Annotated in this window: 60 protein-coding genes; 27 read left to right on the top strand and 33 right to left on the bottom strand. The window is 59.9% G+C overall.

What is annotated here, in order from left to right:
- Window positions 1-95 precede the first annotated feature (95 nt).
- A complete protein-coding gene (locus PJK54_RS12005; protein ID WP_191237151.1) occupies window positions 96-245 on the top strand; it encodes a DUF4113 domain-containing protein in 150 nt (49 codons plus the stop codon).
- Here PJK54_RS12005 and PJK54_RS12000 read toward each other — a convergent pair.
- The gene (locus tag PJK54_RS12000; protein WP_333781916.1) at window positions 242-1,255 is read right to left on the bottom strand and encodes a LysR family transcriptional regulator; all 1,014 of its coding nucleotides are present in this window, start codon (window positions 1,253-1,255) and stop codon (window positions 242-244) included. The genes PJK54_RS12005 and PJK54_RS12000 overlap by 4 nt on opposite strands.
- Before the next feature lie 23 nt (window positions 1,256-1,278).
- Between PJK54_RS12000 and PJK54_RS11995 the strand changes: the two genes are divergently transcribed.
- Together PJK54_RS11995 and PJK54_RS11990 are read left to right on the top strand one after the other, a co-directional pair.
- On the top strand, window positions 1,279-2,262 hold the full coding sequence (locus tag PJK54_RS11995) for an aldo/keto reductase (RefSeq protein WP_271302964.1): 984 nt from the start codon (window positions 1,279-1,281) through the stop codon (window positions 2,260-2,262).
- Window positions 2,263-2,396: 134 nt separating this feature from the next.
- Complete coding sequence (locus tag PJK54_RS11990; RefSeq protein ID WP_271302963.1) at window positions 2,397-2,645, top strand: NAD(P)H-dependent oxidoreductase; 249 nt, start codon at window positions 2,397-2,399, stop codon at window positions 2,643-2,645.
- Window positions 2,646-2,699: 54 nt separating this feature from the next.
- Here the strand turns inward: PJK54_RS11990 and PJK54_RS11985 are convergent, their stop codons facing one another.
- From PJK54_RS11985 to PJK54_RS11850, 28 genes are all read right to left on the bottom strand, one after another.
- Window positions 2,700-3,203 (bottom strand): hypothetical protein, encoded by a 504-nt coding sequence (locus PJK54_RS11985; RefSeq protein ID WP_271302962.1) that lies wholly within the window; start codon window positions 3,201-3,203, stop codon window positions 2,700-2,702.
- A complete protein-coding gene (locus PJK54_RS11980; protein ID WP_141392416.1) occupies window positions 3,200-3,388 on the bottom strand; it encodes a hypothetical protein in 189 nt (62 codons plus the stop codon). Before PJK54_RS11980 ends, PJK54_RS11985 begins: the two co-directional genes overlap by 4 nt.
- Window positions 3,389-3,392: 4 nt before the next feature.
- Window positions 3,393-6,962, bottom strand: a complete 3,570-nt coding sequence (locus PJK54_RS11975; protein WP_271302961.1) for a phage tail tip fiber protein — start codon at window positions 6,960-6,962, stop codon at window positions 3,393-3,395.
- On the bottom strand, window positions 6,952-8,658 hold the full coding sequence (locus PJK54_RS11970) for a hypothetical protein (RefSeq protein WP_271302960.1): 1,707 nt from the start codon (window positions 8,656-8,658) through the stop codon (window positions 6,952-6,954). The genes PJK54_RS11975 and PJK54_RS11970 overlap by 11 nt, the downstream gene beginning before the upstream one ends.
- Window positions 8,655-9,206 carry a glycoside hydrolase family 108 protein gene (locus PJK54_RS11965; protein ID WP_271302959.1) on the bottom strand — a complete coding sequence of 184 codons (552 nt, stop codon included), beginning with the start codon at window positions 9,204-9,206 and terminating at the stop codon, window positions 8,655-8,657. Before PJK54_RS11965 ends, PJK54_RS11970 begins: the two co-directional genes overlap by 4 nt.
- Window positions 9,203-9,487 carry a hypothetical protein gene (locus PJK54_RS11960; protein ID WP_271302958.1) on the bottom strand — a complete coding sequence of 95 codons (285 nt, stop codon included), beginning with the start codon at window positions 9,485-9,487 and terminating at the stop codon, window positions 9,203-9,205. Before PJK54_RS11960 ends, PJK54_RS11965 begins: the two co-directional genes overlap by 4 nt.
- Window positions 9,484-9,852 carry a hypothetical protein gene (locus PJK54_RS11955; RefSeq protein ID WP_271302957.1) on the bottom strand — a complete coding sequence of 123 codons (369 nt, stop codon included), beginning with the start codon at window positions 9,850-9,852 and terminating at the stop codon, window positions 9,484-9,486. Before PJK54_RS11955 ends, PJK54_RS11960 begins: the two co-directional genes overlap by 4 nt.
- An 81-nt stretch (window positions 9,853-9,933) precedes the next feature.
- Window positions 9,934-10,134: a hypothetical protein gene (locus PJK54_RS11950; protein ID WP_271302956.1), complete on the bottom strand. Its 201-nt coding sequence runs from the start codon at window positions 10,132-10,134 to the stop codon at window positions 9,934-9,936.
- A gap of 63 nt (window positions 10,135-10,197) precedes the next feature.
- Complete coding sequence (locus PJK54_RS11945; RefSeq protein WP_271302955.1) at window positions 10,198-12,651, bottom strand: hypothetical protein; 2,454 nt, start codon at window positions 12,649-12,651, stop codon at window positions 10,198-10,200.
- Between the two features lies 1 nt (window position 12,652).
- Complete coding sequence (locus tag PJK54_RS11940; protein ID WP_271302954.1) at window positions 12,653-12,922, bottom strand: phage fiber-tail adaptor protein; 270 nt, start codon at window positions 12,920-12,922, stop codon at window positions 12,653-12,655.
- The gene (locus tag PJK54_RS11935) at window positions 12,919-15,069 is read right to left on the bottom strand and encodes a hypothetical protein (RefSeq protein WP_271302953.1); all 2,151 of its coding nucleotides are present in this window, start codon (window positions 15,067-15,069) and stop codon (window positions 12,919-12,921) included. The genes PJK54_RS11940 and PJK54_RS11935 overlap by 4 nt, the downstream gene beginning before the upstream one ends.
- A 13-nt stretch (window positions 15,070-15,082) precedes the next feature.
- Entirely contained in the window at window positions 15,083-15,505 is a 423-nt protein-coding gene (locus PJK54_RS11930) for a phage tail fiber protein (RefSeq protein ID WP_141392407.1), read from the bottom strand.
- 56 nt (window positions 15,506-15,561) lie between these two features.
- On the bottom strand, window positions 15,562-22,818 hold the full coding sequence (locus PJK54_RS11925) for a hypothetical protein (RefSeq protein WP_271302952.1): 7,257 nt from the start codon (window positions 22,816-22,818) through the stop codon (window positions 15,562-15,564).
- Between the two features lie 33 nt (window positions 22,819-22,851).
- Window positions 22,852-25,410, bottom strand: coding sequence for a transglycosylase SLT domain-containing protein (locus PJK54_RS11920; protein WP_271302951.1), 2,559 nt, complete (start codon window positions 25,408-25,410; stop codon window positions 22,852-22,854).
- 10 nt (window positions 25,411-25,420) lie between these two features.
- Window positions 25,421-25,951 (bottom strand): hypothetical protein, encoded by a 531-nt coding sequence (locus tag PJK54_RS11915; RefSeq protein WP_141392750.1) that lies wholly within the window; start codon window positions 25,949-25,951, stop codon window positions 25,421-25,423.
- A gap of 9 nt (window positions 25,952-25,960) precedes the next feature.
- Entirely contained in the window at window positions 25,961-26,599 is a 639-nt protein-coding gene (locus tag PJK54_RS11910; protein WP_271302950.1) for a hypothetical protein, read from the bottom strand.
- A complete protein-coding gene (locus PJK54_RS11905; RefSeq protein ID WP_271302949.1) occupies window positions 26,592-27,026 on the bottom strand; it encodes a hypothetical protein in 435 nt (144 codons plus the stop codon). Before PJK54_RS11905 ends, PJK54_RS11910 begins: the two co-directional genes overlap by 8 nt.
- Window positions 27,026-27,643 (bottom strand): hypothetical protein, encoded by a 618-nt coding sequence (locus PJK54_RS11900; protein WP_271302948.1) that lies wholly within the window; start codon window positions 27,641-27,643, stop codon window positions 27,026-27,028. Before PJK54_RS11900 ends, PJK54_RS11905 begins: the two co-directional genes overlap by 1 nt.
- Window positions 27,643-28,290, bottom strand: a complete 648-nt coding sequence (locus PJK54_RS11895; RefSeq protein ID WP_271302947.1) for a phage adaptor protein — start codon at window positions 28,288-28,290, stop codon at window positions 27,643-27,645. Before PJK54_RS11895 ends, PJK54_RS11900 begins: the two co-directional genes overlap by 1 nt.
- Before the next feature lie 3 nt (window positions 28,291-28,293).
- Window positions 28,294-28,701: a hypothetical protein gene (locus PJK54_RS11890; RefSeq protein ID WP_271302946.1), complete on the bottom strand. Its 408-nt coding sequence runs from the start codon at window positions 28,699-28,701 to the stop codon at window positions 28,294-28,296.
- Window positions 28,702-28,762: 61 nt separating this feature from the next.
- Window positions 28,763-29,890, bottom strand: a complete 1,128-nt coding sequence (locus PJK54_RS11885; protein WP_271302945.1) for a N4-gp56 family major capsid protein — start codon at window positions 29,888-29,890, stop codon at window positions 28,763-28,765.
- Between the two features lie 156 nt (window positions 29,891-30,046).
- On the bottom strand, window positions 30,047-30,451 hold the full coding sequence (locus PJK54_RS11880) for a hypothetical protein (RefSeq protein WP_271302944.1): 405 nt from the start codon (window positions 30,449-30,451) through the stop codon (window positions 30,047-30,049).
- Complete coding sequence (locus PJK54_RS11875) at window positions 30,448-30,723, bottom strand: Gp49 family protein (RefSeq protein ID WP_271302943.1); 276 nt, start codon at window positions 30,721-30,723, stop codon at window positions 30,448-30,450. Before PJK54_RS11875 ends, PJK54_RS11880 begins: the two co-directional genes overlap by 4 nt.
- On the bottom strand, window positions 30,723-31,796 hold the full coding sequence (locus PJK54_RS11870) for a hypothetical protein (RefSeq protein WP_271302942.1): 1,074 nt from the start codon (window positions 31,794-31,796) through the stop codon (window positions 30,723-30,725). Before PJK54_RS11870 ends, PJK54_RS11875 begins: the two co-directional genes overlap by 1 nt.
- Window positions 31,777-33,915: a portal protein gene (locus tag PJK54_RS11865; protein ID WP_271302941.1), complete on the bottom strand. Its 2,139-nt coding sequence runs from the start codon at window positions 33,913-33,915 to the stop codon at window positions 31,777-31,779. Before PJK54_RS11865 ends, PJK54_RS11870 begins: the two co-directional genes overlap by 20 nt.
- 71 nt (window positions 33,916-33,986) lie before the next feature.
- Window positions 33,987-35,834, bottom strand: a complete 1,848-nt coding sequence (gene terL, locus PJK54_RS11860) for a phage terminase large subunit (protein ID WP_271302940.1) — start codon at window positions 35,832-35,834, stop codon at window positions 33,987-33,989.
- A complete protein-coding gene (locus PJK54_RS11855; RefSeq protein WP_271302939.1) occupies window positions 35,831-36,313 on the bottom strand; it encodes a hypothetical protein in 483 nt (160 codons plus the stop codon). Before PJK54_RS11855 ends, terL begins: the two co-directional genes overlap by 4 nt.
- A gap of 80 nt (window positions 36,314-36,393) precedes the next feature.
- Entirely contained in the window at window positions 36,394-36,825 is a 432-nt protein-coding gene (locus tag PJK54_RS11850) for a hypothetical protein (RefSeq protein ID WP_271302938.1), read from the bottom strand.
- Window positions 36,826-36,962: 137 nt separating this feature from the next.
- Between PJK54_RS11850 and PJK54_RS11845 the strand changes: the two genes are divergently transcribed.
- The 9 genes from PJK54_RS11845 to PJK54_RS11805 all read left to right on the top strand — a co-directional run bounded on the left by PJK54_RS11845 (window position 36,963) and on the right by PJK54_RS11805 (window position 42,507).
- A complete protein-coding gene (locus tag PJK54_RS11845; RefSeq protein ID WP_271302937.1) occupies window positions 36,963-37,466 on the top strand; it encodes a hypothetical protein in 504 nt (167 codons plus the stop codon).
- Window positions 37,467-37,473: 7 nt separating this feature from the next.
- Window positions 37,474-38,025 (top strand): YfbU family protein, encoded by a 552-nt coding sequence (locus tag PJK54_RS11840; RefSeq protein WP_271302936.1) that lies wholly within the window; start codon window positions 37,474-37,476, stop codon window positions 38,023-38,025.
- A gap of 235 nt (window positions 38,026-38,260) precedes the next feature.
- The gene (locus tag PJK54_RS11835; RefSeq protein ID WP_271302935.1) at window positions 38,261-39,088 is read left to right on the top strand and encodes a hypothetical protein; all 828 of its coding nucleotides are present in this window, start codon (window positions 38,261-38,263) and stop codon (window positions 39,086-39,088) included.
- Between the two features lie 961 nt (window positions 39,089-40,049).
- Window positions 40,050-40,364, top strand: coding sequence for a hypothetical protein (locus PJK54_RS11830; protein ID WP_271302934.1), 315 nt, complete (start codon window positions 40,050-40,052; stop codon window positions 40,362-40,364).
- Between the two features lie 11 nt (window positions 40,365-40,375).
- Window positions 40,376-40,669, top strand: a complete 294-nt coding sequence (locus tag PJK54_RS11825; protein ID WP_271302933.1) for a hypothetical protein — start codon at window positions 40,376-40,378, stop codon at window positions 40,667-40,669.
- A 111-nt stretch (window positions 40,670-40,780) separates the two neighbouring features.
- Window positions 40,781-41,068, top strand: coding sequence for a hypothetical protein (locus PJK54_RS11820; RefSeq protein ID WP_271302932.1), 288 nt, complete (start codon window positions 40,781-40,783; stop codon window positions 41,066-41,068).
- A gap of 109 nt (window positions 41,069-41,177) precedes the next feature.
- Window positions 41,178-41,390: a hypothetical protein gene (locus PJK54_RS11815; RefSeq protein ID WP_271302931.1), complete on the top strand. Its 213-nt coding sequence runs from the start codon at window positions 41,178-41,180 to the stop codon at window positions 41,388-41,390.
- 66 nt (window positions 41,391-41,456) lie between these two features.
- Complete coding sequence (locus tag PJK54_RS11810; protein WP_271302930.1) at window positions 41,457-41,648, top strand: hypothetical protein; 192 nt, start codon at window positions 41,457-41,459, stop codon at window positions 41,646-41,648.
- Between the two features lie 127 nt (window positions 41,649-41,775).
- Window positions 41,776-42,507 carry a hypothetical protein gene (locus PJK54_RS11805; protein WP_271302929.1) on the top strand — a complete coding sequence of 244 codons (732 nt, stop codon included), beginning with the start codon at window positions 41,776-41,778 and terminating at the stop codon, window positions 42,505-42,507.
- An 81-nt stretch (window positions 42,508-42,588) separates the two neighbouring features.
- On the opposite strand, the gene PJK54_RS11800 is transcribed toward PJK54_RS11805, so the two are convergent.
- Both PJK54_RS11800 and PJK54_RS11795 read right to left on the bottom strand, forming a co-directional pair.
- Window positions 42,589-43,149, bottom strand: a complete 561-nt coding sequence (locus PJK54_RS11800) for a hypothetical protein (RefSeq protein ID WP_271302928.1) — start codon at window positions 43,147-43,149, stop codon at window positions 42,589-42,591.
- A 13-nt stretch (window positions 43,150-43,162) separates the two neighbouring features.
- Window positions 43,163-45,304 (bottom strand): restriction endonuclease, encoded by a 2,142-nt coding sequence (locus PJK54_RS11795; RefSeq protein ID WP_271302927.1) that lies wholly within the window; start codon window positions 45,302-45,304, stop codon window positions 43,163-43,165.
- A gap of 117 nt (window positions 45,305-45,421) precedes the next feature.
- Between PJK54_RS11795 and PJK54_RS11790 the strand changes: the two genes are divergently transcribed.
- From PJK54_RS11790 to PJK54_RS11720, 15 genes are read left to right on the top strand one after another with little or no spacing between them, the layout of a single operon-like run.
- Complete coding sequence (locus PJK54_RS11790) at window positions 45,422-45,883, top strand: hypothetical protein (protein WP_271302926.1); 462 nt, start codon at window positions 45,422-45,424, stop codon at window positions 45,881-45,883.
- A gap of 27 nt (window positions 45,884-45,910) precedes the next feature.
- A complete protein-coding gene (locus tag PJK54_RS11785) occupies window positions 45,911-46,537 on the top strand; it encodes a DUF5983 family protein (protein ID WP_271302925.1) in 627 nt (208 codons plus the stop codon).
- Between the two features lies 1 nt (window position 46,538).
- Window positions 46,539-46,862, top strand: a complete 324-nt coding sequence (locus PJK54_RS11780) for a hypothetical protein (RefSeq protein ID WP_271302924.1) — start codon at window positions 46,539-46,541, stop codon at window positions 46,860-46,862.
- A 2-nt stretch (window positions 46,863-46,864) separates the two neighbouring features.
- Complete coding sequence (locus PJK54_RS11775) at window positions 46,865-47,293, top strand: hypothetical protein (protein WP_271302923.1); 429 nt, start codon at window positions 46,865-46,867, stop codon at window positions 47,291-47,293.
- Entirely contained in the window at window positions 47,293-47,454 is a 162-nt protein-coding gene (locus PJK54_RS11770) for a hypothetical protein (protein WP_271302922.1), read from the top strand. Before PJK54_RS11775 ends, PJK54_RS11770 begins: the two co-directional genes overlap by 1 nt.
- On the top strand, window positions 47,451-47,657 hold the full coding sequence (locus PJK54_RS11765) for a hypothetical protein (protein ID WP_271302921.1): 207 nt from the start codon (window positions 47,451-47,453) through the stop codon (window positions 47,655-47,657). Before PJK54_RS11770 ends, PJK54_RS11765 begins: the two co-directional genes overlap by 4 nt.
- A gap of 10 nt (window positions 47,658-47,667) precedes the next feature.
- Window positions 47,668-48,108, top strand: coding sequence for a hypothetical protein (locus tag PJK54_RS11760; RefSeq protein WP_271302920.1), 441 nt, complete (start codon window positions 47,668-47,670; stop codon window positions 48,106-48,108).
- On the top strand, window positions 48,105-48,404 hold the full coding sequence (locus PJK54_RS11755; RefSeq protein ID WP_271302919.1) for a hypothetical protein: 300 nt from the start codon (window positions 48,105-48,107) through the stop codon (window positions 48,402-48,404). The genes PJK54_RS11760 and PJK54_RS11755 overlap by 4 nt, the downstream gene beginning before the upstream one ends.
- 10 nt (window positions 48,405-48,414) lie before the next feature.
- Window positions 48,415-48,867, top strand: coding sequence for a hypothetical protein (locus PJK54_RS11750; protein ID WP_271302918.1), 453 nt, complete (start codon window positions 48,415-48,417; stop codon window positions 48,865-48,867).
- On the top strand, window positions 48,864-49,841 hold the full coding sequence (locus PJK54_RS11745; protein WP_271302917.1) for a hypothetical protein: 978 nt from the start codon (window positions 48,864-48,866) through the stop codon (window positions 49,839-49,841). The genes PJK54_RS11750 and PJK54_RS11745 overlap by 4 nt, the downstream gene beginning before the upstream one ends.
- Complete coding sequence (locus tag PJK54_RS11740) at window positions 49,822-50,091, top strand: hypothetical protein (protein ID WP_271302916.1); 270 nt, start codon at window positions 49,822-49,824, stop codon at window positions 50,089-50,091. Before PJK54_RS11745 ends, PJK54_RS11740 begins: the two co-directional genes overlap by 20 nt.
- 1 nt (window position 50,092) lies before the next feature.
- Window positions 50,093-50,815 (top strand): hypothetical protein, encoded by a 723-nt coding sequence (locus tag PJK54_RS11735; RefSeq protein WP_271302915.1) that lies wholly within the window; start codon window positions 50,093-50,095, stop codon window positions 50,813-50,815.
- Between the two features lie 10 nt (window positions 50,816-50,825).
- Complete coding sequence (locus PJK54_RS11730; RefSeq protein ID WP_271302914.1) at window positions 50,826-51,647, top strand: hypothetical protein; 822 nt, start codon at window positions 50,826-50,828, stop codon at window positions 51,645-51,647.
- Between the two features lie 51 nt (window positions 51,648-51,698).
- Window positions 51,699-52,235, top strand: coding sequence for a dCTP deaminase (gene dcd / locus PJK54_RS11725; RefSeq protein ID WP_271302913.1), 537 nt, complete (start codon window positions 51,699-51,701; stop codon window positions 52,233-52,235).
- On the top strand, window positions 52,235-54,085 hold the full coding sequence (locus PJK54_RS11720) for a DNA polymerase (protein WP_271302912.1): 1,851 nt from the start codon (window positions 52,235-52,237) through the stop codon (window positions 54,083-54,085). Before dcd ends, PJK54_RS11720 begins: the two co-directional genes overlap by 1 nt.
- Before the next feature lie 15 nt (window positions 54,086-54,100).
- On the opposite strand, the gene PJK54_RS11715 is transcribed toward PJK54_RS11720, so the two are convergent.
- Together PJK54_RS11715 and PJK54_RS11710 are read right to left on the bottom strand one after the other, a co-directional pair.
- The gene (locus PJK54_RS11715) at window positions 54,101-54,895 is read right to left on the bottom strand and encodes a hypothetical protein (RefSeq protein ID WP_271302911.1); all 795 of its coding nucleotides are present in this window, start codon (window positions 54,893-54,895) and stop codon (window positions 54,101-54,103) included.
- 2 nt (window positions 54,896-54,897) lie between these two features.
- Window positions 54,898-55,581: an FRG domain-containing protein gene (locus PJK54_RS11710; protein WP_271302910.1), complete on the bottom strand. Its 684-nt coding sequence runs from the start codon at window positions 55,579-55,581 to the stop codon at window positions 54,898-54,900.
- Between the last annotated feature and the right edge of the window lie 103 nt (window positions 55,582-55,684).

The raw sequence follows: 55,684 nt of genomic DNA, 5'->3' as shown, positions 1-55,684 counted from the left end.
AGGCTGCACGCCCTCTCAACTGACGGCTACGCGAACAGCTCTCGCTGCTCGACATCAAAGCGGATATCGCCGGGCGTGAACGCAGTCAGCAGCTGATGGCGACACTGGACGCCATGAATCAGAAGATGGGCCGCGGCACCGTGCGTCTGGGCGTCGCACGCCCCGACGCCGCCTGGCAACTGCGCTGCGCCCACCGCAGCGCCCGCTACACCACCAACTGGCAGGAATTGAAGCGATTGCGTTAGTGCCAATACTCGCCACTCAGTCGCGTCGCATTGTCATTGACCAGCTCCACCAGAAAATCAGCGACAGCACGGACACGACGTGAATGCGCCAAGTCTGTCTGCATGACCAGATAAATGTCTTGATCGATTGCCGTCACGGCTGACAGGCAACGTAAATCAGCCTCGCGGCCAATGAAATGCGGCAATAACGCGATACCAAGTCCTGCTTGCGCAGCGACGACCTGAGACCTCAGCGACGTCGTTCTCAATGCCGGTTCTCGTCCCTGTAACGCAGTCTCGATCCACTGTGAGGCAGGTAGGTGTGAGTAATGATCACTCCAGGTGATGAAGCTATCGCGGAAAAACGATTGAGATGCCCATGAATCCATGACTCCTGACGCTGAGAGAGGTCTGATCTCCTCGATTCTCTGACTTGCATACTCAGCGCTGCTGTAGAGCCCGTAGCCAAGGACGCCCAACCGCCTCAATGTTACATTTCCGCGCTCCGGCTTGAGCATGCGCAGTGCAAGATCGGCATCCCGGCGATGAAGATTGACGGTCGTACTATCGGTCATCAATTCAATCGATAGCTCAGGATAACGCTGATAAAAGGCTGGCAATGCCGGCAGGATCAATTCCGTGGCTAGATTTTCTGCTGTTGCCAGACGTACCTTCCCGCTGATCTGCGCTTGCGCAGAGACCTCCGAAGCAAAAGCCAAGGCCGCTGATTCCAGCCCTTCGGCCTTATCAAGCAGATCCTCCCCCTCCTCCGTGAGCTGATAGCCCGTTTGCTGACGCACGAACAGCGGTATCCCCAGCGCCTGTTCAAGTCGCTCGATGCGGCGCGACAACGTCGCTATGCCCAATTTCAGCTCGCGTGAAGCAGCACTCAAAGTCCCTAGCCGAGCGACAGCGAGAAACACCCGCGTGTCATCCCAGACCCAGCCGCGTGAACCTTGCCTTCCATTTCTGGAAAACGACTTATCCAACTCGTCAATTTTTTTCATTCCAGGATAGTGACGCGCTGTCACTCCAACACTCAAGGAGACATCGAATGGAACATCGAATCCTCGGTAATGGCCTGTCAGTATCCGCCATCGGCCTCGGCTGCATGGGAATGAGCGAATTCTACGGGCCCCGCGATGACACTGAGTCATTGCGCGTTCTTGATCAGGCTATCGAGCTTGGCATCAACTTCCTGGATACCGCCGACTGCTACGGGCCACATCACAACGAAGCGTTACTCAAGGATGTTCTGGCCAAACATCGAGCACAGATACGCATTGCCACCAAGTTCGGCATCGTGCGCAATCCGGGCGAATATGCACGTCGCCTCGATAACAGCGCCGAGTACATACGTACTGCCTGCGATGCGTCCTTGAAGCGCCTTGGTATCGAACAGATCGATCTTTATTACGTGCATCGTGTCGATGCCAATCAACCGATTGAGGAAACCATCACTGCGTTGGCAGAGTTGGTGAAGGCAGGCAAGATCGGCCATATCGGACTCTGTGAGGTAAATGCGGAAACACTGCGCCGTGCTCATGCAGTACACCCGATCACGGCAGTGCAGACCGAATACTCACTATGGACGCGGGATGTCGAGCAAAGCATCTTGCCGACATGTCGTGAGCTGGGCATCGGCTTTGTTCCCTACTCGCCGCTTGGTCGTGGGTATCTCACCGGACGCTTTCAACACAATGATGCCTTCGGTGAAGATGATTTCCGTTCAGGCCTACCCCGCTTCTCCGATGAGGCAATGGCAACCAACCGCCGGATGGCCGAGGTGATTGCCGATATGGCAAGTCAAAAGGGTTGTACTGCCGCGCAATTGTCGCTGGCTTGGCTGCTATCGAAAGGAACTGACATCGTACCGATTCCCGGCACCAAGCAGCAGCGCTATCTCATGGAAAATGCCGCTGCCACGACATTTATCCTTACCCCTGAAGAGCAACGTCGACTGGAAGAAGCCACAGCTCAGCTACCCATCATCGGGGAGCGTTACACCGCAGAAGGCATGAAGGGAGTGAATGCGTAGATATCGCGCGCAACCTGATCGGATTGTTGCACCCACAGCAAAGGTGTTTTACGCCAGCGCCGCTTTATCAATGACTTGCGAACGCTCATGCTGTGCGCCATTGCTGAAAAGCCAACAGTTGTGGAGTACCCGGCATGAAGATTCTACTGATCAACGGCGGCAAGGCCTTTGCCCATTCCAATGGCGAGCTCAATGCGACCCTGCATGAGCTGGCACGCGGTGAGCTGGCCGAGCTGGGCCATGAGGTGCGCGAAACCGTCATCGTGGAAGGCTTTGACGCCAAGGCGGAGGTGGAGAAACAGCTGTGGGCGGACCTGATCATCTATCAGACCCCGGGTTGGTGGATGGGATCATGTGAAAATAAAAGCCTCCAAACTCAATGAGTTGGAGGCTTTTTTTCTGTCGGGTGGTACGCTGGTGGTACACCCAGAAATGTCTCAACGCTCGTCGCGGGCCATCATGACTCCGAAAGCCCATCGCTCAACCGGCGTCCAGACAGTGTGCCAGAACAATGGGTCACGGGTCACGGTGAACTCGCGGCAGACCCAACCGGGTGGGTCGATGGAGTCGTGGCGCTCACCTGTCTCTGGATCAATATAGCGGAAGACGGCGCCGCCTTCCTCGCTCCAGGTGTAGTAGCGGCGGACCCCCGGATTGTCCGAGTTGGTATGCCACCCCATGATACTGCCGGCCGGATACACGATGGCGTTGGTCATACGCTCTGCGCCCAGGGCCTCGAGCAAGGGCTGATAGGACGCATCATAGCGGTCAAGCATCACCTGCGTGCCCGTGGCCACCTGTTCCAGGTCCCTGGCCGGTGGGCGGCCGAACATATCGAAATCCTCGAAGGTGTTGAACCGCTCCCAGGTTTCGACGGGCCAGCGTAGCGACTCAAGGATCGCAATAACATCCTCTGGAATCGGCACCAGGCGAACGCTCATGGGTCCATACTCCGCACCAGCATATTTTTCGCCCGCTCCAATAAAACGATCAGCCTTTCGCGGTCACCATCCAGCGTTACCAGACTGACCTTCCCTTCTTTTGTGCGTCCGACGGCGATCAGCGTCTCGAGATTTTCACCCTGCTCACTGATCTCGTCGATGGTGTCGCGGATCATGTCATCCATATCATTACCCCAGTCTGAAGACGTCACCTGTTGTGATATTGCCGCCGTCGGAATCGAAGGAAATCCCGAGCCCGCCATTGTAGACCCACCCCTTCACCGAAATGTCTGTTTGAGTCTTGATGGTCGAGGTAGAGCGATAGCTGCCGTACTTGTATTCCATGTTGTAACCACCCCGTGCTTTCGGGTGGTAATAGTCATGGCTTGCGGTCGGCTGTGGCCGCCCTTCACCCCGCGACCCTTTGCTTTCGTCCGACTGCGTGTGGCTCTTGTCGAGCACCAACTTGCCATCGATCCAGGTGCGGATTCGCACACGAACGAACCATTTGATCGCCCCCGTGCGCGCGACCCAATAATCGCCACCATCGCCGGTACGGTCCTGAAGACTACCGCTGCCGTAGCGACCACTCATTGAGGCCGCGACCCGTGGATAGGATGTCAGGCTCAAGCGGGAACCGGATGGCATCTTGGACAGTTTCTGCGTGGCCACATGGCTGGCGGAAATCTCGCGGTAATCCGCATCCCGGTGCCCATAGCTGTTACCACCCCCAGCCAGGCTGGCGCTGCGGCGCTCGTCGTTGTCATTCAGGCGAAGTGCCCCGAAGGGCGACTGGCCGTTGACCGTGATCGACTGCACTTCCAGGTTGCCCCGGATCATGGCGTCGTTGAACTCGACATAGCCGCTCTGCAGGATGGCCCACCCGGTCTTCCCTGACTGGAAGTTGTCCGAGAACACGTCACCGGAGAAGCGCGCCGCGCTGCGCACGTCCAGGTTGTTGACCTCGATGGCGTCGGCGCGGATCAACCCGCCCACGGTCGTGATCGGGGTGCCGTCGCCCTTGGTCAGCTTGCCGATGGTGATCGGCCCCAGCTGCCCTTCCTGGATCGATGCCTCGGCAATCAGGGCACTGTTGATGTAGGTATCACCGCCGACAATGATGAACGGCTTGCGGGCATCCTTGCTGGTCCGACCCACGGCGAAGCGGTCCACATCGAAAATGGCGTCGATGCTGTCGCCGTTGTTGCCCACCACGAAGCCGCCGATCAGCCCGTTGGTCTGCACCTTGGCATACCAGTAGGAATTCAGCGTCGTCAGCTCGCCGTTGATCTTGCCGACCTCGGTCCCGAGCTTGGTTTCCACGGCCGCGACGTCCTTGCCAATCTGGGACTGCGCCTTGGTCAATGCCGTGTTGGTGCTCTTGATCGAGTCTTCCAGCTCCTTCACTTCGCTGTTGAGCGAGTTGCGCACGCCCGAGACATCGCCCTTCAGCTCATTGCGCACGTTGGTGATGCTGCGGCTGGTCGAGGTGACACGGTTATCGACCTTCTCGATCTCGCTGGTCAGCTCGGTTTGTGCGGTGCTCAACTTCCCTTCCAGCTGGGAGCGGGTCGTATCGATCTTCTTGCTGGTGGTGTTGATCCGGCCATCCAGGCGCTTTGTCTCGCTGTTCAGCTCCGACTGGACGTCGCCGATCGTGTCCCCTAGACGCGATTCCACCGTGTCGATCTTGCCGCTGGCCGCGTTGATGCCGTTCTCCAGCTCCTTGACCTCGGACACCAGGCGGGTGTTGGTGGTGGCGATGCTGCCTTCCAGCGCATTGCGGGTCGTGTCCACCTTGCGGCTGACGCTGGTCACCCGGTCATCGACGCGCTTCACTTCCGTCTCGCGAACCGAATTGGCCTCGGCGATGGCCGAATTTAGCTGCGACTTGGCCGTGTTGATCTGCTGGGTATTGGCCTGGTCACCGGCCACCCGAGCGCTGGCCTCCTCGTTGATCGCGGCGGTGATGGCCGGCAGGTCTTCCTCGGTAGTGGCCGGCTGGATGCTGATCAGGTCGATCAACACCTTCTTGCCGCTGTTGCTGGTGTCACCCCAGATACCGAGGTAGTCAGCCCCGCCGTTGTTGGCACCCGGCACGTCCCACAGGAATTCGAACAGGGTCCAGTCGTCCTCGACCGGGAACCGTTGCCAGCCGCTGTTGCCCACCTCGGCGGTCGAGTAGGCCACGGCGAACTCGCTCGATGCCTGACTGGCGGTGGGGAAACGCTTGGCATAGCCCGTCACACGGATGCGCTTCTCGGAGAAGTTCTGCGCCATGCTCTCGGTGATCTGGGCATTGACCCCGCCCGTCGCGCCGCCCGAAGACGGATTGCTGCCGCTGTAGCCGATCACGGCAGACTGCTCGCCGCCGAAGTCGTCAGCGGTGTAGGCCGAAATCGTGGCCCCGCCGGGGGCATTCCAACGATCGTAGTCTGCCCCGTCCTCAAAGCTGCTGACCCATACGGGTGTGGCATCGAGGCGGGCCGTGATGCTCTCGACGGCACTGCTCAAGGCGCTGATCGCACTGGCGCGGGTCTGTTCTTCCCGTGTGATGTCGGCCACGTTGCTATCGACCCGCGCGGACAGTTGCCCCAGGTCGCGGGCCAGCGACTCGCCCTGCTGGATACGGGTCGTGCGCTCCTCGAGGATGGCCGCTTCATAGTCCTCGGCCACCTGGGCAATCTGGCTCTCGAAGCTGGTGGTCAGGGCATTCAGGCCGTTGATCCGCGCCTGGCGCTCGGTGGCCAGGTCCGCGAATGCCTTGTTGCTGGCAGCGGTCAGCGTTTCCTGGGTCCGGGCCAGGGCCTCGTCCCCTTTCACACTCGCCTGGCGGACGCTGTCGATCTCACTCCCCAGGCCCTGTGCCGTGGAGCGAAGGGATTCGGTTTCACGGGCCAGCGACTCGGTTTCTGACGTCCATGCCTCGCGGTTGGCCTCGATCGCCGCCGTCCGGGCCTTGGCTTCATCCACCAGGGCATCGGCGCGGGCCTTGGCCTCGGCACTGACCGCCTGCTGGCGGGCCTTGGCTTCCGCCTGCAGGGCCTTGACCCGATCCTGGTGCTCCTCGAGGATCGCCTGCACCCGAGCATCCGTCTCGGTCTTCAAGCGGCTGTTGACGGACCCAGGCTCGAAGTTGGAAATCAGCTCGATTTCCTTGCGCAGCTCCTCGGCCAGATAGGAGGCGTCGATTTCCTCGGTCAGGCGCTCGATCAGGTAGCCGATGTCCGCGATCTTGGTGGCCGACACAGCCTCGGACCACGGGCCCACGGTGCCGAAGGCATTCACGAAGCGCAGCCAGTACCAGTACGTCTGCGCCTCTTGCCCAGGGATCACGTCGAAGTAGCTGGCCCCGGCACCGTTGCCCAGGACATCGGACTCGTTGAAGTCATTGGTCTGGCCCCGACGAATCTCGACGATGCGAATCTGGTACTTGGAGCCCGGGAAATCCCACAACAGGTGGATACCGTCGAACACCCCCAGTGCGTAGACGCCCGTGGGGCGCGGCGGCGTGGCCACGTCGCCGCTATCGCCGACCGGCAGCACCGTCGGCAGGCCCGTCAGCGGATTGATCCGCCCCAGGCCCTGCACCAGACCGCTGTCCACCAAATCGTTGAACGTGACGGCTGCTTCGCCCGGATCACCCCGCCGGCCAAGGCGCACTTCCGTGGCCTCCTTCATGGCCTCCATCCAGCGGCGGAGTGTCGGCGTGGCGTCGCGCGGGATGTCCGGCAGTGCCGTGATGCGTTTACGCGCCATAGACCAGCTCCTGTGTGGACCCCGCCAGGACGGCGGAATAGATGGCCCGGCGGCTGTCCCCCTTGGACTCCATCTCGAGGGTCAGCTGCCACTCGCGCTTGCGGCCCCAGGCCGGCAGTCGGAACGGGTCCTCACTCTGCACCGTCAGGGTCAGCTCGCGGTCATCGCCCCGGATGGTGAGCGTCACGGGATATTCCGACGCCATCACCTGCCCCAGGCCAAAGGCCCGTGGGCGGTCGCGCACCACTCGGCTGGTCCAGGACACGTTGCCGGCGGCAGTGCTCATGACCTCGGTCAGGTTGGGAATGCCGAAGCCGTCGGCGACCAGGATGGTGCGATCGTGGCGACTGTCCCGCGCGGCGCACGTCATCTTGCTGAACAGCTCGGCGGAGCCGGATGACACCAGGGTCAGCGAGCGCGGGTCACTGGGCGTGATGGCGTAGAGCGTGTCGGTCAGCGGGACATAGAACAGGTAGCGGCCTTCGAAGGCGAACGCCTTGAGGGTCGCCGGGTCCAGGTCCTTCCAGTCCTGAGCGGTGAAGATGCCGCCGGTCAGCAGCTGGGCTTGCTGGCCATCGACCGCGACCAGGCCATCGTGGCTGGCATACACGACGAAGCCGCCCACATCGACAACACTGTCGCGTGAAAGGCACGGGTAGTCGTAGTCCATTTCCTGGGGGACGGCGGCCTGCGGGTCCGCGCCATAGCACCAGTACGGTTTGCCGGTGGTCCCGACGAACAGGCCGTTGGCCGTGGATTGGATCGCCGTGATCTGGGTCTTGAGCGGGAAACGGTACTCATAGGGCCAGGCGTGCGGCAGCTTGACCTCGGAATAGCACAGCATGTTGCCGTAGAAGCCGGCGAGGAAGTTGGAGCCGACCGCATCGATTTCCTTGATCTCGTCCGGTGCCGGGTGCCAGGTGTCGGTGGGCAGCACCTCGGCTTCTTCCCCGTAAGGCACCGTATCGGTGAAGCTGGCCTGGGTGTAGGCCACCTCGCCCACGTACTGGAAGTAGGTGCCGCTGGAACCGGACGTGGAGCGGTAGACGCGCTTGCGGGCTGCGCCCGTGAATCGACGCTGCCCGGTATCGCTGTTGCCCAGGGGAAGATCGACCGTGACGCTGAAGTCGAACTCGATTGGCACCTCGACCCCGCCGGACGCGATCGAGGGCGGACCTTCCTGCCCCAGGTCATCGACCAGGGTGAAGACGTACACCACCCGCTGGCGGTTGAGGTCTTCTTCCTCCATACCCTCCGGGATGGACTCGGATGCGAGCCGCGCCAGGGGCGCACCGTCCGGGGCCGGGACTCCCAGACGATAGGACGTCGGGGTGATGTTCACCGAGTTGTCGGAGTAGTTGTCGCCGATGGTGTAGCGCGGCCCGGTCGAGTCCGCGAAATAGATGCGGCGCCATTCGTCCTGCGGGGCGATCAGGGAGTCGATGCCGCGACGCACCTGATCGGTGAAGACGAACCAGGCGTCGGCCATGTGCGAGTAGAACAGCGACTCGGCCGTCTTGAGCCCGCCCGTGCGGTTGCCCTTGAGCTTGCTGTAGTTGGTGCTGGCGAAGTTCACTGGCAGCGCCGTCAGGGCACCGCGCTGGAAACCCGCATTCACTGCACGTTCGGACAGACCCTCTGCCAGGCGCGATGGGTCCACCTGGGGCGCCATGCCCTCGAAGGTCAGGATTCTCATGCGGCCTCCACTTGCACATACCAGGGGGCGTTGTAGTCATCCGCCGCGTATTCCAGATTGGTGGCCACCCGCTCCATCCAGCCGCGCCCGAAGTCAGCGAAGGAGGACAGCTTCACGTAGAAGCGGATGCGCTCGGCATTGAACCGCTTGAGCACATCATCGATGTCGGAACGCTCCAGAGCGCCCAGGGTGACAGCCCCGACATGGCCATCATCGGCAACATCGAGGGCGCGCTGCAGGAACCGGATCGCGGTACCAGGACCATGGTTCACGGCGGCGTCGAAGGTCTGATAGGCCACGGCCGGCGGGAACTGGTCCGCCTGGGCACGATCCCAGAAGTCGCGGCGGTACAGCTGCTTGGCCCGATCGAGGGTCAGATTCTGGATGTCCTCTCTCGGGTAGCGGGCCGCACTGATACCGAAGCGGGTGCCACGCAGCACCCCGACCCCGACACTGCCACCTGTCCAGTTGCCTGGGTCACGGCGGTGCAGGGATAGCCCGCCCTCATGGCCAATGACGCGCTCGAATGCCACACCAAATGTCATCATCGCGGTAGCCTCCGGCGGATATACCAGGCCCGCCGTTGTTGGAAGACGATGTAGAACAGCACAGCGCTATCGAACAGGTGCCATGCCACGGAGCTGGTCGTGAACGCGAAGGCATAAATCCCCCGCGAATTGATCAGGATCAGGTAGGTCACGGCGATCATGGCTTCCATGATCAGCAGGTCCGTTCGTCGGCCTTTCGGCACGATTCGGGCAGTGAGAACCGCGCCGAATATCACGACGACGGATGCAATGACGTTGAGCCAGGAGACAACAGTGATCATTTCCTTCCCCTCCAGATGTCCCGCAATGTGGTGGACCAATTCACCATGAACTCGTGCGGATCACGGGCGAATTCCGCGCCCACCTTGAAGATTCCCGTCAGAATGTGGTCGGCGACGAGCACCACCAATGCGAGAATCGCGCCTTTTGCCCCTGGACCCATGTCTTGGTCAGGAATATCCGCCAAGTACAGATTCATTACCCCGCCGACAAAGATCGACACGGTTAAATACCGCAGCCAGTCGAACCATGACCGTTTTGTTTTTGAGTAGAGCCATTTGACCAAAACGGCTCCAAATATAATCAGCGCTGGCACAACCCATTGGGCGGTCTTTTCGGCGGCAATGCGCTTCAATTCATCCGACAATTGCCATCCCTCCTATCACTCGACGCCCATGAATTGCACTGCGCCAGAGTAGCCATTATAAGCATTGCTTATTATGCGAGGCTACTTTTTCACCTCGTTGTAGAGTGTGGGTTTGCTGCCTTCGACGGCACGTTTCAGCTCACGGACGATCTGGTCATCCAGCGTGTTGCTGGTGCTTTTCGCCAGGCGTTCCGCCAGGACAATCAGTAGGTTGAGCAGGAACCGCTCGGTGAGCAGCGTGGTGGCCATACTGGTGAGGATTTTCAGGATAACAGCCGGCATAGTCATGCCCTCATGCGATGCCCCCGGCCGGACGCCGGGGGTTATTCGGTGGGATAACCTTATTTAGAAATCGCCGCCACTGTTGGCGGTTTCGATTCGACCGATCTCGAACTCGCCGCCCATGTTCAAGAACCCAACATCGGACAACTCGGGTAGGCGTAGCGCCGCGATGGGGTCGTAATAAGGAGCGGAGTCGTAAGTGATCGTGGCCCCACCAAAGATGGCGTTGGTGTAAGGCAGTCTGAACGGAGGGTGACGAAGCACGTTGGGGATGAGCCCTGTCATGTCCGTCCAGTTTTCGCCATCCGTAGAGCGGGCCACCTTGCGTACAGCATTGTACGCATCTGTGGAGAGGATCAGAGCGCCCTCGAAGGACCACAACACGGGGCGAGTGCTATCCACCTGCGTGCTGACTGAGACTTCAGCCCAGGTGATTCCGTCTGCGGAAGTCATCATGGCTCCAGCATAGGCTTGGTGGATTGCCCACAAATCGCGGATGCCGGCCACTTCTGTGTACTCGCGGGTACTACCCTCGACAGGCGGCACCGCTACCGGCGCAGAAACGGTAACGAAGTCAGTCGTGGAGACGTAGCGGCCTTCGTAGGTAATGAGTCCTTGCGGCCCCACGTCTGATGTCCGCATGGCGATCCCCGAGATGACCAAGGGGGCGTCACTGACCATAACCTCGGGGAGCGCCACCCACACACCATCGGACTTTGCGGTGTAGGCAACCGTGGAGTCCGCCGGGGAGTAGAACATCCGGTTGCCAGCAATGTGCAGCGTGTCGCCCCTAACGCCTGATTCAGTGAGGCCCGGAACCTCGACCCAGGTATATCCGCCATCCAGACTACGCACGAGTCCATCATTGCTTGTAGTGGCATAGAGGGTATCAGTCGCCCTGTGATAGACCCCCGAGGTAATGCCGTATTGTGTTTGCTCAGGGGAGACTTCCCAATCACGCGCGTCCCCAGAGGTATGGGCTACTTTATACGTGCCGAACGAATCCCCATTCGGGAATGCGATTGCGCCATCGCGTCCAGCAATGACGGTGTCGTATAGCGGTGATGGGGGAAGCTCGGAAGCCGAAGAGTCCTCAACTACATTGGCGTCGTAGAGTACGGGTGTAGTGCGCGGGGCATCAGCCGTCGCCACATACTTCGGATATGCAGAAAACAGGAGGATTTCAGAGTACCGGCCCACCGCGACAATGCCGCGAGGGGTGCTGACGGCGCATTCGGCGTGCATACGCTCTTCATCAGTGAACGGAACTTCCTCAACGGTGCCATCGGCGGAGATAGCGAGCGCGTAAGCACGACCTGAACAAAGCATCCATAGACGCCCATCGTGCTCGACGCAAGGAGGTCCGATGGGCGTGTCAGACAACTGGCTAAAGGCGCCATCGGCCGGGCTATACATGAACGCTTTGCCCCCGAAGTCGAACACGACGTTGTCCCCAAACGCGGCAACCGCACTGCAGTAACCATACTGCTCCGCGACTACCTCCCAGTGAATGGCATCCACGGACCGAAGCACTCGCTCGTCGCGGGATTTACCGGCCACCGTGATGTAGTAGCCCCCTACTTTCACGATCGGGTGATCAAAATCGCCGAGGATTGAGGGGTCAGACGCTTGGGAAAGGTCGAAGGTGCAGGTGCTCCAAGTCTCCCCGCGATCGAGGCTCACGCGCGGCGCATCCGCAGCGCTAGAAGATTCGCTATAGGACACGAAGATTACCCCCGCGCCGTACACCACATTGTATGGGTCCGAGGTGGGCGTCGCCGGAAAGTCCACGTGGTCATTGTCGATACCGTCGCGAGTGAACAGCATGTCGTGCGCGGAGCCGTAGAAAAAATCGCCGTTTGCTGTGGCGTACAATCGAGCGGTCTTGTAGTTATCCCCGTCGTCGTAAGGGAACGCCACCTGGGAGTAAGTCATATCGCGCAGATCGACCGTCAGGAGCTGCCCGCCGGAAATGCGGGGCGTCACCATGATGATTTCGCCGTTGCTGGCAGCGGAATTAGCGGTACGACCCACACTCGGTGCTGGGGTAATGTCCTGGACGGTAGCGCCAAGTGGCTGGGCGAGCATGTCCGCGATCTGGAGGCCGTTGCGGATCGCGTAATCACCCCGCGACGGATGCCAGGGAGTGTCGAACACGCCGACAGAATAGCGAATATCGCCTGCTTCCCAAGATGGGATTTCAGCGAGTCGTTGGAGGCCAGCCATAGCATCCGCAGTCAGTCGGGACTCGACGATTTCGCCTGCGTTATGCCCAAGGGCGGCGCCCTCATGCCCGCGCTCGACGGTAACTTCATTCCCGGAGATGGCCGTAACCTTCACAACCTCTAGGTTGGAGCCATAGCGCGATGAATCAACAAAGATGGTCAGCGTGAACCACTCATCCTCAGCGAGCGACAGGGGGAATCCGTGCATCTCCGTAAGCACAAGGGTTGTGCTTACGGGGGAGACGGCTGCGTCGAGAACGGCATGGCAGTTGTTCAAATAGAGTTGTGACATTTCAAAGCTCCGTAACGACAATCAGGAAATCCACTTCCTTGGTGCGCGATTCGGTGTAGATCAGGACCGTGAACTTGTAGCTCTGCCCATCTTCACCGCCGGTAATCCATAGCTTGACCCGGTCAGGGGACACCGAGGTCTGTGTCACCTCGATGCCACTGGGCGGGTCCACGATTTCCAGGTTCTCGACCTCGTCGCCGGGCGATAGCCACTCGGACATGACGATGTCGTAATCCAGGTGGTCCCTGGGCTGCTTGCGGAATGTCTTCATGCGACTTGGTACTCCCTGTTGGTCGCCGCGACCGTCATGCTGCGATCAGTTGCCGGGACCACGATGGTGCGGCGATCAGGGGCAGCGGCACCGGGATTGATGATGAAGGACCCGCGCCCGACACTGGCCCGCGCAGTGCATTGGCCTGGGGGGGCTGAGGTGATGCGGAAAGCCACGGCCCGTTGGTCTGCCGTGGGCCGCATGAGCGACTTGGCATACCAGACGTGGAAGATGGTGACCTGAGTGGGGCCACCGCGCGCGTAGCTGTGGCTGGTGCCCTGGCCCGAGGTCCAGCGGCGGTTATCCGCGATCGAGATCACGTTGGCGTTGGCATCGTTGGCACTGGCCAGCCGGATCGCCCCGTTTTCGGCCAGCTGGTCGCTGACCGAAATCGTCATGGCCTCCATGCCGACCCAACGCAGGCGCACGGCCTCGGCCACCGGAGCACTGGCCGCCACCCCTTTGGCCTGCATGCCGACCCAGCGGTAACGAATGGCCTCGGCCAGCTGATCCGACCGAGCGATCGTGCTGCCTTCCATGCCGACCCAACGCAGGCGATTGGCCTTCACCACCGGGTCTGCGATGGCGACCAGGTCCGCCTCGGCATAGATCGAGCGGTAGTGCGTCGGCTCGGCCTCGGAATCCGCCGTGGCATCGAGTACGGCATCGGCATAGATCGAGCGGTAATGGATCGGCTCGGCCTGTGTCTCGGCCGTCGGCTCCATGACGGATTCGCCATAGATCGAGCGGTAATGGATTGGCTCGGCCTCCGTCTGCGCCGTCACGGTCGCGCGCCCTTCGGCAAAGACCCAGGGATTGATGCGGGTCACAATCGCGGTGCCAGCGGTTGCCACCACATCGCCGCGTCCGTCCCGATCCATGTAGGGCGTCAGGATCACGTCACTCTGAGCGGGTGACATCCCGGCCGGGGCCCAGGTGTAGTTGAGGGCGTTGAACCACTGCTCGGCCTCGGCCGCGCTTTGCCCCGTGGCGTAGGAGTAGGCCACGCCATCGCGGGTGATGGTCGGCGCGATATGCGTGAAGGCTTCCCCGATCGGGTTGCCCTCGATGACCGTGATGCGAGAGGACCGCGTCGTGGCGTCCACCTCGCCGGTACACTGCCCTTCCACACCACGCACCAGCCAGAGTTTGTCTGGATCGGTTACCGACTCAGACTGCACATAGACCTGGCTATACCCCAGGATCGTGTTGGGCACCGCGCGGGTAGACGACCTGGCGACCGCTGTCCCTTCGGCGTAGCGCTGGCGGACGCGCAGCACCTCGACATCGGATTCATCCAGCCAGCTGATGGTCTGGGTGCGGGCCCGGGCCAGTTTGGCCCAGGCGGTGCGGTCAGGTGGAACATCGGGGGCGAAGCTCCGGGCCTCGATACTGCCCCCCATGTAAACCAGTGCGACTCCCCGACTCGAGGGTTCTGCCGCGACCGCATCCGATTCACTGGTGGCCGCGCCGTCCATATAGGCGTGGCGCCAATACTCGCCCTGGCCGTTGCTGATGGCATCGAGGGCGGCATCCGGGACCACCTGCCGAACGGCAATGGCCGCCTGCTCAGAAATGCTGACCGCCGTGGAATCGGCGGTTTTCGTGACCTGAATATCCGCTGTGGTATCCGCATCGGCGTAAAGGTCGATTTCCGCGAACACGGGGCGCAAACCATCGGCGGCCATGAACGCCGTCGCCGCCGACTTGGCCTTGGCCCGAGTGCGGCGGGCATTGTCTGCCGTTGACTGCGCCTCGATCAGACTGGTGGCATAGAGGTAGGCGTGGCGCTCGTGAGCCAGCTCGGCCACGGCTTCGATGATCAGCTCCGCGTCGAACCCTGCCATGCGGATGGGGGTCGCCTCAGAATCAGCGCTGGCGGTGCCCCCCGCTGTGGGTGCGGACGTGATTCGCAGGCCCACCCCTTCGGCAGAAGCCGATGCAGTAGAGACGGCGGTGGGTGCGGAGGTAATGCGAAGGCCAACCGCCGAGGATTCGGAGTTGGCCTGGCGAGACGGCATGGTGACCGACTCGATCGAATAGATGTCCACCGAGGCACTGATCTGTGCCTCGGCGGAGGCAGTCCCTTGTGCCCAGAGTCCTGTCGCGCCGCCGTTTAGCGGCGCCCCATTCAGCGGCGCGAACATGGGCAGTTACCCCTTAGCGGAGAATGATTTGCACGCCGCCGATATCGACGGACAGCACGTCATTGACCTCGAGGGTCTTGGAGACAGTGAAGGCACCGTGGTACAGCAGGTTGCCGCCGGTCTGGGCATCGAAGATGCCGTAGTGGCTGATGGTGACGGAACCGTCTGCGATCGGCGGGAACTGGATGACCTTGGCGTTGGAGGACATCATGCCGTCGCCAGACACGGTCGGTGCGGTCCAGCCGTTGCTGATCGTCTCGCCCTTGGCCGCATCCTGACGCAGGTACGCGGAATCAGTCAGCTCGTTGCCGCTCGCTTCATCGGTCGGGTCAGAGGTGAACAGGGCGATATAGATGGAAGACGGCGTGGACAGCGATTGCCCGCGCAGAGTGGCATTCAAGATGCCGGATTCCAGGTAGTCGGAAAAAGCTGCCATTAGTCATTCCTCGTAAAAGTTGGCTGCGATAAGCAGTGCTTATATTGTAGCCGGTGTTATAGGACCAGGCCAAGCAACGGGACGGAATCCCGCGCCACTCGGCCATACTCCCCCTGGACAAGGCTGTAGGCCCGTTCGGCCGCCGGCCCTGCAAGCGAGACGCCAATGGGGCGCCCATAATCCATGCCGCTGTACGCTCCCACGGCCAGGGATAACGGCCCCAGAAGCCCCGCGCGATCGACCAGCTCGGTGATACCGCCACCGGAAGACCAATCGGTGTCGAAGGCACGCCAGTCGTATTCGTCATCATCGAAGGTACTGTTCAACCCTTCCTTGGCCATATCGCGCAGCATGACAGCGGCGAAGGCCAGCGGCAGACCCATGGCGATCCCGACCTGAGCACCGGCCGTCGAGGCCAGGATGGTCTGCCCTTCCCGACGGCGCTGGGTGTATTCCCGTGCCACCCCATCGATGAAGATTTTCTTGCCGCCCCAGGCGAAGGACTTGAGCTGCCAGAACAGCGAGAACCATGGATTGGATGCCCAGCCAGGACGCATGGCCGCGTTCGGGCGCAGGATGGATTCATCCACGAAGGCAAACAGCCCCTGGCGCAGTTTCTCGCCGGCAGGTGTCTCGAAATTCTGCCCCTCGCTATAGAAGGCGCTGACATCCTGGGGCGTCAGCCCCAGGTCCTGTAGCTGGCGGATCGCCGTGGCGTCCCCCTCATTGGCCAGTCGCGTGGCACGGGTGATGAACCCGAGCCCCATCTGGGTAGCAAGCGCCCGGTTGTGGTCCGTGATGGCCTGCAAGCCGGTGATCTTGAAGAACACGTCCGTGGCCCAGCGGACTTCCGGTGTCATGAAGTCGTTACCGTAGCTGTTATGCAGCGCGTCCATGGTCATCTGCGATTGCACGGTGCCGACGCGGCGGGCCAGTTCCGTGCGCTCCTCGCGGGTGAACTTGGTCAGCGTCTGGTACAGGTCCTTGAACGCCGACGTGCTTTGCATGCGCATCGCGGTGGTCCCGAGGTCGGTAACCTGGGAAATCGAGGCCAGCCCCAACGTGGTCATGTACACGTAGGCCCCGACCGCCGACAAGGCGCGTCCGACCTTGGGCGGGAGCTGCTTGCCGAACAGGCGGTTGCTGCGGCCCATGTAGTTCTCGACGATCTCACGCGCCAGAGCCTTGTCCTGACCGTCCAGCTGGTCGATCTCGTTCTTCACCTTGGCTGCCGGGTCATAGACCATGACCGGGTCCTGGCTGGTTTCGACGCGGTGCTTGAGTTTGGCCAGGTAATCTTCATCGATCGGCTGCCCCTGCGAGCGACGGTATTCCAGGTCCTCGACCACGGCCTTGCCGTCACGCTCGGCACCGAAGGCCCGCTCGAACTCGGCACGGTGGATGGCCGAGCGGATGTGCATGACAAAGGAGGATTTGGGTGTCTCCAGGAACTTGCCCGCCTGAAGGTCGGCGTTGCTGACGTTGGTCAGGACGCGCGCGGCCTTGGCATTGAGCCCTGGCCCGGCGCCGGCCTGATCCGCTGTCTGCAATTCGACCTGGCCGCCCTGCTGGGTGATGGCCATGAAGATGCTGTCAGCCGACGCCGTGTCGATGCTGCTGTCGGCCTTCATGATCAACGCTTTGAACTCCTCGGGCCGCGCCATCATCTCGGAGACGTTATAGACGCGCGTCCCGTAGACGCTCTTGCTGTTGAAGCCGTTCACATGGGTTTCCAGGTGCTGGCCCAACTCGGTCATCAGGTCGAACAGCGGCAAGGCATCCTGGGGTAGCTGGTCGCGGGGGACCTCGCGCTGCACCAGGGCCATGACCTGCTCGGCACGGCGCTCGTTGTCCGGGATCGCCTGATCGAACTTGCGCAGCCAGTTGGCCGTCTCGGATTCGCGGCGGTTCATATAGCCGGCGGTAGTGGAATCGCGGCGAGTGCCTGGAGCGCTCCAGAACATGCTGGCGATGCGGGCCCCGCGCGGCCCCATCTGCCGCAGGCGGCTGTCATCGGTGTAGACGATATCGCGCAGGGCACGGGCTCCGGTCTTGAGGAAGCGCGGCGAGCGTTCATCGACCCACTTCTGGCTTCGCGTAAACCAGCTGTTGCCAGCGTTCTCGGCCATGATATCCGCGACGCTTTCGCTCACCGGGTCACCGACCGGGAGCCCTGGCTGTTCGGGCACAGTCGGCATACGACGGGCCTGCTGCCCACGTTCGCGGGCACGCTGGGCCATCTGGCGAACGATCTCGAGGCCATCGAGGTCGGCCGGCGGGATGTTGTCGGTACGCGGCGGACGCTGGCCATCATTGATCAGCCCGGCCAGCCAGTCTTGCTGCTGCTCAGTGCGCAACAGGGCCTCGCGGACGGCAGCATTGCGCTCACGTCCGGTCTTCTGGGCGTCACGCGCCGCCTGTTGGGCATCGCGCCGCTGTAGGGCGTTGCGTGCAGTGTCCATCGCCGCTTCAAACTGCTCGCGGCTGGCCTCAACGCCCGCGCTGTCCCAGCCTTGTTTGCGCAGGGTATGCAGCTCGCGGCGAGCGTTGCGAAGCTCGGCGTGAACGTCCGCATTAAAGCGGTTCCGACCGACAGTCGTCTCTCGCTCCAAGCGCATGATCCGTTCCTGCAGCTCGCCCGTGCGGGCCAACGTGTCAAAGAAGTTGTCAGCGGTCTTGTTGCCTTTCATCCGGGTCGGCAGCGCCATCTCGCCCTTCTTCACCAATGCCGACATCTGGCGTTTCACACCGTCAAACAACCCGCGCAGCTTGGTGCGAAGCTCGGCGAAGGCGCCGGCCTTGGCCACCACGGCCTGGTTGCTGCGCACGCGGCGGTGCATCCAGCTGGAGTAGCGGTCAGCGACCCATTCCTCGAAGCCGGTTTTCGGGTCCTCGTACTGCTTCACCAGCCCTTCGCGGCGGTCCTTCTCATAGGCGCGGTACAGGGTGTTGAAGCGGCGCTTGTCCTTGATCAGCGTGTTGAGGTGATCGCGGTAGGCCACATGGCCCAGCTCGTGCGTCATCACCATTGCCATGGCGTCCGTGCGGGGGCGGCCGTTGGCGTCGGTGAGGCTGCGCAGGAAGATGACCGAGGTATCCCCGACATGGATGGTCGTGCCGGCGGCGCTACGCTTGCCTGCCAACGTATCCTCGAGGCTCTGCCGGATCGCCGGGGTGCGCTCCATGTGGAGGTGCCCGTTCTCGCTCATGGCCTGGTTGAGGTCTTCCATCGTGGTGGTGTCGGTGGCCACCACGACCCGCTGGCGCAGGTTGGTCACCCGACGGGCCAGGTTGGTTGCGTCCGCGACCCAGGTCGGCAGGCTCTCGTCTACGAAGGTGTCGTGGCTGGTTTCCTTGAGGCGGCGTGTCTCGCGCGGCCCCTCAGTGGAGCCCCGGCTTTCGATCTTGCGCTCGCGGGTGTCCACCCCGCCTTCCTGCTCGGCCAGGAACCATTCGTGCTTGGCCTGCTCGTTGAGTGCGGCGATCACATCGTTGGGGACATGGTCGATCGGGCCATCAATCACAGTGTCGAGCTGTACCAGGCTGACCGCGTCACCGTACTCATGGATCAGGGCGGTGCGCTGATCGGCGTTCATGTCCTCCCACAGGGCTCGCGCCTGATCCGACGGCCAGGCGATGTCGGTATCGGTCACGATCTCGATGGCGCCATGCAGGCCCGGAGCCAACAGGATGTCCCCCGCTTCGTTCTGCTCATACTCGGACGGCATGGTGATGCCCTGGTCGTGCAGCATCTTGCGGGAGCGACGGAACCGCTTGAGCGTGTCCTGAGTCCAGGCCAGGTTGCCTTCCTTGTTGCGGCGCGTCGGAATCGCGGACAGATGCGACAGCAACAGCACACGCTGTTGCTCAGTGATCGCGTCCGAATCACGCAGCCGGATTTCCGAGATGCGTGGCCCCATGACCGAGAATGGCAGGCCATAGATATTCTTGAACTGCACGAAGCTGGTCGCCTGCTGCAGGGCCGGCGATGCCTCGGTGTTCGGTGCCCAGGCCGCGATGCGGTAACCACTGTCATCCAGCACGGCCAGCGCGGTGGCCAGGCCAGTCCGGGAGCGCTGTGCGGTGGTGTTACCCCCGAGCCCCTGGGAAACGTCCATGCCGGCGGCAGCCAGCACCCTGGGGTTGACCCAGATCGACTGGCCATTCGGGCCAGTCATGCGCAGTGTGTACCGCTTGGCATTGTCGTTGCGCGGCTCCTCACGCCCGGTCCAACGGCCGCGATCGAGGGCATTCATCACCCGTTCGGTGGTGCCCTGCACCGTGCCATCCTGGGCATGGAACGCGGAATCCCGCTCGGCCTCGGTCGGATCACGGCGGCGGACCAGAGCGTAGTGCTCCGCACCGTTCTCGCGCTTGTTGGCGAACGTAAATTCATCGTTGGGGAAGCGCTGCTGTAGTTCCTGTGCCTGCTTCACCATCGAGGTCGGCACCAGATGCTGATCCCCTTGCGGTGTGGTGATCAGGGTGGTGGCCATGTTCTCGGTCACGGGGCGCCAGCCGAGGTTCTGGACTGGCGCACTGCGGGCACGCATGTCATAGCCCTTGTCGCGGCGCGTCAGGGCGGTCGGGTCGAGCTGTTGCGGCCGGGTCTGGATACCGGCGCTGCGGCCTGCCCCAGGATTGACCTCGTCGATCATGGCACCTTCAGCCATCGCGGTGACCGGGCGTGTGCCCTGGGGCTCCGGGGTGAAGACGTCATACACCAGTGCGCGGCCATCCGCGTCGCGGTCCACCCCCTGACGGTCGAGGAAGATGTCATTGACCGCCTGATCGAGGCGAGCATCCGATTCATCCTGCGCCAGGTCCGGGTCCTGGAAATCCTCTCGGCTGGCGGGACGCTCACGGCCGGTGAGCTTCATGTCGCGGGGCTCGGAACCGACCGCCGGGTTGAAGTCCTGGCGCGGCGCCGGCTGGGCCTGCGGCTGCTCCGGTTCCGGGGTGAAGTCCTGACGCGGTGCCGGTTGCGCCGGCTGGCGGGCTGGTCCGTTGCGCAGATCGAACTTGCGAGCCGGTGCCGGCTGGGCCTGCGGCTGCTCCGGTTCCGGGGTGAAGTCCTGACGCGGGGCCGGTTGTGCCTGCGGTTGGGCGGGCTCAGGGGTGAAGTCCTGGCGCGGGGCCGGCTGGGCCTGCTGGCGAGCGGGTCCGTTGCGCAGATCGAACTTGCGAGCCGGTGCCGGTTGGCCCTGCGGCTGCTCCGGTTCCGGGGTGAAGTCCTGACGCGGTGCCGGTTGGCCCTGCGGCTGCTCCGGTTCCGGGGTGAAGTCCTGACGCGGGGCCGGCTGGGCCTGCGGCTGCTCCGGTTCCGGGGTGAAGTCCTGACGCGGGGCCGGCTGGGCCTGCGGCTGCTCCGGTTCCGGGGTGAAGTCCTGACGCGGGGCCGGCTGGGCTTGCGGCTGCTCCGGTTCCGGGATGAAGTCCTGACGCGGTGCCGGCTGGGCTTGCGGCTGCTCCGGTTCCGGGATGAAGTCCTGACGCGGTGCCGGCTGGGCCGGCTGGCGAGCGGGACCGTTGCGCAGATCAAAGCGGCGTTGAGTGGTCTTGCGGGCATTGGCCCGCGCCTCACGGTCAGCCAGGTGCTGTTCCAGGCTGGTGAATTCAACACGCCCGCCATAGCCTTTCAGGCGCTCGGCTGCGGCCGACTGATCATCGCGGTCGATGACCTCGGAGTGGATGACGGCGTTGTTCTCGTCACGCACGGCAGCGGCCATCGCGCGATTGGGGGCGATGTCCTGCTTGGAACGACCATACCCCAGGGCCTCGGCCATCATGGCGTCGCTGCCACCCTCCTGCTCGACCCGCTGGGCCAGCTCGGCGTCACGGGTGTAGAAGGTGCCATTGCGCGTGCGTGCGGAGTACACGTCTTTGGCGTCAGCCAGTCCTGTCGGGGCCGGTGACGCACTGTTGACCTCGACGCCCCGCTTGGGATTGCTCGGGTCCATGGCCGCACGGAACTGGGCATCGACATCCGCCTGGCCTTCCGGCATCACGATACCGGCATCATCCGGGGCGGCCTCCGGCTGTGCCTGGGGCTCCGGCTGCGGCTGCGGCTGGGGCTCCGGCTGCGGGCGGCGGGTGTTGACCACATAGCCACGATCATCCACCACCGGATCGAAGCGGGAGGCGAAGGCGTCGGCGCGCTCACGCAACGACGGGCCCGCGTCCGGTGTCGGGCCGCCGGGCGTGCCATCAGTGGGCGGTGTGGTGCCGTCATCCATCGGTGAGCGCCCTTCCACCACATTGCGGCCAGCGCCCTGGAGCATACCGATCGGGGCATCGATCGCGGTACCGCGCGCGGCACCCGCCAGGGCACCGGCAGCGGCGGACTCGACCCGGCGATGGCTCGCTTCCTCGGTACTGGCATAGCCGGGTTGCAGGTAGTCACGGAACTGGATCAACAGCTCCTCCTGCGCCGCCTCGGTGCCGCCTTCCGCCACGGTGGCTTTCCCGACCTTGCGGCCCGTCTGGGCCAGCAATGAGGGGGCTTGCCGGGCAAGATCAGTCCCTAAGCGGCCGGACTGCTTGAACAGCCCACCGACTACCTCGAATGCCTGATTGGCCGCGACAGCATCGAGGGCTGCCATGCCGCCGCCGATGGCGGCTGCGCCCCAAGGGGACGGATCGCCTGCTTCATGCGACTCGCGGTAGGCTTCGCCGGCCGAGCGCGGATAGCCCCCGGCGGTGGCCGCGTACAGGGCGCCCCGCTGGGCCATGGTGGCGCGCAGCGTGTTGTCGAGGATGTTCTGGTCGAGTCCGGTGCCACGGCCTTTGGCCACGCGCTCCAGGGAGTCGCGCAGCTCCTTGGTCAGCATGGTCTTCATGGTGGTGCGCATGGCCAGACCTTCCGCTGCACCGCCGGCAGCGCCCACCGGACCTGCGGCAGCGGCACCGAGGGCCGCGCCGATCGTGGCCGAGGCCATCCCCTCGATGATATCCGGGCCAAGACGCCCCAGGGTGGTGACGGCCCAATCGCGCAATACGCCGGGCGTGCCGGAGTCCAGCACGTCATGGAACGTCGGAGCCCCAGCCGCGATGTCCTGCCCCTCTCGCATGTCGCGCAGGGCCGAATCGATCAGCGCCTGATCAGCCTCGCCGAACATGTCCTGGAGCATCGCACCGGCAAACTTGATCCCGCCCTTGAACTCCTGCACACCGCCCGAGAAACTGCGCCCGAAAGACAGGGGGGCATGCTGGGTGCCCCCGAACTGTGCGTCCGGGCGCTGAGTCTCGAGCGAGTATTGAGGTTGTGCATTGCGGCGGGCCAGCTCGTCGCGGATCAGGGTTTCATAGGCCATTGGGCGCCTCTCTATTTATAAGCTGTGCTTATCTTAACGACCTGCGCCGCCCTGGCCTAGCGCGGCTTTGAGCTTGCCGATCTCTTCTCCGAGAATCTGGTCGCGGCGGACCTCGTCACTGAAATTGGTGCCCTCCTCACGCAGGCGTTTGTCCACCTGCAACAGCACCTCAGTGCGGGCCCTCGGATCATCCGCAAACTGGTAGAGCTGCTGCCCGTTCATGGCGGCTTTGTAGCGCTTCCGGGCAGCGTCGTACTGCGCAGCGCCTTCGACCGTCTTGAAGATTTCCGGGTTCTGCGCTGCCAGGAACAGGGCCGCCGGGTCTTTCTCCAGATGCTCGTTGTCCTTGAACGCACGCTCCAGTGAGTCGGGAATCCAGTCATTGCTGGTCTGCAACTGCTGACTGAGCTGCTGCAGGCGCACGTAGCCGTTGGCCACGGCCTGGTTGTTCCAGTCGGTGCCCTGGAGGCCACTCGGGAACATGTCATACGCATTGCGGATATCGGTGCGCATTTTGGGTAGCAAGGTTTCGATCCCTTCTTCCTCGATGCCCATCGCCGCATACTGATCCGTCACGGTATCGGTGATTGTCTCGATGGTACCGGCCACGTCCTGTTGGTCACCCTTCGCGTCAGCGCGTGCCTTGATGCCCTCGCGGAGTGTCTTGCCCTGCTCGGTGATCAAGGTGCGTGCTGTCTGCTGCTGCTGGGCGATATCGTTGGAGGCCAGCGCCGAGGATTGCTGCATGGCGGCACCAATCAGCTGGACCGCATCGGCCGAAACGACCCCGGTGTCCACGTAACGCTTGAACTGCGCATCATCCAGCCAGCCAGCGGCTCGCAGACGTACCGCCTGAGCGATCTGGGCATGCGTCGGGCGCCCTGTGCCGGAATTGACCGAGTAGGTCGCCGAGGCACCATTCGGGGTCAGGGAATTCACCATCCCGCTCATCGCAGCGGTCATTTCCTGGTCCGACGAGGAATCTGCCAGGGCGTCCATCGTGGCGGTGCGGGAGATGACACGCTTGGCCTGTCCGGGGCCGATGCCCTTGCCGTCCACCACGCGGCGGGCAATCGGGTCGCCCTTGGCCGTGGCCCGGAGTCCGGCATCCGTGGTCTTGGCCACGTAGTTGCGGGTTTCCTTGTACGGAATCTTGTTGATCCACTCCGTGACATCGACGTCGGCGCTGCGCGGGTCCCCGAGCTTGAGCTTGGAGCTGTTGCGGCCGGTGTGGTTGGTGCCATTGACCCAGTCGTTCACCATCCCGGGGCCGGCGTTATAGGCCGCTGCCGCCATGATCGGGTCGCCATACGTTTCGACCTGCTCGTCGTAGTAGGCGCGCCCCAGCCGCATGTTGTAGTCCGCGTCGTTCTCGTACCTTTCACGATCCCAGGGGATGCCATTCTTCTCGGCGACTTCCTTTGCGGTGGCCGGCATCACCTGGGCGATGCCGGTTGCACCTTTCGGGGAGCGCAGCGGTTTGCCTTGGCTATCGAACTGCTCGCCGTTGCTCTCGGCCCCGATCATGCGGTTCCAGGTACGATCGATCTCGGCGCCAAGGTTGGCCAGACGTTCGTTGCCGGCATTCAGGTTCTCGGTGCCGACGATCTGCTCGACCCCCTTCTCGGCGAAGGACGCCAGCTTGTCTCGCGCCTTGCCCACGGTATCGGTGACCGCGCTGTAGGCATTCTGGATGACGTTGTCGTCCCCGGTGTACTCGACATCGAGGCCATTGCGTCGGAATCCGCCCGTGGATTCCTCCTCGGACTTATCACTGCCCCAGCGTTCCCAGATCGGCGGCACGGGTTTCGCGGGCGCTTCCGGCTCGGCAGGAATCCCAAGACGGCCGATGGACGGCTGGCCCTGCGACTGGCCCTGCGGCTGGCCACCGGCCTGCGGAGGTACGGCCAGCGGGTTGGCACCACCGTTACGGGTGACCGTGGTAGACGCGCCCATTCCGGGCGTCGGGCCCTGCAGATTCTGGAACTGGGTGGCAAGGCTACCGGAGCTGTCGAACAACGTGCGCAGATTGTCGCGGGCCCACTCGGCGCCATAGACCTCCACCCCATCACCATCCGCATCCGGCAGCGGGGTAAGGTTGCCGTCCGCGTCGTGGGCCAGCGGGATCAGCATGCCGGTGCTGCCATGCTCCTGCTGGAGCTGGCGGAAGGTAGCTTCATCCATGCCGAATTCAGCGAAATTGGACTCGTCCACGTAGTCCAGGTCATCGACCTGTTGGAGCCCCATGCGTTCGCGCACGGGGTTGTTGTTGTAGGCGTCCAGGAACATCCGGCGGCCGGGCTCGGTCTTGAGCGCGGGCAGGACGCCACCAGCCTCGGTCTGGAGCTGATCGAAGCGGTAGAATTGTTCGGTGGCCAGCTGGCGCTTCTTCTCGTCGAGCTGCAGCCGCTGCGTTTCCGCTGCGTTCTGCATGTACTCGAGGTCCGCCTGGCGCTTGGGTGCGCCCTCCTGCCACTGCCGGGAGGCGATGTCGAGCTGGGCTTCCTTGTACGGGTCGATCTGGTTCTGCTGGCCCAGGTTGTAGCCCTTCAGGCCACCACGCACCAATGCCTCGATCGCGGTCAAATCCATGTTTCGTTCCTCACATAAACATCATGGCGGCCATGGCAGCCGTGGCGAGCATCTGCGTCTGCTGTGCATCCTGCGCCTGATCGGCGCTGGCCTTCTGCGCCTCGTATGCCTGGTTGCGTGACGACGCCATGCCGGCGGAATTGACCAGCCCGCCGGTCGCCTGACCGACCAACTGTTGTCCGACATCCGTCAGCGAGGTGCGGATATTCTGGTTGCGATCGATCTGCGCCAGGTTGGCCGTGTTATAGGCATCGGACGTCGCCAGGGCGCTGGCGCGCTGTTGGTTGGCCGCCACCGGAGCACCGCTGATATCGGCCAGGCCGTAGCGGGATTTCATGCGAGCATTGGCCGCGTTGCTGCGGTCGTTGGCCGCCTGCGTCTGGGCCATGGCCGGTCGCGTCATGTCCTCGCCGATCGACCCGGCCAGCTGGTTCTCGACCGGGGTGTAGGAGTTGCGATAGCGCTCCCACTGGGCCTTGAGGACCTTGGCCGCGTTGTCGTTGGGGCTCACGCTCTGCGAGATTGTCGGGACAGTGCTCATGGCGCCTCCTTACTGGCGGTTGTACCCGCCCGGAATTGCGAGCTGGTCAGTGAAGCCGTTGGGGTTGGTCTTCTCAAACAGACTCTGCCGGAGCGCCTTGTTGTTCGTGTACTGCTGGTATTTCCCCATGCCCATGGTGGCCAGCGAGTTGAGGGCGCCGAACTGGGCATTGCTCTTGGCGATATCCGCTTCCGACTCGCGCCGGTAGGTGTCGAGCATCGCGGCGTTGTTCTGCTGGCCCAGCTGGGTGAGGCTCTGCTGCTGCTGACCCGCGATCCCCAGACCCGTGTTGATCGCGGCGAGCGTATTGCCGTCCCGCTGCTGCCGATCCCCCAGCACGGACTGTGAGGCGTTGGAAGCGCCGGCCGCCTTAAGCGCCGAGTTGATGGCGTTGAGGTTGGACAGGCTGGTGGCCACGTTGGCGTTGCCGAACGACTGCTGGAAATCATTCGACGCCTCGCGCATGAGGTCGGCGTTACCCCGCCCCTGCCGCAGGTTGGTCGTAGAGCGGTCCACGTTGGCCAGCATGTCGTCTTCCAACGGCGCATACATGGTCGCGTAGCGGTTCCACTTCTCGACACCCTGCTTGGCGAGTTCCTTTTCTTCCGCCGTGGCTTCCGGCTTCTTGGGCGAGCTGCCTTTACCCATGATCCACCTCCTTTTCGAATACCAGTGACATGACCTTGTAGCCGTCCGGGGCCAGCTTGCGGCCCCAGGCGGGGCGCGTCGTGGTGAAACTGATCCGATCCGCGCGGGCGTTGACCGCAATCGCATCCATGCCATCCAACAGGTCGCGCAGCATGGCGCTCGGGGCGCCGTTGCGGATGTAGGACATCCACGACCGCAGCACACGGTCCCCGGTGGACTCCGTCTCGATGTGGTAGACCGACCAGCCCCAGGGGCGGTCGCCATCGGTCAGGACCACCATGTCGGCCATGTTCGAGGCGATCGCGGCATAGACATCGGCTGCGATCTCGGTCACCTGGGGGCTTTTGGCCCGGATGGCCTCGACCCCCTCCTCGAGGAACGGGTACAGGGTGCGAAGCTCACGAACAGAGGTCACGGTATTCAGCATCAGTAGCCCCCGTAGCGCACGACGCGGGTGGCAGGCTGATCCAGCCCTTCGGCCTGGCGCTTGGCCTGGGCCACGTACTGCTGGTAGCGGGCCATCTGGGCGCGGGCGAAGTTGGCATCGGTCCAGCGCTGGCCGGGGATGGTGAGCAGCCAAGCAGCGGCCAGCGCCACCAGGGCCTCGCCCCACCGCTCGCCCAGCCAGTCCGGGATATCCAGGGCCGTCCGGCGAGGGATCAGCGTCATGACGCCCTCGAGCCGGTACTGAGAATCGGGCACCGGAGCCAGGACCATGTCGTCGGCCCGGCCCCAGTAGTAATGCGTCGGGCGACCGCGCTCGGCATTCGGGTCCTGATTGCGCATCATGACCTCGCTGTCCCGGCCTTCGAGCCGTTTGCCGTCCAGACCGATCCACTCCAGGGAGGACACCGTGGCCGACCCTTCCGGTTCGATGGGGTAACGGTCTAACCCCGGAACGGCAAACACCTGGAAGGGAACCTTCCAGATGCCTGTGTCCTGACAGAATTGGCGTGCGGCCCTGCGCAGTTCGACCCAGATGGTCGGCTCAGGGCAGCCCACCACATGGATGGCGGTATCCGGTGTGAGGGCTGCGATGTCCATTACGGTGCTCCGGGTGTCGGGTCTTCCCCTTGGGCATTACGCTCGGTCTGCATACGCACGCCCAGGCCCTGGGTGAATGCCTGGTAGTACCAGCCTGCCTGCTCACGGTTGGCGGCGAATTCCGCGTCCTTGGAATAGGCGCGGTACAGCACGTAGTCCGTGTAGGCATTCAGGTAGGTGGCGGCCAGCGGCAGTGTGGAATCGAGGCTGTTGACCATCGGCGGCTCGGCCGAATAGATCAGGTTGATCGAGCCACTGCCGTCGGAGGGCGGGTACACGTAGAAGCGCGTCGGATCATGCGCCTCGAGCATGTAGTGGCGGACACTCGGCTGCTGGTTCATGAGGTGCCAGTCCGGGTGGCCGATATCGAGGACATCACGGTCGATGCGTCGGATCGAGGACCCATTGACGTTGCGCACCACGTCGATCACCACGATTGCCCCCTGCGGGGCCTGCTGGAGCGTCCCGGGGGACATCAGCATCGTGGTGTTGACCGGGTGGGCGCTGGGCTTGAGCTGGACGATGGCCTGAGAGGCATCGTTGATATAGCGGATCAGCTCGTCATCCAGCCACCGGACACCGCCCTCGGTGTTATCCAGGGTGGTGTCACGGACGCGGGTGATGACATCGCGGGCGGTGATGGGCATGGCTTACACCTCGCCTTTTTCGATCTGCTTGGCAGCGGCATCGCGCAGATGCGCCGGGATGTCCTGGCCAAGCTCGGCTTCGATGGCATCCACGCGGACAGCGCCGTCGGAGGTCAGCTTGTCGGCGTTGTCCTCATCGATGATCTTGCGCATGGCAGCGGCGATTTCACCGACCGTCGGCCCCTTGCCGCCCTTCTTGGCATCGGCCTTGGTATCGGCCTTGGTATCGGCCTTGGTATCGGTCTTGGGAGTCTCCGGCTTCGCCTGACCCGCTTCGCGGCAGCCAGCGGTCAAACACGCTTGAACCGCGATGTCTGGGACGGGTCGCGGTTCCTCGGCCTTGAAGTTGAGCGAATGGCCCTGCTTCGTGGAGACGTGCCGGTCGATATCGGATACGAGATTCGTAGGCATGAGATGTCCTCGTTGAAAAAGGGGGGCCCCGAAAGACCCCCAATGCCCCGTGGTAAACCGTTTACGAGTTGGCGACGTCCAGCACCAGGGTGCCGAAGTCTTCTTTGCGGTTGGTCACGTCGGAGTGGAAGACCGGCTTCTTCAGACCGAACATCTTGCCGATCGAGATACCGTGCTGGTTCTCGTAGTCGAAGCCTTCTTCCACCCAGTACGGTGCGCCGATATCCGCCATCCCCATGGCCTGGGCACCGCAGATCAGGACGCGGTTGCCATCGACGTTGCCGGCGGAACCCCACTTGGAGGACGCGGCCATGCCCTTGGTGTTCGGCGAGTGGCGGAACTGGTGGATGACCATGCCATCGACCATCACGCTGTTGGCGCCCGCGAACAGGGTGTTCTTGTCACCGCGCACACCCGCATGGCGGACGTTGGCGATGAAGTCCGGGTCGAGCTTGAGCTGCGCCATGGTGGTCGGGCTGACAAAGACGTGGAAGATTTCGTCGTTGCTGCCGGTCTTGATGCCGCGAATCATGTTGTCGCGGGCATACGCCTGCGCCAGCACGAGAGAGGCATAGGACAGGCGGTCGCCAGCTACGATCGCGCTGGTATCCCCGTCCTCGGTGATGTCGGCACCGCCGTTGGAGACGCGCAGGTGGCGGCCCTGAGTCGGCGCGGTGACGTGATCGGCGAATTCCAGGTCAGCCAGGTTCTGGCCGGTCGCCTTGACCGGACGGGCGGAGCCGTTCGGGCGCAGTGCGTAGTCCCAGCCTGCCAGCGTCTGGAAGCCGAGCTGATCCATACGATCGCCGAGCCAGTAGGCCAGGACGTCGCGGGAGTTCTCGCGGAAGTTGATGACCGTCTTCTGGTCGGCGAGACGGCCGGCCAGGCGGTTGGCGTGACGCAGCTGATCCAGGCCGATGACCTGATCGAAGGCACGCATTGCTTCTTCGTTGCCTTCGAGCATGTTGTCCCCGGTCACACCGTCGCCTTCAAGATCGGCGAGCAGCTGGAAGACCGCGCGGGTGCCCTTCTCGGACTTGGTCAGCTCGGTGATGCGAGTGATCATCGAGTTGGCACCCTTGCCTGCAAAGCGCATCAGGAAGGAGTTATTGCGGGCTACCCGCCACAGATCGCGTGACCAGACCGTCTTCTGCTCGTCGGTCAGCGCGGCAAAGTTCGTCAGTGCCATTGGGGCACCTCCTTTGGAAGCTGATCGACAGCCTTGGTAGGGAAACCGGACGGCTGTCGTTAAGCCGGTTCCCAGACCGTGTCGTGGTCTGTACGAAACACATCCGTTTGCGGCGGGTGGGCCACGCGAGGGACGATCTCGCGGTTGATGCTGTGATTATAAGCAGTGCTTATCTAATGGGCAAACCAATTTGTCCAGGTAATCTTCCTTGAGGACTTCTGCCATGGGCTGTGCGCCCATCATCTCGGCCATCTCGACGAAATGCGCGATACCTGCCGGGTGTAACCGCAGGCTAATCGTCTCGGGCGGGGCGCCACACCCCGGAATGACCTCGATCCAGCCTTCGCTGGTCAACGCCTCGATCGCAAACTCGGCCTGGTCTTGTGCTGCCATGCGGGGGAGCAAGGTGAGTTTCAGGAATCTGAGGATGCCGTAGGGCCCCAGGTAGGAGAAATGGCGAGCGTCGTCCTTGTCGATCTCGATGAACTCGATCCGGGCCTCCCCAGGGGGGTGGCCCAGGACCGAGAAGCGTTTGAGGTCATCCGGGAGCGCGGCCATCATACCGGGTTCATTTCCATCATCAGGCGGTAGCCTTCCATGCGCCAAAGCGTCTTGATGGCGTTGGTCATGGCGTCCTGGAGCGCGTAGACCTCACCCAGCTCGGCATTGAAGTTAGCCGGGTCCACGCAGGCACTCATGCCTTCCGCCACGGTGTAGCCGTTGGGCAGCATCAGCACGCAGTAGGTGGTGGTGTTGAGCACGAAGTAATGTGGCTCAAGCTGATCGCGCAGCGCATCGATGCGCTCGACGGTGACCTTCGTTTGCTTGTCCATTACAGGTAGTCCCCACGGGCACGGGCCAGGTCCTCATCCGACAGCTTGTCGAACTCGGATTCCGGCAATGTGTTGACGTCCGATTGCCCGTCGTTGCGGGAACCGGGGGTTTTCGGCGGCTGGCGGCTGGCCATCTCGGTCTTGCGCTCCAGGTCGCTGGTCGGCTGGGACTCGGCCGGTGCTGCCGGTTCCTGTGCCGGTTCCGGTGCCGGAGCTGGCTGGCCGGCCTTCTGGATGCCGTAGCGCAGCGCCACGGTATCGGCGGCTTCGCGCAGTGCGTGGCGGGGCTCATAGCCCTGCTGCATGTAGAAGTCGCGCAGTGCGGTCGTCTCGCGCAGGACATCCAGGTCGTGGCCTTCCTTGGTCTGGTCCATGACCGGATAGTCCTGGATGACCTTCTCGGCCTCGGCTTGCAGCTCCTGCTGGACACGCTGCTGCTGGGTGGTCTGCTGCGCTTCCTGACGGGAGGACTCACGGGCCTCGTTGAGCCACTGATCGCGCTCGGCCTGGCGAATCTCGGCGCGCAGCTGGCGGGCCTTCTCCGCGTCGCCATCGAGGATCGCTTCGTGGTACTGGGCATCCAGGGCCTCGAAATCAGGACCCGGTTGCTGCTGCGGCTCCTGTTCCTGTTCCTGTTGTGCCTGCGGCGGCTGGTCCGGCTGCGGCTGATTCTGGCGCTGGATTTCCTGCAGACGGCGCTCCAGCTCGGTCTTCTCGGACTCCAGGCGGTGGCGCTTGGCCACTTCCTGGTCCAGGCGGTACTTCGGCACGCGCAGGCCGTTGTCGTCTACCTGGGGCTCCGGCTGGGCCTGCTGCTGGGGCTCCGGCTTGGGCTCCGGTTCCGGCTTGGGCTCCGGTTCGCCTTGCTGCTGGGGCTCCGGCTTGGGTTCCGGGGCAGGTTCAGGGGCAGGTTCAGGGGCCGGCGCGGGCTCCGGGGCCGGCGCCGGCTCGGCGTCATCACCGCGATCGAGCGGGGCGTCACCGAAATCGTCATCGTCGAGGGGGTCACCCCCGGCGAACATGGCATCGAGGTTGTAATCCGGTTCCTGGGTATTACTCGTCGGTCTGGACATCGTCGTTCCTCGCGGGGCGTTGTTCGCCATCCTTGCGGTTGGCGTTGATCCAGGCGGTGGAAATCTGGGTTTCCTGCTGGAGGTTCTGACCGCGCATCTGCGTCAGGCTGGTCTGCTCCTGGCGCTTCTGCTGGGCCTTGTGGGACTGCTCGGAGAGCTGGATACGGGCCTCGAGCTGCTGCAGGTGCTTCTGCACGTCGGCTTGCAGCTCCATGATGCGAATCTGGTTCTGGATGGCGGCAGGATCGGCCTCGGACGCGGTCTTCGCCTCGATGTGGCCGGTTTCGGCCATGAGCTTCTGGAGCGCGGCCTGCTTCTTGCCAAGCTCGAGCTTGATGTCCTGGATTTGCGCCTGCTGCTGGAACTGCGCCATCTGCATTTCCTGCTCGGTCGGCTCGGCCATGCCCTGCTGACGCTTGAGCATGTCGGCGATCTCGGTGCGCTTGGCCAGGTGGCTGTACTCGACCAGAACGTGCGGCGGAATCGGCACCCCGGCAGAGGCCAGCTGCATGGCCTCGTTGAACTGGCTGTCCCGGAAGGTGTCGGTAGCCGGCTGCTGGGTGACAACGATGCCGTACTCGCCCAGAGTGATGTCGTTGTGGATGCCTTCGGCGGTCTTCTGGTTGATCACCAGCTCCTCGTCCTCGGCATTCGGGTCCAGGTCGTTGGATATGAACAGGACCCGTTCCTCGGTGTAATACTCCTGCACCAGCGAGAGGATCACCTGGGCGATCATGTGGCGGGTGCGCGCGAGGTTGTCGAGGGGCTTCTGTACCTGGACCTGGCCCCGGGAAATCTGCGACTGCAACGCGCGCCCGGACATCTCCGCGCTGGCGTTGCCCTGCATGGCGTCGTGGATGCCGGAAATGTCGCGGATGGATGCCTGCGACTTCATCGACAGGCGGTCGATGCCGGTGGGAATCTGGTTGGGCTGAATCTTGCTCGGTGCGGTGGTGCCGGGGTTGTAGCGCAGCACCAGGCCGGTTTTCGCGCCCTCACGCTCCAGGTCGTTGACCGACATGCCGTCGGCCAGTGACCCTTCCTCGACCATCCAGCCCGAGTTGGCCGTGGTGTTGACGATATGCAGCTCCTGGGAGGACAGCTTGTTGTGCTGCTCCTGCGGGCTGATCAGGTTGCGCACCATGCCGAACGGTCGGCCGCGACGGTAATACGGGAAGAACGGCACGATAGTGAACCGCGTATACGGGGACCAGTCGTCGTGCAGCACCTGGTTGCCCGCTGTCACCGTCCAGCGAATCTTCATGATCGTCTTGTCGATGATCTGCAACTGATTGTCTTGGGCGAACGCGGCCGCACGATCATCCGTCCACGCATCGGGCACCGGGCGGATGTCCCCGCGCGCGCCGACGAATACCTTCGCCTTGTGCGGTCTACGCCACTGGCGTTCGACGATACGCACCGAGCGGATGGTGCGGTCCTCGTTGCCGTGCTGCCCTGCCACACTGCGGGTGTCCCCGAACGTGGTCTGGAAACGGTAGCAATCGAGGGTGTCGTCGTGATCGGCCAGCTCGGCGTGTGCGCGAATGGCGTCGGCCTTCTCCTTCCCGTACTCGACCTCGATGTCGTCGATCGAGGTCCAGCGGGTCTTGAACACCTCCTTCCACTCCTCGGGATCGTAGGACTTGGCGTCGGGGTCCGGGATGATGTCGGCCGGGTCCTCGACGTCGATCTTCACTTCCCCGAAGGCGTTGTGGTCGAAGTCGATGCGCACGTCGAAGTAGCCGCGATCGTTGATCAGGCCGTCGGCAAAGACCTCGGACTCCTTCCAGTCGTATTTCTGGTCGTCGAGGATGTACTGCACCAGCTTCTGGAGCATCATCGCGCGGTCGGCGTCGGCCTTGCGGCGCGGCTTGAAGCGGATATCGGCCCGGTTGGCCGCCTGCTCGCCCAGCACCGTGTTGACCGCCGGCAGGATGTGATTGATGGTCAGCGCCGGGCGGCCGGCCTCCTCGAGCACGCGGCGATCGGCCTCGGACCACTGCTCGCCGTAGTAGAAGGCGTCGAATTTCCGCGCCTCCTCGACATACTCCTTATGCCCCGCATCTCGGGCGCGGACGTAACGGTGCCATTGCGTGCGGGTAATCTGGGAATCGTCCATGGACATAAGGCGTCGGCTCAGTAGTGATGCGGGATAGGCTTGGTTGAGTATAAGCAGTGCTTATTATCGTATCAAGACGACATGGCACTGCCCTTGGTGCCGCTGACCACATACTGTTCGAGCTTGTCGCGCCAGGACTTCTTCGGTTTGGGGGTGATCACCGGGCGCGGGTTGAACTGCTCGATCATCTGCCCGATCCACGCCAGCGCATCCACCTGGTCATCGTGCTTGCCGTTGGGGAAGCGCAACAGCTCGGTCACCAGGTCATCGAGCCAGGGCGCGGAGCGCGGGAAGAAGACCCGGTGCATCTCGATCAGGCCGCGCACCGGACTGGCACGCACCTGCTTGTCGCGCTTGCCCGGCTTCAGGGGCTCGATGCGCATGCCCATCTTGCGGCGCTGACGCTTCTGCTCGTTGATCAGCGGTCCCAGGGCCAGTTCGATCTGCCCACGCTCCGCGCCCATGATGGCCGGTCGCCAGCGGTCATAGCAGGCGAACATCTGATCGACGATCTCGAGCGAGCCCCAGTGCCCCCGGTACATGTCCAGCACCCACACGTTGAGCGCGCGGTCGATGCCCACCACGATGCCGACGGTGTAGTCGTTGTGTTCCTTGGTGCCGATGGCGAAGTCCCAGGCCGCGTAGACCGTGAGGTCGTCGAGGTCGGGCCGCTCGGTGGGCGTGTAGTAGCGGAAATCGGGCAGCTTGAAGTAGTCACCGTCCTCGGCCACAGGGTCCTGCTGGTAGAGCGCCTGCCAGTCACGGACACCCACGGCATTCTTGATGCGCGTCAGGGCCTCGATCGGGTAACGGTCAGGGTGCAGGGGCTCCCCCTCCTTGCGGAAGGCTTCATCCTCGGTGGCAATGGCCGGATAGCGGATGACCTCCCAGCTGTCGCCCTGCCCGTTGGCCTCCTGCTCCAGCAACCAGCCGGCGAGGTCGTCATCGTGCCAGCGGGTCAGGATGATCAGGATGCCGCCACCGGGCGCCAGGCGGGTGTAGGCGGTCGAGGTGTACCAGTCCTTGATCGAGGTCCGGGTGGTGGCCGACTCGGCCTCCTCGCGGTTCTTCACCGGGTCATCGATGGTCAGGATGTGGGCACCCCGGCCCGTGATGGGGCCGCCGACACCGGCCGGCACGAACATGCCCCCGCCACGGGTCATCCAGCCTTCCGCGTTGCGGTTCTCGGCATCGAGCCCCTGCTTGGGGAAAATCTGCCCGTAGCGCTTGTCCTGGAGCTGGGCGCGAATCTTCTTGGAGAAGTCCGTGGCCAGCGACGCGGAGTAGGACGCGGTGATGATGTCGTGCTTGGGGTAGTTGCCCAGGTGCCAGGCGGGGAAGTTCTGCGAGGCCAGCAATGACTTCCCATGACGCGGGGGCATGAACAGCATCAGACGTGGGGACTTCTGCTCGGCCACCTGACGCGAAAACCGCTCCAGCCGGCGGCAGATATCCTTATGGACCCATCCGGCCTGGTACGCCGGATTCTGGTAGCGGACATAGGGCAGCAGGTGCTTGCGGGCCAGGGCACGTCGGGCCAGCTCCTGGCGGGCCAGCTGGCGGGCTTCGGTGGCCTCCTGCTCCTTGGCACGGGTTTCCTCGGCCACTTCCTCATACCGGGCTTCCAGGGCGGGGGCAGCGGCCTTCACTCGCTCCTTTCGGGCCGATTCCACCTCATGGTGCTCGCGGAGACGGCCAATGGCTTCTGCCGTGGCTGCCGCTTCCGCCGGCCGTTTCGCTTCGCGTTCAGCAGTGACTTCCTTCCAAGCTTCCTCGACAAGCTGTTCCGGGCCATTGGCAGGCTCCCCCCGTTCAATGCTGCGCTTGATCAGGTCATAGGTCGTCTTGCAACTCGGGCAGCGGCCCTTCTCATCCATCATGTAGTTGGGCAGGTCCATCGCGCAGCCGGTGCAATTCATTGGACCTCCTCGAACTCGGCGTCCTCGACGTCGGGCTCCAGGTCATCGGAGCCAGCCAGGCGCACCAGCTCGTCGGTGTCCATCTCGCAGACCTTCTCGTAGGTGACCTCGGCATTGATGCTGACTTCGCGCTTCTCAGGCTCGTAGCAGCCGTTCATCTTGCCCAGCTCGCGGATGGCCATGATTTCCTCGGTGGCCGTGGCCGCCTTGGCGTGGGACTCCATCAGCATCATGTTGAGCATGTCGCGGTTCACCTCGACGTGAGACGCCATGTAGAGGTCGCGCAGGTAGGACAAGGTGCCGGCGACGTGGGGGCGCGCCTGCACTTCGGGGATTTTCGCGGGTTTGATGCCGCTGGCCTTGGCCGCCGGCATGAGGGGGACCCCACGCAGGAGGTGCTGCACGAAGGTCGCTTCCTGGGGGTCAAGGGACGCCAGGCCGAGGACGCCTGCCGTATGGCGAATCTGATCAATGTCCATGGAGGGTGGCCCTACGGTAATAAGCAATGCTTATAGTATGGGCCAAAAGATTAACGCTTGTGAAGCAGGCAGATTTTTTACTACTCGAGTAGTTCGGTATTGAAGGCCAGGTAATGACACGCCCCAAGTTCACGCTCGACGGCCGATTCCATGTACTCGATGGCGGATGGAAGGCCATTGATGGCATCCACCGACACGATATCGGGGTTTTTGGCTTCGGAGAACAGTTCGCGGGCCGCCGTGTTAGGGATTTCGACACTCTGCTTGTCGCGTGGCAGCCGGTTCCAATAGTGGGTCAGTCGGCGACTGACTTCATTCTGGAGGGCATCGAGGTCGTATCCGGGGGCTACATAGCCGCGATAGGTATCGCCTGAGATAAGCCGGACCATGTCGTGGCAGTTGGCATAGTCCTGGTACATCTTCATGGCCACGTCGTCCGGGACTCCGTTGGCCGCATGGGCCGTGGGGGCGAGGCACAGGGCCGTGGCGGCGGCGAGGATCAGTCGTTTCATGATAAGGGTCCTAGTACGTTGGGCCTATGACGAGTCTAGGTGTGAACGTGCATTATCGTATATGATACATTCGTGATAATGTGATCAAAAACACAGTCGATACCTGAATAAAATTATTTTTCACAAGGATGAAAATAATGCCATGGTACAAAGACCCAATAACAATATTAAGCTTAATAGGATCAATTATTTCTATTATTTCAGCTATTGTAAGCTGGAGAAAAGCAATAGTATCAAAAAAATCTGCCGACGAATCGACTAAACTTTTGGGTAGAATTCGCAACCACAGAACAATCAGCACCTTATCCGAAATTATAGCAGAGACAGAAATTCTTATTAGAAGTCTAACTGACATAGGCCCTCATTGTGATTTAAGGCGTTTGAAAGGTTATAGCACTCAAGATATTACAGGACAATTAGAAAGCTATAGGCAAAAAATAGTCAGCAAAGAGAGGTTACTTCCAGGGCAACTTAAAGATGAAATCAGAGATGTTATTGAAGAAATGTACTCAACTAGCACTAAGCTTAGTGATGCTAGCTCGCCTAGTGAAATTAAGTCATTAGGTTCAAAGATATATCTGACATTAACTGAATTCAAGCCTTTATTAGAAAAGCAAAACGATCATATTGATAATGCATAGGTGAAATATGAAATTTAGTGACGAACAAAAGCTAATTGTGCTGATGCTCGCAGATCTTTATAACAGTCAAAAAAATGCAAACATAGCTAGTTATGAACTAGATCCAAACTTTATTAAAGAAGCAATTTTCAGCAATAACACTTGGGCTATACCTTGGAGATTCCCGGGGATAGAATTCAGCAATAATGAGCCACCCGAGTACATACGTGAGCTCTTTGACATTCTTGATATGTGGTCTTCGATCGAGAACAAACAGAAAAAACTTGGTACAGAAAAAACCCATAAAATCCTTATTAATAATGAAATAAAACCAATTGAAGCCGAATTTATTGGCTTTAGCAGCATGAATGAAGGTGAATATATCACTGCAACTAGATTTATTATTGAAGAATTAGAACGCTTTACTCAATTCAAGGGACGTTACCTAGTCTCCCAATGGGATACTTTATCAAGATACAGGAGGATGCTTAAAATTTTCGAGAATATACCGAACAGTAACTTAGTAACTTATAACGAAGAGTTGAGCGAGAAAAACTTCATAGAATTATTAAAAGCTTGATAGGTATTGGGTCTAAGTCATCCCCCTGTTACGCGGCAACAGGGGGTATGCTCCTATACGAGAATCTAACTCTCAAGACCAAGTCTAGGGTGTCAAAACTTATAGTATGTCGTTAAAATCCCCTCAAAAAAATGTGTACCCTTTATCATAACCAAGCTGCAATTACATATCATTTGAACAATAAAACCTGCTAATGTACAATTGCAGGTTACATTCAAATGACACACCAAATTTCATGCGATTTATAAAACTAGCAACTCTCGGCCTTTTTACTTCTCTAAGCTTTAGTACACAAGCAAATAATCCTTACGATATTTATGCGCAAGCTCACTATCTAGAGCCAAAAATCAGCAATAGGACAATAGATAAAAACAAAGTTTTTTTAGATAATAATGAAAGAAAAATATTTTTGGCCTTAGGGGCCAGTGAACTAATGAAAGACGGTCCTAACATTGCAATCAAAGAATATATATCCAGCAACTATAAAATTAAATATCCATCTGACTATACAGGCAAAGACGGTTACGATGAGAGCACACAACGTAGTGACTGGGTTATACTCTCTGGCAGGTTCGAAGAATCTTTTAAAAGCAATTCTAACCAATATAAAATCGTGGATAAATATAACAACAGCGCCGTAATCGTAACAATGAAAAAAGAAAATGCTTTTTTCAACAACAATAGTATCAAACCAGGAAAAAGAGCAGATTTATTTTGCCAAGAACATAGGGTAAATCATAGGAAAATATCGTTAACAAGGTGTGTTGGGTTTATGCAGTTCAAGAAAGACTTATACAAAAATATGACCTCATACTACGACCAGTATAACACTTTTGAATCTGTGATAACATGGCACATCTTAACAAACCAAGCGAAAGAAGCGAACGAGACAGTAAGTTTTTATAACCCGGCACCATATATTTATTACGCCAAAAACATGTCTTTGAATGGCTTCAAGTGCAAAGACAACTGTTTAAAACATATATCTTCAGAGTACAAAAAAATGATAGAAAATGGAGAATTTAAAAAAGTGATAACATATATGAAGAGAAACTATAACTAAAAACAAATAACTATTACAAAGTTTTAGCCAGAAAATACCTTGTACTCCCCCTCCCCCGTTGCCCGTCAACGGGGGGCCCTTCCCCCTTTTCCGAGTTCCGCGACCCCCCACCCCGGCCCCTCGCCGATGAACCTACTTTCGAGGCCCCCCCACCCCCCCGTCCGAGGACCAAGGACCGTGGCCAATCGGCCGCTGATCCCCGCAACGTGACCGCTGGGACACGACTCAGGACCGAGGACCAGGGCAAAGGGTGCTGATCCGTGCCCATTCCTTCATCGGTAAGCTCCGTGAATGCCCTGAATGCGACGCACGAAAATCCGAGCATATTAGTTTTTTCTTGCCTGTCGCGGCTAACAGACTCCGACAAAGGTAGCAGTAATAGAAAGAAGTAATGGGGTCGAGAACATCGATAGCGGATTGCCTATTGACGGGCAGGGAGCAACTAAGCAGGTCAGCGTTAAAATGGCCTTCTGTCCCGGATGGCCAGTCAACGCAAAAACTGGCCCTCAATCCGGGACAGCGTTTTCGGCAGGCGTTTCAATGGCTTACAAAATCGTGGCCCAGTTGGTCCAATTTCTCCCTATTTCCGCACCTCTATACAGTGCTTTTTATACGCTATAGAGGGCCTATTATTGCCCTTTTTATGCAATCACTAACTTAAATAGTTTAAGTAAAACTGGGACAACTGGGACAGAAAGGTCTGGAACCCGCATGGTTGAGCGGCCCGTGGCCTCTGTCCCAGTTTTCGCACATTGAACCCACAACTGGGACAGCGAAACCCGCCATCGCCCTGTAGCCCGCGCCACTGCTGGCCTCGCGCCAAATGGCCCTCAGCTGTCCCAGTTTTTTTCAATCCGGGACAGCGGAAAAATGTCGAGTAACAAACGTGAAGGCCCTGACTCCGTCAGGGCCAGTGCGTGAGGCCCATGTCACATCCCGTGACTCAACCGGAGCCTTGACCATGATCAACCTGATCCTCGACATCCTCACCGGCCGCAGCCTGCTGGCCTTCGCCCTGCGCCTGATCGCCCTCGCTGGCCTGATCGCTGCCTGCCTGACCGTGGCCCACCCCCTGACGCTGCTGGTCATCGCCCTGGCGTCCGCCGGCAACGCCTATCTGTTCGCCAACATCACCCGCGTCATCCTGACCTTCTCCCGCAAGCGTGCCGACGAGAAAGCCCGCCAGAAGGCCGAGGAGGAGCGCCGCTTCGAGCAGGCCCGTGACATCACCCCGCGCGAGAACGCCGTCCAGCGCCGCGCCCTGGCCCAATTCTGAGGAGGCTGACCATGGGACCTTTCCTGATGATCTCGATCGCTGCTGCCTCAGCCCTGTTCGTGCTGATGATCAAGCTCAACATCCGCCGCGTGCTGGGCTATGACGCGGCCGTGGACTTCATCTCGACCACGATGTTGGTCGGCATGTTCAGCGGTACCATCACCGGCATGGCCGCTGCAGTGTTCGCCGGCTGCCTGCTATCGATCATGCTGCTGATCGCCAAGAAGCTGGTCGGCTACGAGCGTCTTGAACGCGATAGCATGCAGCTGCGTTGGCGCTACTACCCGCCGGCCTGGCGCCAGTAGCCGCCACCATCGTCTAACGGGGCTTCCCTTGAGGCCCTGTTGGTTTAACGTAATATCTGCATTAGCAGCATCGCAACACACATAAGAAACGGAGTCCCACGAATGACCGCCATGTTTAATATAAGCACTGCGAATATTGGCCAACGCCAGTGCCTGTCTCGCCTCGACACCGCCCTGCTGCCCTATGCCGCCCAGGGCCCGTATGCCAGTACCCACAACTGGCCCTACTACCTGATCCATGGCGAGAAGCAGACTGTCTCGGTCCGTCGCATCAAGAAGGAGGACGTAGGCGAAACCTTCGTGGTCTACGAGAACTTCGGCGACTACACGCAGAAGCAGCGCCAGCACCATTGCCCTGACGTCGAGCACCTGCACAACCTGCTCGACATCCTGATCTAGTCCCCCAGGCCCTTGCCCTCTGGCAGGGGCCTTTTACCGTATCCCCCAGGCCCCGCCTTCGGCGGGGCCAATGCGTGCCGGTCGTGAACCCATCCAGAGGATCACGACCATGATCATCACCCACACCGTCCTGTTCTGTGACTTCAATGGCGACATGCACGATCAGCGCTTCATCACCCGGCAGAAGGCCATCGACTTCGCCCTGGGCCTGATCGAGAACGGCCATGTAACGCCCGACATCTATGATCAGGCCGGTCGCAACGTGGCCATCCCGGACACAGCCGGCGCGCACCCGTTCTATTACCCCCCGCTGTCAGCATGACCCCAGGCCCCGCCTTCGGCGGGGCCATTGCGTGGCTGTCGTGAACCCATCTGAGGAGAACACGACATGCCACACGCCATCGATCATGGATCGGATTACCTGCACAGCCTGCCGGAGCCACAGGACCCGCTGGAGCTGCTGTTGCAGGCAGAGGAACAGGCGCTGGAGGACTGGGACGACAGCCGCGATCGTCCCGACTTCGCCCGCGTGGGTCGGACAGAGTACGTCCGGCAGCGCACAGCGTTCCTGCTGCGCTGATCGCGTCGGGATCAGCGACCGAGGGCCCCTGCGGGAGCCCTTTGTCGTGGCAGTCGAGGCCCTGACTTCGTCAGGGCCAGTGCGTGAGGCCCGTGTCACATCCCGTGACTCAACCGGAGCCTTACCCATGAGCCGATACAACCAGAACGACCTCCGCGACCAGATGGCCGACTACGAGGACACCGCCCCTTGGGAGGACACCCCAGTCGCTGCCACCACCACTTCTGCCACTTCCGAGGACACTGCCATGACCACCCAGACCACCGCCGCTGCCACCACCGACACTCTCGATGCGTTCTTCTCCCAGCTGGGTCAGTACCCGCGTCAGAACGTGCTCGAGCGCCTGATTCAGACGCTGATCAGCGAGTCGGCCCGCGCTGCGCACTTCGCCGATCGCATCGAGTTCGGCGACGATGCCATGCACGCCTGCGGCGAGCCGCTGGAGCTGGACGAGGCCGGTTTCGTGAAGTCGCCGGTCGATCTCGACATCCGCCCCGAGCCCGACACCGCTGGCGTCGAGCCGCGTCGTCTGTCCGAGAAGCAGTTCGAGCTGCTCAATTCCCTGCGTGACGACGAGGTCGCCGCCCTGGAGATGGTCAGCGAGCTGGCAGACGTCTTCCGCGCGATCTGCGGTGACGAGATCGCCTTCAGCACCCGCCGCACCGAGCAGGGGCGCTACGAGAAGATGACGAAAGCGCCGTCGGCCCTCAACCACGAGTATCAGCGCGCGCACGCGGCATGGCTGGGCAAGCTGGCGCGTGATCAGGATGCGCAGAACCGTGGCTTCAACGCCGCTGGCAGCGAGTCGCTGACTCAGCAGACGCGCCGCCGTCGCGCCAGCGTCATCGCCAACCTGTAACGGCCCACGGCCCCTCGCCATTGGCGGGGGGCCATTGTCGTGGCTGTCGAGATGCTAAGTCCTGGCACTGTGGGCTATCATTCACGATCTCTCGACACCAGACATTTCAATAATTAACTGATTTAAATTTGGCTCCACTGACCTTAGTAGTTCCAGCTCACTTTCATAACCTTCTTCATTATCAAGCGCACCGGTTACATTCACATCGTTGCGAATGATTTTAAGGCTCTCTTTTGTAGCTAGCAGCCTATTGACGAACAAAGAGTCTAGCATAGTAGAATTTACTACTAAAATTTCTTCGATCTGTTCTTGTAGTTGCCGAAAAATTTTCAAATCTGGATAGCAAGGAAAGTCCTCATTAAAGTCCATAGCCAACTCACCATACCTATACTCTTCAACAAGATACTCAAGCGCATATATAGCATCTGCCAAATTTTTCCGCAGCTTCATCAAACTATCTTTATTGGTATTCCATATCCGGTCTCGCTTTAGCCCCTTTTCATGCATAAAATACACACACACGGTTGTGAATCCTACCGCTACTAACAACCAATCCGTTAACTTTGCCTCCGAAAAAAACTTCAAATCACCCAAATAACTCAATAACAACCCGCATATAACTCCGAGAGTAAATTTCCACATAGCGGGCCTCAACTTAATAGAAAAAATCTGACTTTAGATATTTGATAAAGTCTTCATCTTGGAACAGCATAACTCCAGTCGTCTCAGCTACCTCATAAGCAGCACGGGTGTATGAAGAATTCGTCACAACAAATGCATGGCCAACATGGTAATGCTGCTTAGCTGTATATGCTTCTTGTACTGCTTTATTTCCAACAGGGGTGGAATAAAGCTTCAGCTGGACGACTGCAGAGTACCCAATTTTACGTATAACAAGGTCTGCACCATGGTCACCCGACGACTTCGTCAGCTCCACATCGAATGGTGTTTCTCGTTCAATACGTGCATGCATGTATGCTTCATATTCTAGACCTGTTCCTTTAAACTCTTCACATCTTGCATTAACATTCTCAACATCCATATCTTCATTATACTCGTGTGACACTGTTACACTTTGTGATAGGATCTTCTTCTCAAGTTTTTTACGGGATTTATTAATGACATAATCAATAAACCCATCACCACTTTCAACTTCAAACATTGGAAAGAGGTCATCTTCCAACAACTGAGCTGCTATTTTTTCCTCAACATCATAACGATGAAAGCTTAACATTGGATTTTTACTTTTCTTCATATAAACAATGATTTGCCTAATAGTTTTTTTCCTAGGATCAAACTTATCTGAACTAATAAACCCCCATAAATTATCGTTACTATTATCGCTAGAAACTCTTTCTTTCTCGAGTTTACCAACTACCTTATCAAATACTTTCTGTGCGCATCGATCTCCTAAACCAACGACGATACATCGAGATATAAAATACGAGAGCGCATGATCGTAACCGGTTATAGCGTATAAAGCACCACCTCGAAAATTGTTATCTATACGATAGTAAGATTTCCTAAACTCTCCCGTACCCACAACAACATCATTAAAAAAGTACGCGATTAGATTGTTACGCTGTGAGCCATAACCACCATACAATAAACTGTGCTGTAGATCCTTAAATTTAATAATTTTTTTATTTGACAATGCCAAATTAACAGAATTAATAAAATCTAACAAATATTTTGAGTGACCTCTAAAGAACTTCAATATACGAATTGCCAGCTCAACATTATCAGTGAAAGATTGATCACTTAATTGGATAGCAGCCTCTATCTTTTTGCCATCATCATTAAAGTTGATCTTCAAACCAACATGATTTATTGAAACCTTTCTGAGAAGATCGTAATCTGTTATTTTAATAGCCAAGAGATCACTTAGTAATAGATAACCTTGATCTACTTTATTTTTATATTCTTCATCGCCAAGATGTTTCTTTAGAAGAACTAGCTCTTCTTTGCTGTCCCCGTCCTCTACTATTATTTCATTGCTAGCAGCTTCTTTGACCATTCTAGAGTTGGCTTCACGGCGTGACTTTTCTTGTGCATCAACATATCCCTCTAAGCGCTCATCCCATATATCATGACCATAGCAGCGCGCCTCTTCCTTTATTTTTTTTACATAAGATATACTTTCTTCTAGAACAACTTCAGAATTATTACCACTAAAACACGTTAATTTTTGTTTTGCTTTCTTTGTGTTGTGCTCATATGCCTCTTCGACCATTTTTGAATTAGCCTTACGCCGGCGTTCTTCCACGGCGTCAACGTAACCTTCTAAACGTACATCCCATATGTCATGTCCATAGACACGGGCCTCTTCTTTTACCCTTCTAATAAATATTTTATTTTCATGAGCATCAAGAAGATTGCTATCAACTATACTGTCTTTCCTAATAAATTGTTCTTCATCTTGAATACAATCCATAGGCTTAGGCTCAGGCTCAGGCTCAGGCTCAGGCTCAGGCTTAGGCTTAGGCTTAGGCTTAGGCTTAGGCTTAGACTCAGCTTCAACGTTATCGAATATATTTTTTGAGCTGTTAATACTCCCACCGCATTTATAATTGTTTGCCTCTGCAATCATTCGAGAGTTCGCTTGGCGCCTATTCTTATCTTCAATATCCACATGCCCTTCAAGCCTTGCATCCCATGTATCATAACCATGGCATCGGGCCTCATTCTTAATTTTTGCCACATATTGGTCTTTGATTTTATTATCATTTTCTATTTTTTTACAATACTTCCATACAACTACACCAACAATGCCTATTACGAGGATGAAGACTTCCATGCCGATTTCCTGAGATCAATTTTCGATAAGCTTACCAAACACAGAGTGATATTTTCTCGGCTTGACTCCAAAATAAGCACTGCTTACCGTTACTGCGTAGCCTCAAGGAGAACCACCATGTACTCGCGTGAAAGTTACGTGAACCATCGCACGAGCCATCACGACTATTACATCCAGTTCGTGGGTCCCGAGGAAATGGACAAGGTCGAGGACGTGATCGGCCGCGAGCGCATCCTGTCGAGCACGGACTACCACTTCAACGACATTCCCGACGACGAGTGGGACTGTCTGGGCATCGCCCCGACCTACGAGGAGCGCGCCCCACTGGCCGGTGACAGCCCCTCGAACCGTGGCCGCCGCTGCACGTTCAAGGCCGCTGCCCGGCTGATCCGCATGACGCACGCCCCGATTCACCCCTGGGTGGTCGAAGCCCGCCTCCCCGGTGGGCAACGCACCCGGGCCACCTGCCTGGGCACCGTGGACGGGCTCCATCAGCGCCACGTCGTTGAACGCACCCCGCTCCATGACCAGGAGCCGGCACCGGAACGCCTGACATTTCTCGCTATGGCTTCTGTATAAGCACCGCTTACCAACAAGGCCCCTACCATGTTCCCGAATTCCCATACCGAGCAACTGCTGTCCCTGAGCACCTGCCATGTGCCCCAGGCCGAACTGTCCGTGCTCAATGATGCCATCCGGCACCGCGCCGCCAACGGCATCGTGCGCGATACCGCCACCCTGCTGATCGTCGATGAGCAGGTCCCCCACCTACCCCAGGACAAGGTCCCGTTCCTGATCGACCTGGCCCTGCTGGCGTCCCGCACCGGCCACACCTGGCTGAACTTGGATCGGGATGTCCCCCCGCTCCTGACCCTGCCCCAGTTCGACTGGGAGAACCCCCGCTCGCACGACAACGTCACCCTCGCCTATCTGGCCCTGGGCGCGTCACAGGCCAAGGAATTCTCCCAGGCGGTCGATGCCCTGGAAGAAGGCGAGCTGGGTTTCATTGGCCGTGTGACGGAATTCGCCCCGATCCTGGACATGGCCTGGCGAGTCCTCGACAAGACGGACGTCTCCTACGAAGGCGTGTTCGCCTACGACATCGCCGAGCCCGTCGGCCGCTGGCTGGTCAAGCAGTACCTGATCCGGGACGAGTTCCCGCGTCCCTTCCTGGTCTATCAGCACGCGCTATCGCTGATGGGTGTCAATGAACGCATGGCCGAGGGTTTTTGATATGCCATCCCTGCTCGCTACCACCAACGGGCTGCACGCCCGTGACCTGATCAACCGCCTCAAGTCCCTGGGGTGGACCAACATCGCGGTCACCTTCGAGGACGAGGTCACACCCCTGGAAGGCAACACCGTGGATACGCTGATCGACGAGCTGCTGGCCACCGACGAGCCCAGCAACCTGCTGGCGACCTCCCCCGGTGGGCACGAGGTCGGTGCCCTGCTGCTGATGTACGACGTCGATGAGAAGGACATCGTCATCGACATTGCCAGTGACAACGAGGAGGCGATGAACGCCTTCGAACGCATCGACGAGGCCCTGAAATGAACATGCACATCGGAAGCATAAGCCAGGGCACGCTGCGCCCGCAGGACCTGATCCCGACCTTCCTGACGGCACTTGCCGACTACGACAGCGCGGCCTACGAGCAGCTGACTGCCCAGCCTCACCCGCCGATCCCGGCCTATGTCCAGGACGAGGGTGACGACAGTGAGTGGTGGGATAGCGAGGAAGCCGCCTTCCTCCAGGAGGAGCTGATCAACGCCCTGGAGAACGCTGCTCCCGACGGTACCTACTTCGGCACCCATGAAGGTGACGGCGCCGACTTCGGGTTCTGGTCCCTGGGCCAATGGCGGGTGATCACCGAGGACGACCAAGTGCTGTCCACCCACGACACCCAGACCGAGGCCGAACACGCCCTGGCCGTTGCCCTCGATGATGAACACGACGCCTACCTGCAGGCACCGGGAGACTACTGATGAACCTCAAGGATCAGACCATTCAACAACTGCGTGACTCAGGCCATGTCGTCATCGTATGGACCCCGGACGAGATTGGAGACGCCGATGGTGGCGTGCTCGAAGAGGTCGCCATCGAGCGTGGCAACACCTACCTCGAAGACTTCGACGAGGAGGAGTGAACATCTGCCACCCGACCATGACGGTGTACCGCGCCCGCGTCCAGCAAGGGGCACGGGTCTTCACCCTCGAATTCCTGGCCGGCGATATCTGCCACGCAGAACTCAAACTGGACCACTACGGCTTTGACCCCGACAGCGTGCTGGAACTCGACGCTGCCCCTTCGCGCAACGCGCGTCCACTGCACCCCATCACCATTCTGTAGGAGCGACACCATGATCATTCTGGCAACCATCCCGCTGGCGCTGGCACAGATGTCCGACCTGGTGGAGTACCAGACCGAGGAGCACGCCATTCAGCGTGAGTTCTTTTATAAGCAGTGCGAATCGACCGGCAAGATTCACCTGGGCTACGGCAAGATCGAGGTCGTGGACGAGAGCGCGATCCGGCATATCCAGCGCCCGATCTTCGTCAATATCGGCACGACCTGGGTCACCAGCACCGGCCAGGAGGTGAAGATTCTGGAAACCCGGGCACCGGGCAACCACCCGATCATCGCCATGCAGCTCGGCGGCACCATCACCCGCCTGTTGCACTTCGGCATGGACGGTCGGGTCAGCACGGACCCGAGCCACCAGCTGGCCTACCCCGCGTCGCTGCGCAACGAGAAGCGCATGACCATCGCCAACCTGCAGGAGGTCAAGTCGATCTCATGAGCCATTTCACCGTGGAAGGACGCCGCTGGTTCGACGGCCAGAACACCTACCACAGCGTCCACGTCCAGATGTTCGGCGATGACGATTCGCCGCCGCAGCAGCTGACCGTGCCCTTCGCCTATGGCGGGAGCACCCAGTACGAGCTGACCGCCCTGCGCCACCTGCGCGACTTCGGGGCTCTGCCGCCGGCAGGCCCCAAGCACCTGCGCCCTGCGATCGAGGCCACCGGGGCCTCCCTCAGCAGCAGCGTCACCGACGTGGAACGTCGTCGGAACCTTCACTCCCTTGGCCAATAAGGAGCTGACCATGCCGGATTACACCTACCTCATCGATCGCAATGACTTCACAGGCTATGCCAAGAACGTCGCCCTGGAGGGCCAGGTGCTCTACCCCGGTGGGCAGTCCGTCGAGGACTACCTGGCCGCGAACCCGGGCACCGAAGCCATGACCGAGGAGGCGTTCGAAGCCTTCCAGCAAGAGTGGCAGGACGCGCATTACCTGAGCGACCCGGCGGCCGTCATCGACGAGCCGGCCTTTGACGAGGCGCTGGAGGTTCTGCCGCCCCTGCGCTACACCCGCGAGAACGGCATGGTCAGTTTCCTGATGTCCGAATTCACCACCGGCAGCATCACGACGATGTTCGCCAAGTGCGACGGCGTCTGCCTGTGCAAGGCGGTGGACGTCCGTCGCAAGGAAACGTGGATTTCGCCTGCCGATTTCGATAAGCACCGCTTACCAACCGAGGGGTTCTGCGAATGACTATCCAGATTCACGGCGTCTACCTGCGCGCCACTACCGACGACGTCGAGGAACTGCGGGGGCTGATTTCCGAGAACAGCGACCAGCAGCTGTTCAGCATGGAAGTCCGCCTGTGCGACCTGACCGACATCACCAGCCCGCCGAACGTGGCCCATCTCGTGGCGCGCAAGCTCGGCGCCGAAGACCTCGCCCAGTCGATCCAGGACGAGCTGGACGAACTGCTCTGCGACGACACCGACGACCTCTGGAACCTGATTCAGAAGACCATTCAGGACTGCGACCAGCTGGACTGCGTCACCACGGTCGATGGGCTGGTGCTGGCCGACTGGCGCCAGAAGACGCTCACCCATCTCACGCCCGAACACCCGATGGACGACAACGTCTTCGGCTCGGTGGCCAAGTACCTCGATGAACGGGCCCTGGGCAAGTACCACCTCTGCGTGACCTACATCGACACTCTGTCCGGGCCCTCGCTCAAGCACGACCTGGCGGCCCTGCGTCGCAAGTACCTTCTCACCTGGCACCAGACGCGCATCCCGGTCACCGACCGCCCCGCCGTCAGGCAGGACTTCGCCCTCTGGCTCGATGAACAGGTCCGCAGTGGGGAGTGCGAGGAGGCCCTGGCCGCCCAGGCCACCCTGGGGGAAGTCATCATCCCTCGCCCCTCCGTCGAGATGCGCTGCCGGCAGGCGGTCATCGCCCTGACAGCGGGATACCTCGGCGCGGCCCCCTACGACTTCCAGGCCATCCAGAAGCTCACCAACGACATCGAGGAACTGGAACTGACCTGCCGGCTCTACGCCGATGACCTGATCGGCTGGCTCAACAGCGTCTGTCGTCCGGTCGGCGCGGCCTACGCCACGCTGGTGACGGCCGACCCGCAACCGTTGCCCAGCCACAACGTCATCAACCAGCTGATCCGCGATCACATCAACACCGCCCTGGAGAGCGCTGATGATCATCACCAAGGCTGACCTGGAATTCGACCGCCACAAGGTCGAATCCGCCGTGGGCTACAACCGCCGCTGGGGCCAATCCCACGCCGGACTGTACTACGACGAGGAGCTGGCCGGCCCCGACGGCATGTCGGTCATGTTGTTCATCACCGACGACACGACCACCGAGCAGATACAGCAAGCCGAGCGCGCTGCCCGTGATGCGGGTGACGTGGTCCGAATCCAGTGCCTGAAATGCCCAGCCGAGTGGCTGACCGAGGAGAAGTGACATGAACGCCATGACAGAAACCAAGCGCGCCCAGCACCCGTTCGAGGCCATCACTGCCGAGGCATACCGCCACCGTATCGCCGGCAACAAGTCCAACCGCGACGACGCCCTCAAGGCGCTCAAGAAGCTGATCGAGGAGTTGGAGATGCACCACGGTGACCGCCTGCCCGGCGACCTCGAGCTGCACACGCTGGCCAACTTCTTCCTGCCTACGCTGGCCAAGACGCCCAAGGACCTCTGGGAATGGGTCGCCAAGGCCGCCGGCACCGATGACGTGCGCTATTACCTCAACTACGTGCATGTCAGCGAGAAGTGGATCGAGGCCACCGATGGCCACCGTCTGCACCGCATCCCGAATACCGAGGGCGTCGAGCCGGGGTACTACCAGCCGGCCACCCGCCAGAAGATGGAAGTCGATGGCAAGTTCCCCGACACCGATCGTGTCATTCCGGGGACCGCCGGAATGGAGGCCCGCGAGGACGTCCAGCTCGATCAATTCGAGCAGATGACCTTCCCCGACAACCGTCCCAAGTACCGCAACTATCTGAAGCTCGGACAGTCGGCCATGAACCAGCGTTACGCCGAGGAAGCCCTGCGTTTCCCGGCGCCGGTCGGTACCCCGTCCAAGGTGACCGCATACCTGCCGGACAATGCGTCGTCATCCGTCCGCTTCGATTTCGGTGATACCGGCGCCATCGCCATCGTGATGCCCGCCCGCGTCTGAGGAGCCCGTCATGATCAAGGACCACATCGAGTACCGCCTGCGGATCGAACAGGACCTGACGCCCATGAATCCCCGCACCGAGCACGATAATGCGGGGGTGCTGGCCCTTCGCCACAGCCGCTATGAACTGGGCGATGTCGGCGGCATGGAGCAGGTGACCCGGTTTTTGGAACCGCTGATGACGCAGTACATCCAGGAGGCCGATTTCCCCGGTGACCTGGACGATGACCAGGTCATCTGCCCCAAGTGCCGGGCCGATGACCGCGAGCCCAGCGACACCTGCAACCGCTGCGATCACAGCGGCTGGATCAGCAACCCGTTCGAGATCGAGATCGAGCAGACCTTCAACGGCCAGAACATCGTCGAGCTGCTTCAGCCCAACGACCTGGCGCATGTGGGTCGGATCATCGAGATGCTGGACGAAGGCGGCCTGCTCCCGGAAGGCACGATCTGCAAGCCGGTCTACCTCTACGACCATTCAGGGCTCACGGTCAGCCACTCGCCCTTCTCCTGCGGCTGGGACTCCGGCCAGGTCGGTTGGCACCTGTGGATGCCCGATGGCAGCGAGGAACTGCCCGACCCGGACGCCACGCTGAAGGCCGAGCTGGAAACCTACGACCAGTACCTGCGCGGGGAGGTCTACGGCTTCGTCCTGGAAGCACGCCCTGCCGTGGCCTTCGGCTTCGATGGCTCACCGCTCAAGCTGGCCGACGACGACCTCTGGTACGTGACGGAATCTTGCTGGGGGTTCTATGGCAGTGATCCCAAGACCAATGGCATAGCAGAACATGTCGATGGGGACCTGGCACCACTGCTCGACGAGCTTGAATGATCATATAAGCGATGCTTATTATCGTGGACCCCCACAAGGAGCGATATCGCCATGATTCTGGCAGGTCCCGAAATCCTCGAACTGATCAACAGCGGCGTCATCAAGGGCGCCGCCCCTGAATATATCAACGGCTCCAGTCTCGATGTGCGCATCGGTGACGAAGCCCTGATCGAGAACCTGAACCGCTCGGCCATCATCGACCTGAGCGCCAAGGAACAGCTGGACATGGAGCGCGTGAAGATACCGGACGCCGGGATGATGATTCATCCGGGGGAGTTCTTCATGGTCGCTACCCAGGAAGTCCTTGATCTGCCCGACGACCTGTCCTGCGAGTTCAAGCTGCGTTCCAGCGCCGGCCGTGCCGCCCTCAACCACGCCCTGTCCGGCTGGGCTGATCCCGGCTTCTACGGGACCCTCACCCTGGAGTTCCAGAACGTGTGCCAGTACCACCGTCTGCTGGTGCGCCCCGGCATGCGCCTTGGCCAGCTGGTCTTCCACCGTCACGCCTCGGCAGGCGAGTACAGCTACCGCAAACGTGGCCGCTACAACGGCCAACTCGCTGTCACTGCCAGCATGGGAGTTGCCTGATGCACATCTTTCTCGATTTTGAGAGCTACTACGCCAACAAGTACACCCTGACCGGCCTCACCTACCCGGAATACATCCTCGATGACCGCTGGCTCTGCCAGGGGGTCGGGATCGCCATCGATGACGGCGAGGTCGAGTATTACCCCGAGCATGAGGTCGAGGCCGCGATCGCCGACCTGCCGCTCGAGGAGGCCACCCTGGTCGGACAGAACCTGATGTTCGATGCCACCGTGCTGGCCCTGCGCTACAACCGCTATGCCAAGCACTACATCGATACCCAGTCACTCGGACGCGGCATGTGGCCGGGTCAGGACGTCAGCCTCGAAGCCATGTGCCAACGCGCCTGGCCCGATGACCCCGACATGCAGAAAGGCAAGGAGCTGGCCAACTTCAAGAATTGCCGGGAGCTGGACACCGAGCAGCAAGCGGTCATGGGCAACTACTGCAAGCAGGACGTCCGTCTGACCCGCGCCCTGTTCAACTATCTGCGGCCCAATATTCCCGACAGCGAGGTCGAGTTGGCCGAACTGACGCTGCGCATGTACATCCAGCCACGTTTCATCCTCGATCGCCCGCTGGTGGAAGGCTTCCTGGAAAAGGAGCTGTCCCACACCAAGCAGCTGATCAAGGACTCGGGACTGGCCAAGACCACGCTGTCCTCCAACCCCAAGTTCGCCGAGTGGATGCGCGAGAACGGTATCGAGGTGCCTCGCAAGATCAGCCCCAGCACCGGCAAGGAAACCGATGCCCTGGGTCAGAAGGACCCGGCATTCCTGGCCACCATGGCCGACCACCCGGAGTTCGCCCACGTCTGGAAGGCCCGTGCAGCGGTCAAGTCAACGCTGAACACGACCCGTGCCCAGCGTCTGCTCGATCTGGACGACCAGCTGGGACGCATCCCGGTGCCCTTGTCGTTTTACGGTGCGCACACTGGCCGCTGGTCCGGGACCCAGAAAGTGAACCTGCAGAACCTGCCCCGTGGCGGTGACCTGCGCAAGGCGCTGACGGCCCCGCCAGGCTACAAGGTCCATGTCGCGGATTCCTCGAACATCGAGGCCCGTGTCCTGGCGTATGTGGCCGGCGAAACCAGCCTGTTGGAGATGATCCGCCGCAAGGAGGACATCTATAACGACATGGCCACCAAGATTTACGGCTATCCCGTCGATCGCAAGGCCAAGGACGCCGACGGCAACAAGCTGCAGGAGGAGGAAGGCAACGTCGGCAAGACCGCTCGCCTCGGCCTCGGCTACGGCATGGGTGCGCCCAAGTTCCGTGCGACCCTGGCCTCCGGTCCCATGGGATCGCCCCCGATTCTGGTATCCCAGCACTTCGCCCAGACGGCCGTGGACACCTTCCGTGCCGACAGCCCCAACATCGTCAACTACTGGCGCCTGCTCACCCAGGCCGGTTACGACATGATGCTGCCGAAGACCGATTACTGGATCGGTCCGATCCGGGTCCGTTACGAACGCCTCGACATGCCCAATGGCATGGCGCTCAAGTACCCCAACCTGCGTGTCATCATCGACGAGCAGGACGGACGCGACCAACTGGTCTGCGATCGCCGCAACGGCAAGACACAGCGAATCTATGGCGGCATCCTGGCCGAGAATATCGTCCAAGCGCTGTCCCGCACCATCGTGGCTGACCAGATACGGGCCGCCGTGCGCGAATTCCCTGACAGCTACCTTGTCCTGGCTGTCCACGATGAAATCGTGATGATGATGCCGGACGACAATAGCGACGACCGTCAGGCCCGACTCGAAGACCTCATGCGAGTGCCACCGGACTGGGCCCCTGACCTGCCGCTCGACAGTGAAGGCGGCTGGGACACCTGTTACTCGAAGTGATTAACAGAATTTCCCTCAAAAAAAATTCTCAGCATCATCGGGCTGGCAAAATTTACCTTCAAGCCATTGAAATTTTTCACGCACTCTTATATTTTCTTGTCTTGAAACCATATCCTGAATCTTAACAAGTTGCGTAGCTTTATTTTGCTTATAAAACTCCTGCTTGCTACTCATAAGGAGATCAGTAGATACAATATATTTATACCCACCAAGGAGGGAGATACTTTCATAATCACCATCATCATTTACTGCTGCCTCCATCAGACTAAAAGTCTCATAACTTCTAAGCTTCATTATAGCTTCTTTCGAAATAATCAACCTAGGAAATATAGCTTTTTGTGATTCTAGTAGGTATGCCTCAGACATAGCTGGTCCAAATACCGGCCCCTGATCTTCATGGTAAACATCACCTATTACAATACCACCACGAACGAGTAATGAGTGCGCCTCCCAAAAATATATATTCATTTTTATCAAAGAGTCTAATACAATTTGCATGGCAGCCGCGTCATCAACAGAGCAAGAAATTACAAGACAATCAGAAAAAGAAGTGAATGCTATGGGGTGCGCACATAGAAACGCCTTGGAAAATTGCGCAAAATCTTCCTCAACTTGCTTAACTTCCTCTTTGGGAACTGAATCGTAGTTTATATTCCCCACGCTCCTTAATGCCATGTTTTCTGGCATCATATATGTAACAACATCATAAATTACATTTATTATAGACTCATCGACCTTACTCTTTTCAACTAAGCTCGAAAAGCCTAATATATCGACGAATACCACTAACTTTTGCTCGTACATAATCATCCTCAACTCATCCAATATTTGGCGTTTTCAGTATGCCAATTAACATGCCTTGAAAGACCATCAAGATCAGGAAAAATAGAAGCATAATTAATGCCGTAATGGTTTATCTCAAAAATTAGATCCTTGATACATTCAGGTTCGAATATAATCTTTTCTAATTTATCGTTCTTCCCCATGGATTCGTTCAAAGGTACACTAGGGGCTCCATGCATTGTAAAAAGGCCACCTTGCCTACTAATTCTAGGTGCTACGCCATTTGGTTTAAGAAGCGCTACTCCTTCGAAGCTACTAGGACTATGCGCTTTAGCATCTATATAACGATTAGGATAGTAAGCGTACATACATGCTTTATCACCGGATTTTGGCTTGTTGGCTATAGCAAAAAAGACCGCAACCAGAGGATTTAGACTCCAGTCTAATAATCTGGTAACTAACCCATGATGCTGGGCTATAGCCAACCAATCCCAATCATCGGTAGGTGAGCTATTAACATACTCAATTGCTCTACGCTTCCAAGCTTTGAACATGACTAAATCGTCAGATTTATTATACGGTGCTCGTCCTGCTCTAGGCTTGAGCTCCCATAATTCACTTTCATGCCCTCTAAAAACCCATTTATTGCTAGTTCGATACTGGCTAAGAACTGAGTGGAGATCGTTAAAACCCTTAACAGAATGTGTAACCAACTTTATATCCTCGCAATATCAATTAGCATCAACTAATCATAATACATTATGGTAGCCCCGTCCACAATCAAACATCAGACAAGAAAAACCTCAATGACTCATA

Source organism: Cobetia sp. MMG027 (assembly GCF_027947415.1).
Taxonomy (GTDB): domain Bacteria; phylum Pseudomonadota; class Gammaproteobacteria; order Pseudomonadales; family Halomonadaceae; genus Cobetia; species Cobetia marina.
This window is presented reverse-complemented; position numbering and strand designations above follow the sequence as displayed.

What these genes read in the sequence shown, in the direction of transcription:
- PJK54_RS11835 (WP_271302935.1), top strand. Translation starts at nt 38,261, where the DNA reads ATGCGATTTATAAAACTAGCAACTCTCGGCCTTTTTACTTCTCTAAGC.
- PJK54_RS11885 (WP_271302945.1), bottom strand. Translation starts at nt 29,890, where the DNA reads ATGGCACTGACGAACTTTGCCGCGCTGACCGACGAGCAGAAGACGGTC.
- PJK54_RS11760 (WP_271302920.1), top strand. Translation starts at nt 47,668, where the DNA reads ATGATCATTCTGGCAACCATCCCGCTGGCGCTGGCACAGATGTCCGAC.
- PJK54_RS11895 (WP_271302947.1), bottom strand. Translation starts at nt 28,290, where the DNA reads ATGCCCATCACCGCCCGCGATGTCATCACCCGCGTCCGTGACACCACC.
- PJK54_RS11925 (WP_271302952.1), bottom strand. Translation starts at nt 22,818, where the DNA reads ATGGCCTATGAAACCCTGATCCGCGACGAGCTGGCCCGCCGCAATGCA.
- PJK54_RS11975 (WP_271302961.1), bottom strand. Translation starts at nt 6,962, where the DNA reads ATGGCGCGTAAACGCATCACGGCACTGCCGGACATCCCGCGCGACGCC.
- PJK54_RS11820 (WP_271302932.1), top strand. Translation starts at nt 40,781, where the DNA reads ATGTTTAATATAAGCACTGCGAATATTGGCCAACGCCAGTGCCTGTCT.
- PJK54_RS11850 (WP_271302938.1), bottom strand. Translation starts at nt 36,825, where the DNA reads ATGAAACGACTGATCCTCGCCGCCGCCACGGCCCTGTGCCTCGCCCCC.
- PJK54_RS11970 (WP_271302960.1), bottom strand. Translation starts at nt 8,658, where the DNA reads ATGAGAATCCTGACCTTCGAGGGCATGGCGCCCCAGGTGGACCCATCG.
- PJK54_RS11810 (WP_271302930.1), top strand. Translation starts at nt 41,457, where the DNA reads ATGCCACACGCCATCGATCATGGATCGGATTACCTGCACAGCCTGCCG.
- PJK54_RS11805 (WP_271302929.1), top strand. Translation starts at nt 41,776, where the DNA reads ATGAGCCGATACAACCAGAACGACCTCCGCGACCAGATGGCCGACTAC.
- PJK54_RS11790 (WP_271302926.1), top strand. Translation starts at nt 45,422, where the DNA reads ATGTACTCGCGTGAAAGTTACGTGAACCATCGCACGAGCCATCACGAC.
- PJK54_RS11990 (WP_271302963.1), top strand. Translation starts at nt 2,397, where the DNA reads ATGAAGATTCTACTGATCAACGGCGGCAAGGCCTTTGCCCATTCCAAT.
- PJK54_RS11880 (WP_271302944.1), bottom strand. Translation starts at nt 30,451, where the DNA reads ATGATGGCCGCGCTCCCGGATGACCTCAAACGCTTCTCGGTCCTGGGC.
- PJK54_RS11900 (WP_271302948.1), bottom strand. Translation starts at nt 27,643, where the DNA reads ATGGACATCGCAGCCCTCACACCGGATACCGCCATCCATGTGGTGGGC.
- PJK54_RS11890 (WP_271302946.1), bottom strand. Translation starts at nt 28,701, where the DNA reads ATGCCTACGAATCTCGTATCCGATATCGACCGGCACGTCTCCACGAAG.
- PJK54_RS11965 (WP_271302959.1), bottom strand. Translation starts at nt 9,206, where the DNA reads ATGATGACATTTGGTGTGGCATTCGAGCGCGTCATTGGCCATGAGGGC.
- PJK54_RS11840 (WP_271302936.1), top strand. Translation starts at nt 37,474, where the DNA reads ATGAAATTTAGTGACGAACAAAAGCTAATTGTGCTGATGCTCGCAGAT.
- PJK54_RS11915 (WP_141392750.1), bottom strand. Translation starts at nt 25,951, where the DNA reads ATGAGCACTGTCCCGACAATCTCGCAGAGCGTGAGCCCCAACGACAAC.
- PJK54_RS11780 (WP_271302924.1), top strand. Translation starts at nt 46,539, where the DNA reads ATGCCATCCCTGCTCGCTACCACCAACGGGCTGCACGCCCGTGACCTG.
- PJK54_RS11755 (WP_271302919.1), top strand. Translation starts at nt 48,105, where the DNA reads ATGAGCCATTTCACCGTGGAAGGACGCCGCTGGTTCGACGGCCAGAAC.
- PJK54_RS11770 (WP_271302922.1), top strand. Translation starts at nt 47,293, where the DNA reads ATGAACCTCAAGGATCAGACCATTCAACAACTGCGTGACTCAGGCCAT.
- dcd (WP_271302913.1), top strand. Translation starts at nt 51,699, where the DNA reads ATGATTCTGGCAGGTCCCGAAATCCTCGAACTGATCAACAGCGGCGTC.
- PJK54_RS11815 (WP_271302931.1), top strand. Translation starts at nt 41,178, where the DNA reads ATGATCATCACCCACACCGTCCTGTTCTGTGACTTCAATGGCGACATG.
- PJK54_RS11935 (WP_271302953.1), bottom strand. Translation starts at nt 15,069, where the DNA reads ATGTTCGCGCCGCTGAATGGGGCGCCGCTAAACGGCGGCGCGACAGGA.
- PJK54_RS11980 (WP_141392416.1), bottom strand. Translation starts at nt 3,388, where the DNA reads ATGGATGACATGATCCGCGACACCATCGACGAGATCAGTGAGCAGGGT.
- PJK54_RS11830 (WP_271302934.1), top strand. Translation starts at nt 40,050, where the DNA reads ATGATCAACCTGATCCTCGACATCCTCACCGGCCGCAGCCTGCTGGCC.
- PJK54_RS11985 (WP_271302962.1), bottom strand. Translation starts at nt 3,203, where the DNA reads ATGAGCGTTCGCCTGGTGCCGATTCCAGAGGATGTTATTGCGATCCTT.
- PJK54_RS11855 (WP_271302939.1), bottom strand. Translation starts at nt 36,313, where the DNA reads ATGGACATTGATCAGATTCGCCATACGGCAGGCGTCCTCGGCCTGGCG.
- PJK54_RS11785 (WP_271302925.1), top strand. Translation starts at nt 45,911, where the DNA reads ATGTTCCCGAATTCCCATACCGAGCAACTGCTGTCCCTGAGCACCTGC.
- PJK54_RS11920 (WP_271302951.1), bottom strand. Translation starts at nt 25,410, where the DNA reads ATGGATTTGACCGCGATCGAGGCATTGGTGCGTGGTGGCCTGAAGGGC.
- PJK54_RS11720 (WP_271302912.1), top strand. Translation starts at nt 52,235, where the DNA reads ATGCACATCTTTCTCGATTTTGAGAGCTACTACGCCAACAAGTACACC.
- PJK54_RS11995 (WP_271302964.1), top strand. Translation starts at nt 1,279, where the DNA reads ATGGAACATCGAATCCTCGGTAATGGCCTGTCAGTATCCGCCATCGGC.
- PJK54_RS11730 (WP_271302914.1), top strand. Translation starts at nt 50,826, where the DNA reads ATGATCAAGGACCACATCGAGTACCGCCTGCGGATCGAACAGGACCTG.
- PJK54_RS11795 (WP_271302927.1), bottom strand. Translation starts at nt 45,304, where the DNA reads ATGGAAGTCTTCATCCTCGTAATAGGCATTGTTGGTGTAGTTGTATGG.
- PJK54_RS11950 (WP_271302956.1), bottom strand. Translation starts at nt 10,134, where the DNA reads ATGCCGGCTGTTATCCTGAAAATCCTCACCAGTATGGCCACCACGCTG.
- PJK54_RS11800 (WP_271302928.1), bottom strand. Translation starts at nt 43,149, where the DNA reads ATGTGGAAATTTACTCTCGGAGTTATATGCGGGTTGTTATTGAGTTAT.
- terL (WP_271302940.1), bottom strand. Translation starts at nt 35,834, where the DNA reads ATGAATTGCACCGGCTGCGCGATGGACCTGCCCAACTACATGATGGAT.
- PJK54_RS11910 (WP_271302950.1), bottom strand. Translation starts at nt 26,599, where the DNA reads ATGGGTAAAGGCAGCTCGCCCAAGAAGCCGGAAGCCACGGCGGAAGAA.
- PJK54_RS11875 (WP_271302943.1), bottom strand. Translation starts at nt 30,723, where the DNA reads ATGGACAAGCAAACGAAGGTCACCGTCGAGCGCATCGATGCGCTGCGC.
- PJK54_RS11825 (WP_271302933.1), top strand. Translation starts at nt 40,376, where the DNA reads ATGGGACCTTTCCTGATGATCTCGATCGCTGCTGCCTCAGCCCTGTTC.
- PJK54_RS11775 (WP_271302923.1), top strand. Translation starts at nt 46,865, where the DNA reads ATGCACATCGGAAGCATAAGCCAGGGCACGCTGCGCCCGCAGGACCTG.
- PJK54_RS11750 (WP_271302918.1), top strand. Translation starts at nt 48,415, where the DNA reads ATGCCGGATTACACCTACCTCATCGATCGCAATGACTTCACAGGCTAT.
- PJK54_RS11940 (WP_271302954.1), bottom strand. Translation starts at nt 12,922, where the DNA reads ATGAAGACATTCCGCAAGCAGCCCAGGGACCACCTGGATTACGACATC.
- PJK54_RS11870 (WP_271302942.1), bottom strand. Translation starts at nt 31,796, where the DNA reads ATGTCCAGACCGACGAGTAATACCCAGGAACCGGATTACAACCTCGAT.
- PJK54_RS11845 (WP_271302937.1), top strand. Translation starts at nt 36,963, where the DNA reads ATGCCATGGTACAAAGACCCAATAACAATATTAAGCTTAATAGGATCA.
- PJK54_RS12005 (WP_191237151.1), top strand. Translation starts at nt 96, where the DNA reads ATGGCGACACTGGACGCCATGAATCAGAAGATGGGCCGCGGCACCGTG.
- PJK54_RS11930 (WP_141392407.1), bottom strand. Translation starts at nt 15,505, where the DNA reads ATGGCAGCTTTTTCCGACTACCTGGAATCCGGCATCTTGAATGCCACT.
- PJK54_RS11905 (WP_271302949.1), bottom strand. Translation starts at nt 27,026, where the DNA reads ATGCTGAATACCGTGACCTCTGTTCGTGAGCTTCGCACCCTGTACCCG.
- PJK54_RS11715 (WP_271302911.1), bottom strand. Translation starts at nt 54,895, where the DNA reads ATGATTATGTACGAGCAAAAGTTAGTGGTATTCGTCGATATATTAGGC.
- PJK54_RS11735 (WP_271302915.1), top strand. Translation starts at nt 50,093, where the DNA reads ATGAACGCCATGACAGAAACCAAGCGCGCCCAGCACCCGTTCGAGGCC.
- PJK54_RS11960 (WP_271302958.1), bottom strand. Translation starts at nt 9,487, where the DNA reads ATGATCACTGTTGTCTCCTGGCTCAACGTCATTGCATCCGTCGTCGTG.
- PJK54_RS11865 (WP_271302941.1), bottom strand. Translation starts at nt 33,915, where the DNA reads ATGGACGATTCCCAGATTACCCGCACGCAATGGCACCGTTACGTCCGC.
- PJK54_RS11745 (WP_271302917.1), top strand. Translation starts at nt 48,864, where the DNA reads ATGACTATCCAGATTCACGGCGTCTACCTGCGCGCCACTACCGACGAC.
- PJK54_RS11945 (WP_271302955.1), bottom strand. Translation starts at nt 12,651, where the DNA reads ATGTCACAACTCTATTTGAACAACTGCCATGCCGTTCTCGACGCAGCC.
- PJK54_RS11740 (WP_271302916.1), top strand. Translation starts at nt 49,822, where the DNA reads ATGATCATCACCAAGGCTGACCTGGAATTCGACCGCCACAAGGTCGAA.